Source organism: Hoeflea marina (assembly GCF_003182275.1).
GTDB classification, from domain to species: Bacteria; Pseudomonadota; Alphaproteobacteria; order Rhizobiales; family Rhizobiaceae; genus Hoeflea; species Hoeflea marina.
Window position 1 is genome coordinate 224726 of record NZ_QGTR01000006.1, and the last position, 55315, is coordinate 280040.

Here is a 55315-nt window from a genome sequence, read left to right on the forward strand (position 1 = left end):
GTTGCGCGCCATGTCCTCGGCCGAGAACGCGCCGAGCTTGTCGCCCTTGACCATCATGTCGAAGGCCTTGGGTCTATATCCCGTTCGCCGAGCCCGATCGGCCGCCCATCTGTCCCCACGTCTCCGCATGCACTTCATTGGCCTCGACAAACCACATCAGCAGCTTGTCCCACTCCATCGCGAAGACCTGGTCGAGTGGCGTCGAGAACATCGAGGCGACCCGGCCGGCGACTTTCCGCCAGTGCCGCGGATCGGCTACGACCCGCTCTCCGCCCGGAAGACGGGGGGCAAAAAATCGTATGCCGCATCGGTGACACGCGCCCCGTCCTCGTCGATCAGGCCGCGCAGAATTGGCACCGAGAGACCGGTCATGCGGGCATAGAGAATGAAGTTGGAAAACTCGCCGTCGAGCGCGCCGGCGATGGCGTCTTCCATCTCGCTGGTCAGAAGACGGCGGATCGTGATCTCAGTCACCGGCTTGCCGGTCTCCGGATGGTGGAACGGATGCTTTAAGGGGATGGTCAGGAAATGACCGGTGCCGATGAAATCGAGCTTTGCCGGCTCGACCGGTGCCCGCTTCACCTCGGTCCTGGACTGGCTCGGAGCACTCTTCGAATCGGGCTGGTTCTCCAGGCCCTCCCACTGGTCCTCGGGGGGCAGCGGGATGTCGGAGATCGCGACATGGGTGTCAGAGGGTTTTGTCATTTGGGCCGGCTCCTGATGATGACCCGCCTCAGGCGGCGATGATCTCGTTGTGGCTGTTGGAGTAGTTCACGCCATCAATGACGAGGTGATTGTTGAACACGTCGAAGCGGTGGATTTCCTTGCCGTCAACGATGTCGCGGTACTCGATGATCGAGCCCACCTTGTAGCCGGTGGCGTCACCCTTCTTGCCCGTGACCTTGGCCTGGGTGACCTCGTTGACCAGGCCTTTGAGGATGACGACGCGGCCCTTGTTCTCGCCTTTGACGATGTCGCGCAGGCGCTCGTAGTAGTAGAACGTGGTCCAGTCCCCGGGCTCCCGGCCGAAGAGGCCGCGAATGTCCTCATGGGCGCCGTTGAGCGAAAACGGCGCTTCGAGCTCCTCGATCTCGTAGGGGATGGCGAGATTGAAAAAGCCGCCGCCGAGCTGCAGGGTTTCCTTGGCGCGGTTGAGCGCCGGCAGGGTGATGTCGGCCAGCCGCAGGCGCTGATTGAGCGTGTCGACATACCAGTTTGCGCCATGAATGATGCGGTCCATGTCAGTCTCCTCAGGCGATCACGCGGATGTTGGGATTGCCGAGCGCATTGAGCGCGTGGGCGATGCGGCCGGCCAGGATGTCGAAGGCTTCCGGCTGCGGCTCGGTGTAGATCTGCAGGTCGGTGAGATCCGGCGTTTCCTCGAAGCGGAGTTTGACGCGGAGCCCGCCGTCACGCAGCACGGTGTTGGGGTTGAGCTTGCGGTCCCAGACCAGCTCGTAGTCGATCAGGGCACCGAGATTGACGCGCTCCATGCAGGCCTCGGCCACCGACTGATAGATCAGGGTGACCGTGTGCGGGCCAAGATCGGCGGCATTGAAGGTCCTGAGCGCGCGCAGCAAGGCCTTCTCGATCGAGCGGCGGGTGCGGATGCGCTTGATCGACCGGTAGGCGCGCGTCGTCGGGTCGGTGGCGGTCGAATAGGGTGCCCAGAGGAGCTTGTTTTCGATGACGGTGCCGACGCCGTTCTGGACGAGGAAGTTGGCGTCGTGATCGGTGCGGCCGTCCTGGTAGGAGACGCGCTGCGAGACGCCACGGATGCCCTTGAGCGGGCGGTTCCAGGCGGCCTTGTAGGGATTGCCCACTTCCGCGTCACGACGAATCATGGCGGCTGCCATATGCGGGGAAAGCGGCCGGGTGACGTTCTGGCCGTCGATCGTCACCAGCGCCGAGGGGTACATGGCGATCATGTTGAGCGAGGTGGCGAAATCGTTCGCGTTCAGCGCTGCTGTTGCCCGATCGGTCTCCACCGTATCGGTGATGCCCATGCAGTCGATGATCAGGTCGCAGATGGCATCGAAGGCGGTGGCGACCGGGTTGGCGGCATCGCCCAGGCGCTGCGAGGTGAAGCCCGGCGCGATGATCAATCCCGGCTCGAGCCCGATCTCGCTCTTGGCTTCGAGCAGCGCCCAGGCTCCGGTCTTGTCGACTGCTGAACCGGCGATCATCCCGATCTGGGTTTCGATGTCCTCGTCGTCATCCGTGCGCACGAAGATGATGTCGGTGGAAATGCCCTCGGAGGCGATCTGCGTGATGGTATCGCGCGCGGCACCCGCGCCGAGTTTCGTTATGAGTTCGCTGTCGGAGGTGTTGATTGCGATGGGCCGGTGTTTCTCGATCGAGACGTCGCCGTCGGGGCACGGCAGCGCCACGCCGATGTAGCTCACCCGCGCGTCGATGGCGGCAATCGTGGGCGAGAGATCGGAGAAGACGCGGACGCCGACATTGGGGGTGGTTGCGGACATGGCAAGGCCTCAAGCTAGGGTCAATTGAACTGACCGGAGGCTAGTGGCGGAAATCGAAAACACCCCACTGACAGATGTCAGCGGGGTGTTTGGGAGGCCTTGAACGCGGTCTAAATCTACCTCAAAAGGCGTGTGACGCAACCAGATGGGATGCTGAATTGACCCTCAGTCTAGGCCAGTGCCGCAGAAATCCAAAAGAAAATTCCACCAACGAGGATCCACGGTAGGATTGACACCGTCAGCATCCATGGGAAGACATCTAAGCGCCCTTGTCGATTTGCATCCATAATGATTTCGTATGCAGGACCATTTACGAGGGTGAATGCGCCTGCAAGAAACGCCGGTAGTAGTACCCACCAGAAGGTAAAATATCCGATGCCTGCTGCAATCGCTGTCGCAACAACTGCGATTTTCGCGGAAATTCTAAACATTAGTTCCCCTCAGATTCGCTGATCTACACCGCCCCCGAATGCAGCAGGCAGGTAGGAAGAATGCACCGCAATCTTATTCAGCATGTACAGCGCCCATTCCCAAATTGATACATTGCCTGACGGAAATTGCCCATCAAGGCCAGTTCGCATCGTCGGAGAAATTAAGTGGGATCGGCGCCATCGCCTTGATCGCCCAGGACGCCGCATAGATCGCCGACACATAGGCGCTCGCCTGCGACCACATCTCGATGAATTGAGGTGGCGTAAGATCATGATCGACGTTGTCACGGTCTCGGAACACGCTTGTCGTGGTGACGTCGCCGGCGCCGATCCGGAGCGAGGCTGCGAAGGCGAGATCGGACAGGTTGGATCGGTCTTCTTCGCGTCCCTGAAGCGGCACGTCACCGTAACCGTCTATGGTGACGGCGGTGCCTGTCAGGATTCGGCGCTCGCGTTCGCGGTTGACATCATCGCCGCTCGGCGGCGGCTTGGCGGAAACCGTGTAGGTCTTTGTCGCGGTGGTCTCACTGAGGATCCAGTCCTCGATCGGGTCGAGGCTGATGATCTGCGTGGCGGGATCGTAGGCCGGTGGCTCGTCTATGATCGGCAGGCCGTCGTAGTCGTCGCGTGCGAGGAGTTGCTCAGCCGTGAGAAGCCCTCCGGTTTCGGGAAGGATCCACCCAGGGTGCGCGCGGATACAGCGAACCCCATTTTCAATGGTCAGAAAGAGCATGGCAGTCTCCTAGTCGAAAGCCAGAGCCACTGCGGCGATGGCATCGCAGGTGCTTGAGTTGGGAAAGGTAATCGTCTTGGGGCCTGCAGCGGGGTTCACCTCGCCTGCATAAAGCGCCCACTCGCCTGAATTGGTGTCGGGGGCAAAGTAGGAAGTCAGCCCGCCGGTCACCGAGAAGGTCCCGCCGTTGTAGCAGTGTGCCACACCGGCAGTCAGACGGCCGCCACTCGCAAGCGAGAGGCTGGCCCCAGCGGATGAGGTGGCGGCGAAGCCATCGTTGGCGATCGGTGTCACACTCCCGATGTCATAGATCGGGATGAACGAGATCGAGGCTCCGCGTGTTGTCCTCGGTGGGGTGTAGGAGAAGGCGTGGGACTCTCCCGTTGGAAGCTCCACGAGATAGGCGGCTGCATAGGCAGCGCTCACGTCGGTGATTTGCTCCCGCGCAATCAGGAGCGCTGCGGCCACCCCGCCAACCGACAGGCTGGCAGTTCTTGAGTTGTTCGAGATGAGGGGCATCGCCACCATGCAGAGAATATGGCGGGTGTGCCCTGCAGTTGGCGCTGCACCGGTTGCGGCCGTGCCTGTGTACGAGCCGCCGATGTCGGCAGTGGTGGAGAACGAGCTTGGAGCGCCCGCTGTCAGCGGATAGCGGAGAGCCGGCTTCCAGACTCCTGCCACGTTTACCCAGCCACCGATCACCGGTTTGATGACGCCGGCGTGTCTGACGCTGGTGCCGATGATCGGCTTGATGATGCCCGCATGTCTCGCTGACGCTGGCATGGTCTACACCTTGAACCAGACGTCGCCATCGACACCGCCGGACGGATCTGCGGTGGAGATGGTGAGCGTGCGATTGGCCATGGTGCCTACTGCATTGAGCCTGGTCTTGTCGGCGCCGGTCATGAAGCCTGATGCACCGCCGGCGACCACAGCGGCGTGGACATGGCCGGTTGCGGCCTTGCCGGCGAGCGCCGCTGTGATGGTCGCGGCAAAGCTGTCATTGTCGGCGAGTGCTGCAGCCAGCTCATTGAGCGTGTCGAGAGTGCCGGGCGCGCCGTCGACCAGGGCGTCGATCGCCGACACGATGGCCGCATCGGTCTCGCTTGATGAGTAGACCTCCAGAAGGCCGCGCATCGCGGCATGGCTCAAAGCCGCGACCAAGGCCTTGCCATCGGCCGACATGAGGAATGACAGCCGGGCGTCATCGAGCGTGCCGGTCATGTTGACCAGGTCCAGATAGTAGGCCGGCAGCTGCCCACCCAGCTTGAGCGCATCCGGAGCCGATCCACCGTCGAGGAGGGCTGCGATTTGATCGCTGGCCTCGGCGATATCCTCCTGGAGTGCGACAAGCTGCGGGGCGACATTGACGGCGATCATGCTCAGTGCCGCCGATGTCCCCTCGGCAATCAGCGACTCGAAGCTCGCTTCCAGCGCCTCGCGTTCCGTCATCCGCTCATGCAGATCGCCGAGGGCAGCATTGAGCACCGCCGCCGATCGCTGCATGTCGGGTGTGATCAGATAGCCGTTTTCACGACTTGGCAGTTGCTCGGTCAATGATCGCCTCCCCATTCTCCGCAATGATCCGGTTGACCATTTTGCCGGTCATCTCGTAGCTGCCGGCCGGCTGGTATTTGAGCGGGCCGACTGTCGCGAGCGCGGACAGGCGAACCTCGTAGATCGTTGCATTCTCGTATGTGGCTTCCGCCATGTCGGTCTCCTCAAAGTGCCGCGATGAAACAGTCCTGGATGAAGGGCACCTCGGCCACGTTCGATGCCGTCATCACCGGCCGCATGCGCGCCGATGTCGTCGCGGCCCCGAGCACATAGGTCGAGGTGATGGTGCGCCGTTCGGCGTTGTCCGGATCAATCTTGACCTGCGTGGTGTCGGCCGCGACCACGGCGCCTCCCACCATGATGGTCGGCGTGAGCGTGTGCTCGGCGGCAATCCAGGCATCGACCGTGAACACTGTGACGATCGAACTGGATGAGATCCCGAACTCGAACTGCTTCGAGATGGCGACCATGTCGCCCCGGTGCCGGGCGGTCGTGCCGACCGCAAACTGATCCATGACGATCATCGGAGCCAGGTCCGGGGTGCCGAGCATGACGATGCGGATCTCGGTCAGCGCCGGCAGGCCGATGAGCGGATGGGTGGCCGTCGTCTCCTCCTTGAAGGGCACCCAGGTGGTGGCGCCCGAGGGCTTGAGCTCGAACTCCAGAGCGGTGCCGCCAGGCACCCAGGATTTGAACAGCAGGTCGATGTCGGTCATGCCGTTCTCAAGCGTCAGCGGCTGCAGCGGGATGATGGTGCGGACATCGCGGAAGCGGGCGGCATTGACCTTGAAGGCGAAGTCGCCCTCGACATCGCCCTGCGCCCAGGCGCCATCGCTCATCAGGAACAGCGAGCCGCCCGTGTATTTGTTCTGCTCGGTGGTGTTGAGGGCATGGTTGCCGGTGGTCACGGTGAACCAGGCGTAGCGCTTGCCGCTCTGCAGGAGGGTCAAGTCAATGTCGAAGCGGTTCCATCCGATCGCCAGATCCGGCTGGTTGATCTGCCCGTGCGCGAGCACCTTCTCGACCACCGGCTGGCCGGTCTCGTTGGTCTCGCAGACAAAGAGATAGAGCGTGCCGTCATTGCCCACGCGTGCGACCGAGAGGTCGATCGAGGTGGCGATCATCGGCTGGGAGACGAGGAAGGTCTGGCCGTAGATCGAACCGTTGATGCCGATCTCTTCCGTTTCATAGGTCCAGTAGACCTCGTTGTAGGTCTCGCGGCGGATTCGAGTGATCTCGTAGAGGTGATGGCCGGCCCAGGTCTTGTTGGCGACGATCTCGCCGACCTCCCATTCCTCGCCATCCTTGGTGAAGACCTCACCGGTTCGAAGGTCGCCCAGGAACGACCATCCGCTCGCGTTCTCGCACTGGTTCTTTGAGGTGCCGTAGACGATCCGCTCGCGGGAAACCTCTTGGCGGATGGCAGTCGTTACCGTGTGAGTGAGCTGCGAGATATTGCGGGTGGCATCAGTGCCGACATTGGAGATGCGGGTGACCTCGTCATAGGCCGGCACCACGCGGCCGGCCTTGATCATGATCCGCGGATCATCCGAGTTGGTCAGTTGCAGCTGCGCCTGGCGCTCATTGGCCCAGGCAAAGCGGATGCCGTGGTTGATGCGCGCCAGCCAGTCGCCATGGGCGGTGTCCCATTGGTCGCTGACCAGGCCATAGTCGAAGACATAGGCACGCTGATTTTCGGGCAGCTCAATGAGCCTCCTGGCAGCCCCGATATCGCGCTGCATCTGCCGGATGATCGCCGGCCGGGGAATGTCGGAGATCCGAGCTGCAATGTTGGCGATGTCGGTCTCGATCGAGACTGTGCGTTCGAACAGCGCGTCGAGATTGATCTCAAGGCTGGTGACGCGGCCTTCGACTTCGAAGAGGGTTTTGGCGCGCGAGCTTTCCGCCGGCTCGATGAGCTGGATGCCGGTGGACTTCAAGAGCACGAAGGCGATTGCCGCATCGGTCTCGGCGACGACCGGCTTGACCGCCGGCGCCGGCGCCTTGTTGCCCTGCTGGACAACGAGCGACACCTTGCGGCCGATCGTCTTCGGCGTCGAGCGGTTGACCGGGATCGAGGTCTCCGGATCCTGACTGGTCTCGAAGGTGCGGTTGGCGGTCAGCGTTTCCTCGCTGCCGCGCAGGATAATGGCGACCCAGACTTCGTCGGTGGCGACGATCGGGAGATAGGTCTGCAGGCTCAGCGTGATCTCGGCGGCATTGGCATAGGCGATGCGACCATTGAGGAACCGCCCCGGAGAGACCGTGATCTCCTGTGCGGAGGCCTGGGCTACCGTGAAAGCCGCCCAGTGGTTCGGATAGCCCACGGCATCGTTGAGCAGATCGTCGACGGCCGACTGGCTGAAGATGCCGATGTTGTCGAAGTCGGTGTGTTCGGCGATCTCGGCGGAATCGAATACGACGCGGTTGCTCATGGTGTCCTCACAGTCTGGTGCGGTTGATAAAGCCGCCGAAAAGTTGGGTTTCCTCGTCGGGCAGGATGTCGGCGAAGATCGCGCGCCGGCGCCAGGCGAAGGTGACCGAATATTGGGTCTCGGGTGCCTTGGCGGTGGCCATGGCGATCTTGGCGCGGCGGATGGGTTCGAGATCCACGGATTTGAGCGGTGCCGCGCCGATGACGGCCTTGCCGAATTCGAACACGTTGACCGGCCGTGTCAGGCTCAGCCGGACCAGATAGTGAGCGACGAACGGCTTGTGGCCGACCGGCGTTATGCCGATGACGGCGCGGCCAAAGGCGAACCGCGCCGGGTGGGCGATGACGTCCACGATCTCGGCATCGACATAGGCGAGGTATCGCCTGAGGCCTGCGCGGGTGCCCTTGAGGCTTGCGAGTTCGGCTGCCTCGGAGACCATCTGGCGCTTGCGCGCGAGCGGCCAGTCCTCAAACCAGAGATCGACACTTTCGTGGGCGGCGAGGAAGGGCAGCATTGCGGCCGGCGCTGTGGCCGGGTCCATAGTTTCAGTGAACGGCACCGGCAGTTCGTCGAAGGTGGCGGCAAACAGCGCCTGCTCGAAGACACCGGCATTTGCAGGCAGGATCGAGGGGACGCTCATGCCCGGATCTCCAGCGTGATGGCGATGCTGGTCAGAACCGGCACGGTGTAGGGGTCGGCGGCGATCTCGACAGGCGCCAGGTCACGGACCTTGATCACGTTGGGACCGTAAGCCGCACCTGAGAGCAGGCCCGCCGGGATCTCGCCGCCGATCAGCATGCGGGCGGCACCGGCTGAACGCACGCGCTCGATGACTTCGCTCCGGATGATCTCGGCATCAGGTCCCGGCGGCACCTCGATCACCATCTCGACGCTGTATTCGAGCGGCGTCGCATCGATGACGGCGACGCTCACGGCTTCCGGTTTGACGTGGTCGGCCAGCACAGCGGCCGTCACCAGCGCGCGCTCGGCAGGCGATGGGATTGCACCCATTGGCCCGATGATGACGACGTCGGTGTCGCCGCGCCGGCCGTGGATGGCATGGCCATTGACGCGGGCATCATGCATCTGCGGCCAGGCAGTGAAGGCCTGGTAGAGATAGCAGTCGCGCGAGCCGGCCGCGGCGCGGTCAAACGAGAGCAGATATCGGCGCAACAGCGATGCATCATTCTCCATCACAGCCGGCGTCGAGCCGTTGGCGGGCGTGATTGTCAGCCGTTCGACATTCTGCCTGGCAACCACCGCATCAAGGTTCGTGCCCTTCGCCTCTGTCGCAAGCAGCGCCTTGATCCCGTCATTGACGCGCTGCCGATCGAGAAGGCGCAGAAACGCGAAGGCCTGGCCGACGATGATGACCGGGTCGGTTTCGAGCTGCTCGACATCGTAGGCCGGGAGCGTTGGATTGTCAGCGCGCGCGTCCTCCCAGATCGCGGTGAACCGGGCGATGAACTGGGCAATCAGCGACTGAGCGTTCAGCGGCTCGATGATCGCCGGTACCGGCACGCGGGAGAGGTCGATGGATATCGGGGCGTAAGTCATCAATTGACACCCAGCTGAGAGGTGAGCGTCATCGGCACGAGCGCCTGGTCGTCGTCGGAGACATCGTAGTTGCCGAAGCGGCCCTCGGGGAAATAGGTGCCGGCATAGCGCACCCCCAAAGTGCCATCGCGTTCGAGCTTGACGAACTGCAGGCTGGAAATCCGATATTCCGGCTCATAGCGGTGGGCGGCCTCGACCATCGAGACATAGATGTCGAGCGCCAGCGCCGGCGTGATGTCGTCGCCAAGGTGGCCGCGCAAACGGGATCCGAATTCCAGACGCATGATCCGGGTGCCGATCACGGTTACCCAGATGACCGCGAGCGACTGGCGCAGATGCGCGATGCCGCGCAGGATTTCCCCTGTCTCGCGGTCGACGCCCGTGCGGTATCGGATTGCGTTTGCCACCCTCTCAACTCCTCTCAATCGGCCTTTGAAGACGCTTCACGTGCGACCTCGATTGCGCCGATGCGCAGTTCGTGGGCGGCCTCAACTGGGCGCAGGTGCACCAGGTCGCCTGGCTTGACCGGGCGGCCGGCGACACGCGGTCCCGCAAGCGCCGTGACCTTGTAAGCGCCACCGTGATCGGCGGGCTTCGGGGTGACCTCTGCTCTCAGCTTTGATTTCGCACTTCTGGCCATGGCGGCGGTTCCTTTCCTCATGTTGCGCTGACCACGCCCGAGCCGGTGATGATGGGCCATTGTCCCGCGCTCGATCCGGCTCCGACCTGGACCAGGTCGCCGACGCGCGCCACGGCCTTGCCGCCTTCGCCGCCCAGCGTGACCGTCTCGGCATCGACATGGACGTTTCGTGCGGCCACTCGCGTGGTCTCCTTTTCGAGCGTGATGCGGGAGCCGTCGGCAAACTCGATCACGGCCTCGGTCGACTTGTTGGACGGCGGAGCGTGGTCATCGTCATAGGTCGACCAATGGGCGACGGAGCCCGAGCCGATGGTGCCGGATGGCGAGAGCATGATCATCTGCTCGTTGTCGGCCGGCGGGGCGTGAACCTTCAGCGTTCCCGCGCCTGGCTGCTGCCACCGCACGGGTGGAGACAGGACCTCTTCGCCGTCCGGCGTCTTGCCCAGGATGAGGCGCACGGTGCGGTCTTCGAAGTTCTGGCTTCCGGGTTTGACCTTGCCGGGCAGCACGGCGGAGGCGACCCGGCGTTCAACTCGCTGGATCTTGCGGTGAAGCGTCCGGATCTCGGAAGCGACGAGCCGGCTCATGACTGGTCCCTCTCGATGAGCGCCCGGATCTCGTCCGGAATGCCGTCGTCAAACAGGACCTGCTCGTCCTCGGTCTCGGAGACCTGAGGCGTTTCGGTCGAGAATGGAGAGGCGCCGTGTTCGAACACCGTCTGCGTCCAGGTCACCACATAGTAGGCCATGCCCCGGGCGAAGCTCCTGGCGGTAAACAGCGGCCGGAACTCGGCCGGCGGTGTGGTCAGCGGCAGGCCGATATAGGTCAGTCCCCAGGACGCCGCATCTTCGTCGCCAAGGAGCTGCAGCAGAAACCCGCCAATCGCGTGGCCCACGACCTCGCGGTCGACCCGGCGCTTGAGGCCGATATCAGCCAGATCTTCAACGACGATGTAGGCCGCGAACTCGACCATGAGGCCATGGCTTGCCGAGACGTCTTCGACGGCGCGGATCCGCGTCCAGCCGATGGCAATGCCGGGCGCCTTGACGATGTCATTCTCGACCACGTCCGAGATATCGAGCTTGCCAGGATGCGAGAGGACGGTGACACCGCTCAGGTGCGATGTGATGGTTTGAACGATGGCCGTTTTCACCGCTTCGATGCGATTGTCCAGGATCAGGCCTGAGAGGGTCTTAGCTTCGATCATCGGATCAGGCTCCCGAGATAATCGGTCACCACGTCGCGGATCTCCGTCTCGTTGTCGGTGGAGAGACCAACGAAGGGCCGGGCGGGAATGGTGACCTTCTTGGCACGGACGGTCTTGCCGCCGACCTTGAAGACGAGGAACTCAGCGCCCTTGGGGACGATCTCGGCTCCCTCCTGGTGAACATGGGCGTACTGCCATGCCGCACCCCATTCGGCCTCTGCCGAGGACGACTGCGAGGCGACGCTGTCGAGCAGGTTGCGGCCGGTCTTGAGCAGGATCGAGGTTCCTTCCGCATTCGGAAGCCAGGCCGTCCCGTCCGGCCCGGTCTTCTCCTCGGAGATCCGGCGGCGGGTCTGGCTTTCGCCGATCGCAGCAATCGCATCCATCAACGGCCCGGTCGGGAAGTCGGCGAGCGAGGCGAAGTCGGTGATGACTTTTTCCAAATTGCCGGTTTCGAAAACGAGGGAAATGCTCATCAGAGCCCCCGCAGTCGGTCGCGGGTGAAGATGCGGGCGGGCGCTTCGATCAGGACCTGATTGGGCGAGCTTGAGCTGGCGCCGCCGGCCGGAACACCACCGGCCTCGCCGTTGATGAACGACAGGCCGCCGCGGCCCGCAGAGATCGCTTCGAGACGCTTGATGGCGGCATTGTAGCGATCTTCCAGCCGCTCGCTTGAGCGCGAGAACGCAATCGCGACCCGGTAGAGCGCGATGTCGATCGTATAGAGGCGCAGAGTGCCGAGGCTGTCTTCATCAAGCCGGGTGAGTTCGTCCAGGCCGTAGCGCGCCTTGAGCACGCCACGCACCTCCGACGACGCATCGCGAAGTGCGGCCTCGATCCGGGCGTCGTCGCGCTGGCCGGTGTCTTCGTCGGCCGCCAGCACGATCAGCTCGCGCGGATAGCGGGCTTCCATGTCGCTGAGCGTTGCGTAATCGGTCATCGGGGGTTCCAAACGCTAGTGGGTGAGGCCGGCATCTTTGAGTTCATCGAGAAGCTCGATGCCGACGCTCACCGTGGACCCGGCCTTGCGGATCCTGCCATTGACCATCGCCTGGCGGGTGAGCATGGCGGTGTAGAGGATCGGGCCGGTGGGCAGCGGCTCCGGAGCGGCGGCTGTCGCTGTCGCCGGTATCGCCTGAGTGATCGGCGCCGAGGCGGCGCCACCGGTCTCGGCGCCGGGATTGGCAGCGGTCAAGCCTGCGTCGGCGTTGGCTGTGTCGGCGGGCTTCTGGGTCTGCTTGGCCATTGGGATCTCCAGTGTTTGAAGCTTTGAGGTGAGCTGCGGGGGAGAGCCAGAATGCTCTCCCCCTTTCACGGTCCTTCGCTCGGGGGATATTTCTAGTCGGCGACGACGCCGGTGAGCTGGTAGCCAACATCCTTGGCGCAGATCAGCTCCTTGACCCGCTCGCCGACGCGGATGACGGTACCGCCGCCAAGGCCGACATTGGGGTCTTCGATGCGGCCGGAGACGCGGTTTCCATACTCGGCGGTGTAGCCGAAGGTGATGCCGCCTTCGGGCCGGGCGATCGGGTTGATGTGCAGCGCCTGGATGGAGTTGCCCCAGACGCGGTCGAGGACCGGCGCCTGACCCTTCCGCGCCGTGTTGACATATCCTTCGCCGACCAGGATCTCGCGGATCTCCAGGAGGCGCGCCAGTTCCTCGCGGCTGATGATGCCCTTGTTGGTGAAGCTGCCGCGGATCGCGTTGACCAGGTGCGGGTGCGAACTCAGCGTCTGCCAGACCTTGTTGCCCATCACGAGCGTATTGGCGCGGTAGATCAGCGTCCCGTTGATGGCTTCCTTGAGCACTTCGAGCGGGTTGGAATTGTCGTAGTCGGAGAACTTGTCGGTGCCGGTCAGTGCCAGCCGGCGGGCGGCGTCATAGGAATTGGTATCCTGGATCATCTTGGCGACGCGGACTTCGCGGTCGAGCAAGGTGAGGTCGGTCAGCATCATGGTGGCGTAGGTTTCGGGATTGAAGGACGAACGGTTTTCCGCCCGCGCCCGCTCGGCCTCCACGATGTCGGAATTGGGAATCGGATCCTCGAGCCCGAAGTCTTCGACGCTCTCGGTCTTCTCGGTGGATTCGAACTCCACCCGGTTGACCCGGCCGGTGCGGCCGACCCGCGTGTCGGGAACGGAGAACGCCTGGCCGAGCGGGTATTCGAGCCATTTGAACTTCTCGCCGGCGACGGGCTGGCGCGGCAGCACGCGATCGGCGATCAGCGTCTGCGCGTCATTGCTGTAGCCGATGGCGATCGCGGAGAGCGTCGGGTCGACCACAAAGGGGCGATTGGGAGCCATGGTAGTTTCCTTCGGTTCAGTTGCAGCGGTCAGCCCGCGTCTTCAGGGTTGGGGCCAGGGTTGGGAAAGGCCGGTCAGGGGGCCGGATGGGAGATGATGGAGGGCGCGAGCAAGATCGGGATGATGTCGCCGGCGAACCCGTCGCTCTGCGCAAAGCACACGACGCGGATCGCCGACCCGGCCACAGGCAGCGCCTTGATGCCTTTTCCGTTGGCGTCGGCCGTCAGCGGATCACCGGCGGTCACTGTGCCGCCAAGCTCAAGCTCGTATCCGCCGACCTGAACCACATCGACCATGCCGCCGATCGGAGCGCCCATGCGCTCGGACACGCCGATGGAGGGCGATGTGGCGGACGTTGCCGTGGTCACGTTGGCGGCGGTGCCCGAAAAGGCGACGATGCGGTAGCCGGCGATGGCAGCACTTGCGAAGAAGGATTTGATCAGGATCGGCGTCATGGTCTTTTCTTTCCGGTTGTCGAGCAGCTTTCGGTCAGGGCTCGGAGTGGGCAGCTTCAGGCGGTCTTGGCGGAGCTGGTTGCTTGCGCCTGGACGGCGGCGACAGCCTGGTCGAAGGGAATGTTGACGCCCTTGGCCTTCAGGGACGCCTGGTAGCCGCGCGCTTCAGCCGCGAGATTGACGGGATCAACTGCGGTCGCGGTCGGCTCCGGGGGAGAGGCGGGCTGCAGGCTCAGACTGGAGGCGCCGAGCTTTTCCGGGGTGATGTCGAGGAGCTCCGCCACCTGCGCAAATCCGTCATCGGTGGCGCAGAGCTTGGCGTAATGGTCCTTCTGAGCCGGCAGGATCTTCTTGGCCGTGAGTGCAGCCGACAGCAGGGCTGCGACCTTCTCGTCGCGTGCGGTCTTCTGGAGCGCTGAGAGTTCGGAGTTCACGGCCGCGAGCCTTGCGAGCGCTTCGTCGTGAACCGCCTTATCGACCTTCGAGGTGGACAATGCGGCCAGGGCGGCAAGGCAGGCGTCCTCATTGGCGTCAGTTGAAAGGCCGAGGGCAGTGGCGATAGCTTTCATGGATCTGGTCTCCGTGGTGAGGGATGCGGCGGCAAGCGCCGGCATGGAAAGGGCGGGGGCCGCAACGAGGGCTACGGAATGAAGCCAGGTGGCCTTGCCGAACTCGTCGTGGCGGAATGTGGGGGAGAGGTAGCGATGGGTGCGCGCACCAAGCGCCTGGCGTCCGGCATCAAGCCAGTCGACCTCGCCATAGAGCCCATCGGGTTCCGAGGTCAGGCTCTTGATCCAGCCAATCGCGCCGGCGTCGCCGCCAAAGATGCTGGCGGAAATCTGATGATTGAGATCGACCGGGATCTCGATGCCGTCTGCCGCAAAGCGCTGCACCAGGATCTCGGGGGTGAATTCATAGGCGCGGCCGTCGCGGGTTTCGATCCGGCCGCGCGGCGCGATCTTGACGCGCATGGGCTTGGTGTCGGTCGCGGCCGAGAGCTGCCCCAGCTCGATGGTCAGGGCACCGCGCGCGAAATTGGCGCTGACGTCATCGTCTGACTTGGGGGCTGCCTTGGGGGCTGATTTGGTGATTGCTTTGCTCATGGCGAATTGAATGCCATGGCGGACAGAGAGACGGCCGCTGACACCTGTCAGCGGAACTGTCTGTCATTCGGATTTGATGGAGCTGGGGAGTCCCTCGAAGCGGGCAGATGGACCATTGCCCATTTGAGGTGCGGATGCAAACCCCGGACCCCATTCAGGATCAAATTTGAAACGGCTTCAAAGCCCGTACAGCGCGTTTGTCGGTCAGCGGGGACATCGGGGCCGGCCACCGGTTCGTCGCGCCAGCGTCGGCCCCTATGAAGCGAGCTCTTCAGGTGAGCTGTCGATCCTCCCGAAGCCTCTGCTTCATTTCTTCCACACCGCTCATGCCCCGTTCAAAAAGGAAGACGATGCGCCTGGCTATCTCGTCACGGGTCTCCCCGTCCTGCGCGCTGACGCCGAACTCTACGCAAAGCTCTTCCAGCGTCCTTCTGAGGAGCGCCAACTGGTCTGGGTTCGCGATATTCCGGAAAGGCATGGCAATCTCCCGGCAAACGAAGTCTGTTTCGTCTTCATAAGTGGGCTTTCCATTCGGAACAAAACTTATGCTTTCGCGCGCAGATCCGCAATCGAGGATCTCAATCGGCTGCCGTCCCAAAGTGGGGCAAGACAGATGTTGAAATCTGGATCGCGTGCCGCTAGATTCATGGCAGGGAAACAGCCCAAAGTCGGGTAGGCCGGTACTGCACCGTTGGGGGTTTGCGTCCTCCTGTTTCCCCCTCATTCCAGCCCCGCCTTCTTGAGCGCCTTTGTCACATCGGCGGCGCGGACCTTGTGCAAGGTCTGGATCCGCAGGAAGCCGTTGGCGGAGCGCACCAGCACGATTTCCCACCAGACCGGACCGATCGCGAAGAACACCGTCCTGGCGTTCCCCCTGCCTTCGTCGATGAGCTGCCCCGTATCGATCATCTCCTGGACGGAGGCCAACGTGTCGAAGCGGACGCTTGAGTGCTTCGTCATCTTCTTGCGCAATGTCGCGGTGTCGATGATGAGGAGCGGTGACGCGGCGTTGAGCTCGGACGCAGCGGTTTCGGCAACTGCGACGGGGATCCGGACCCGTTCAGACAGATTGGCGAGCACTGCCGTCTCGCGGCTGTTGACGATCTCGGCGATGGCCTTCCGGGCAAGCTCCGGGCCGGCCTGGTCGAGCGTCTCGGTCAAGCGCGCCACCAACGTCCTGGCGCGCGCCAAGCCCGGGTTGGTTTGCCAGCCGGGATCGATTCCTTCCGGCACCTTGACCAGCTCGCCAGTGCGCTTGTTGAGATACTGTCTCCAGACGATCTGAGGACCGCCATCATCGAGCTTGTATCCGAGCCTTGTCGCTTCGCGTGCGCTGATCTGGCGAACCGAGCATTTGCAGCCCCAACCGTTGGGCGGAAAATGCGTCCGCCAGAAGGCGTCATCGACCGGAAGGATGATCCCCTCGAAAGCCAGATGCTCGGGCCGTGGTTCAATCGAAGCGGTCCGGACATAGAGGATGTAGGGCAAGGCCTGCTTGGTCCGCTCGATGCGCTGCCACTGGCCTGCAGCGCGGGCGGCGCGCATGTTCGACCAGTAGCTGGTTTGGAGTCGGCGCGGCGAGGAGAAGTCGACGGCGCGATCCGGAAGCCGCCCGGTGGGATCGGACACCAGCCGCGGCCCCCACCATCCGAGCCGCTTCAACTCGGGCTCGAGCCGGGCCTTCCAGTTTTCGATCGTCTCGCCTTCTGCCAGGCTCTCAGCGATCGTGGACTGGAATGCGCCAAGGAGTTCGATTTCCAGTGCCTTGGCGACAGTGAAGGCGTGGGCATGCTCTTCGCCAAAAACGTCCTGCCAGGAGAATGCCGGCCGCAACGACTTCTGGTCGAAGTAGTCGGTGATCTCCGCCGGCGCTCGAAACCCGCGCTTCGCTTGAGCCATGGTCAGGCGCCGGTCGGTTCTGGCAGTTCGTCGCCGACATCACCCAGGCCGCGCGCAATGCTGGTCAGGCGCGCCAATGCTTCCACGAGTGGCCCGCTGTCCGGCCTGGCTTTGGCCATGAGCTGCACGGCTTCCTCAAGCGTGGTCGCCTTGGCAAGCACCTCGCGCAATGGCCCCAGGAGCGGATCGGTGATGTCCTGCCAGTCAACGAGCGCATCGGCTGCGAGCCGGTCGAGTTCGTCAGTTGTTGGGGCAGATCCCGGTTCGGCCGAGAGCGAGGCTGCAGAGGTCGCGGGCCGGCACGCCTGGCACTGGCAACCGCTGACATGCGCGGCGAGCTTCGCCTTGTCCTCGGCCTTCACCGCTTGCTCCTGGACGGGGACCGCCGGCTCGACTTTCGGTGCGATCAGCAGGTCATCATCATCGCTCGGTTCGGACAGGCCGATCTTCTCCCGCATCTCGCGCTGCGAGACCCTTAGGCCGAACGGCACCATGCGGGCCACCGCCTCGGTCAACAGCTCGACGTCTTCGGGTTCTGGAACCGGAAACTCCACCTGCGGGTAGACTGCCTGCGGGCCGAAGTTCATCGACACGAAATAGGGGATGAGATCGCGGTTGATGGTCTGGGCCAGTTGCTTGCAATCGGCCCGCAGGATGTCGATGCGGACTTCGTTGTGTACCTTGGCTTGGGCCATGGAGGCGCCATCGTCCGACGTCATGGTCTGGCCGACGATCAGCTTGGACACCTGCTTGTCGACGTAATCCATCAGGCCGCCGAAGACGGCAGCGCCATGCTGACCTTCGACCTTGTGGAATTCGATATCCATGCCCTGGGGGATGATCGCTGCGGCATCGTTCGAAATCATTCGCACGGCCCGGAGCAGACTGCGCTTGTCATCGTCGGACGCATTGGTGCCGTAGCGTCCGACCCGAAACGGGATGCCATAGATCTCGGAGAACGCGGCCCAATCCTTGAGGCCAAAGGACTGGATCAGATAGGCCCAGGCTGCCGGCCGTGCGAGACCCGCGCGCAACGGAATGCCGGCCTTGGTCTTGGGCATGTGACAGAGGAACTTGGCGAGAGGCAGCTCCTCGCCTTCGAAGTCGCGGTCGACGGCGAGCCGCAATTGTTTGAGCGACAGCCGGTCAAACACGAACCATCGCGGATCGCGCCATATGTACTCGACAGGGCGCAGCGCCTGATCCTGGTACTCCCACATGATCTCGATTGCCGAGTAGCCCTTCGAAATGCCGTCGAGCATGTCGCCGATCATTGCGTCAAAGCGGCTTTCAGTCACCAGGCCCTTGACCGCCTCGGTGATTTTACCCGGCACGGCTTCTGCGGCCTCGACAACCGGGTCGATGCCCTGGATGGCAAGCCGCCTGGTTTGGAGCTGGCTTGCATAGTGGGCGTAGCGTTCCTCCATCTCCTCGGCGAGCGTGAGGTACCGCCTGGCATTGCCGACCGACGCCTCGCGCAGGATCATTGCGAGCTGCTCGGGCCTCATGTCGATCGACACCCGATCCTCAATGGTCCGACGAACGCCAATCAGGGTGGGAGGGGCCACTTCATGTGACAGGCCCTTGGTGTCCATTGCCTGGCCGAGCGGGCCTTTGGGCTTTACCATCTCCAGCCTCCGGTCTGTGTTTGAGTGAAGGGGCTGTCACTGTCGAGCGCGGATGCCGGGGTGTAGTCGTATTCAAGCCCCTCGCTGCGGGAGGCAAACCAGGCCAGCGCTCCGGCAATCGCGGTGTCGCCGTGGCGGCCGAGACCGTTGGAGCCCTTGTAGGTGAAGCCGTCAGGGACCTTGATGTAGCCGTTGACGAACTGCAGCGCCTGGTGATCGCGCAGGATGTCATCGTCCTGGGGGAGAACGATGTCGCCATCGGCGAAGGCAGAAATGTAGGGCGGCATCTGGGTCCGGTACCATTCGGGTGTGAACTTCACCTCGTGGATGATCGAGCCGTAGCGCTGCGCCGTCACTTCCGCGAGATAGGCGCCATTGCCGCCGGCATCGAGCGCGCCGGCGTGAAGTTTTGGAAGCCGGTCGACGATGTAGAACAGGATCGTCTTCTGCTGCTCGAAGGGGATGTTGTGCAACTCGACCACCAAGCGGCAGCGCCGCACCAGGTCGCGACCCAAGGCCAGAACCTTGATGGCAGTAGCGTCTCCGGAGCGCGCAAAATCCTCGCCGAAAGCATGGCGCTCGCGTTGATCGAGAATGGCGAGCACCGGCCGCAGATGCTGGTCGCACCAATCCTTGATGTCGGCCTCGCGGATATGGGCGGGTGCATTTTTGAAATCGTCCGGCTTTGCCAGCCGGACCACCGGGATGTCCTTGACCATCACGTTTTCGATCTGGACGCGGGTGAGTGCGGCGCCTTCGGCGTCCGAAGGGATCGCATCGAGCTCCTGGCGCATGGCCGACACCCGAACGCCGTAGGAGCCGCGGATGCGCGCCTCCCATTGCCGCTCGCCTTCCTCGCTCCACTGAGTGCCCTTGATCAGGCAGACCCGCCTGTAGAGGCCATTGCTGATGGCGAGAGCAAACGGGATGTCGTGAATGGAGAAGGGGATCTTGCCGGCGCGCGCCTCCTCGACCAGCTCATTGAACGGGTTGAGCGTGCCGTTGTGGGTGGAGATCACCCGGACCTTGCCGCCCCAGATGAGGAGCGCGTTGACGGCATCGAGCACCTCGCGGACGTTCTTGTGAAACGCCGCCTCGTCAATGACCACGATGCCCTGGAGGCCGCGAATGTTGGCGGGGTTGGATGACAGCGCCTCGACACGGAAGCCGCTGGCAAAGCGGATCCGGTAAGCGCTGATGAATTTCGAGGTGCCGTCGGGCTGCTCGTCCTCGAAGAGGAACTCCTCGATCTCGCAGAGTTCCTTGCCGACGATCCTGGCAAAATGGGCGACATAGCCGATGAACTCGCGGCCCTTGTCCTTGGTGTCGCCGATATAGAAGATGTTGTCGCCACCGGCTTCCCGGCTGGAGGCGGCTGTGATGGTGTCGTCGAGCGCTTCGGCATAGGTGATGCCGGTGCGCCGGCCCTTTGCCCCGAGCTTGAGATCCGACTTGTCCTCGATCCAGTCGAGCTGGTGCTGCATCAGGATGCCTTCGGCCAACGGATCGTGATCGGCAGCGAGATCTCCACCCCGCGTGAAGTCGATGGGGAGGGATGCGGGGCTTCGGGTCAGCACCGTTGGGTTGGGCGTGACGGTGCTCACTTTCGGACCCCGAGCACCTGGTTGCGGATCTCGGCGGCGCGCTCGGCCGACAGACCGGTTTCCCTGACCATCGCTTCGGCGACGGCCTCGACCTTGCCTGCCATTTCCTTCTCCAGCTTGAGAATGCGGTCGGTCGACGCCCGTTGGGCCTGCGCGAAAGACCGCGCGGCCATGGCGAGTTCCTTGGCGTCTTTCGGCGAGAAGCCGGCGTGGCCCGCATCCTGCAGCAATTCGAACACCAGGATCTTGCCGAGATCGGCAATCATCATGGTCAGATCGTCCGAAGCCGCGGGGTCGATCCTGTCGCCGAGTGCTGCGACGATGCGATGGGTTTCCTCGACGCGTCGCGTCGTCAATGACAGCTGGGTCGAGTAGCGATTGAAGGCCGTAGCGGACACGGGGGACAATCCCCGATCGGCGATGCGCGCATTGAACTCGGCGAGAATATCCTTCTGCAGCCGTTCGCGCTTTCTCAGCTCCTCGGCAGCCCAGACGATATCGGGCTGCGCTTCATCGGGAAGCATGTCGATCGATGACAGCCGCCCGCGTCCTTTCGCCCGATCGCCGGCCATCGTTAAGCGCTCCGGGAAGGGCTAGGCCGCTTGACGCCATCAAGGATGCGGCGGAATTCGACGTGATCGAGCCCGGCTTCGGTCAGCTCTGCGATCAAGGCAGTGCCGGCTTCCGTCACCCGGATTGCTCCGGCGCTGTTGTGAAGCCAGCGCAGTTGATTGCGCACATACTCCCGGCCGCGTTTGATGGCGAAGGCTTCGAGCATTGTCACAAGCATGCTGTCGGACAGGCGATAGTCGATCTCGCCCGCGAGCGCCTTGAGAATGACAAGGCGGGCCTCTGCATCGTAGTGGTCTGAAAAGCCCTCAAACATCACGTCCCCTTTCCTGAAATCGCCAGCAATATGTTCTCGATGCGGGTGACGCCGATGCCGGTGGTCTCTACCGTCTTGGAAAGTGCCGCCATGCGCTCGTCCATCCGGACCATCGACATCTCGATGCGGTGGACATCCTGACGCGTTGGCCGCGAGGCCAGATCGTGCTCGACCTCCTTGATGCGGGCATCGAAGGAGCCGAGCCTGGTATTGATCGACCGCAGCTCCGACATGACGTCGCCATTCGCCTCGGGCTTGCGGTCCTTCGCATCCGTCTGGGAGCTGAAGCCCAGCCAGCCCTTCGCCCTGGCGAGCACGGCGCCTGCTGCCAGGATCACGACACCAAGCGCTGCCCCCACCGGACCGGCCTGTTCGATCAGTCTGTTGCCCAACTCGTCCATTTACCGGTTCCGTTCAAAGCTCTGCTGACACTCAATGCAGCGTTCCGCGAAGGGAGCGGCACTGCGGCGTTCGGACGGGATCTGGGTCCCGCAATCCCTGCACTCGATTAGGCCCTTGGCCGCGACCTGGAGGGCCACCTGGCCGAGCTTGCGGTCGCGTTCGCGCGCGACCCGCTCTTCGGCCTGCTCGATCATGAAGTCGGTGTTGCTCACGCCTTGCCCCGCTTGAGCACGGCGTCGATCACGTTCTTGCCGAAGTCCTTGATGGTGTGGCCGCCCATGTAGAGCGCCATGAACCAGGAGGTGAGAGTGAGCAGGGTCGCCAGATCGATCATGTCGATCAGGGCGCCGCCGCCACTGATGATTTGCTGATTGACGATCGGGCCGATGAGGATGCGCCAGATCCAGAAGATCGCGAGCAAGTACATCCAGCCGTAGCGCCAGGCGGACGGCCAGAAGCCCTCCCGGGTCTCGGACGCCAGGAGCTTGAACTGCCCCTCCAGCCCGGCCGCATAGAGTGCTATCAGTTCAGGCGCTTCCGCCTCGGTTTCCCGGACGGCCTTCTCAAGCTCGCTTGGCTCGATCTCCGGCAGGGTTTCTGGCTCCACCCCGGCCTTCTCGGCAATCGTCTTGATGACGGTTTCGGCAAGCGCACCGCCTGCCGCTCCGATCTTCGGCTCAAGGATCTTTCTGATGAGCGGTGCGCCGACCTCGGCGGCAATGCCTGCAAGAATGGCTGCAAGTGCGCTCATGTCCGATCTCCTTTGCGCAGCGTGCCCGTTGCTCTGAGTGCGAGGGCGAGTTCGTCGCGGTACTTCCAGATGAGCCAGATGCCTCCGACCACGAAAACCGTGAGGCTCGCGTAGAGGATGAGATCGCCGTAACCGGTGGCAGCCGACGTCTGGTCGGCAACGCCAGTTGCAGCTCCCGCCGCTGTGCCGGCAGAGCCTTTGGCCGATTTGCTCTTGAGATCGATGACCCGCTGCAACTGGTCGAGCGTGGCGCGCCCCAGCACCCCGTCCGTGTCGAGCTGCGGGTGGGCCTGCTGAAAGCGCCGTGTGGCCGACGAGATGAGGGCGCGGTCGGAGCGTCCCGAATCGGCGAGGTAGCCAAGCTTCACGAGCCAGCTTACCCCTTGCGCGAAGTCATCGGCGCCAAGCTGCCAGGCCGGCATGACCGCCTTGATCTCCTTGGAAGCGAAAGTGCGCGGCGCCTTCACCCATGCCGGCCAGCGGTCGAATTCCATGATTGCCGCAGCCTCAGTGCGCCGGCGCACCAGCCCTGGCAGACGTCGCCCCTTGGCCGTGGTGGCTGTTACCTTGAGGTGTCGTGCGGCGTCGCGGACATCACCCCGGACCAGTGCCTTGAACCAGGTCCACTTCTGAGCGCCGAGCCCGCAATTGAACAGCATGTCGATGGAGGCGGCTTTCGCATGCGGTGTGGCGCTGGGCGCATGCTTGACGACCGGCTGAGCATATTCGGCATCGATCATCAGCTTGAGCAAATAGAGCGCGTCTGCCTGCTCGATCGTGTCGCTGGGCTGGAGCGCCCGGCCATGGCGGCTCGTCCACCAATCGCGAAACACCTTTGAGCCCCAGGTGAAGCCATAGCCGATCGTCAATGCGCCGGCCGGGCACCGATAGGCGCGGCGGACAAAGCCCTCATGCTGGCCGGTGAAAGGAATAAGTCGCGGATCGTAGCTCATGGGCTTCCCCGTGTTTGCACAACGCGCGACTGAAACGCCGCGCGATATGGCTCACTGTGGGATGCTTGGGGAATGATACTCCGCTGACAGGTGTCAGCGTTCGGGATCGGAGGGGGATTTTAGGAGGTCGAGCAGCGAGAGCTGGTTTCCGTGCTTCTGATCCGACAGCAGCCGGAACGCGGTTCGCTCATGCAGACCGGAGCGGCGGCACGCAACCGCGACACTCGCACCGTTTTCGATCTCAAGCAAGAACTGGCGCTTAGCGCGCGCCATCACCCCATGAGGGCCTTGCGGTATCAACACGTCGGACAGGCCATGGGCGCGGCCGTCCGGATCGAGAATTCGGAAATGGTCGCAGATCAGGGCCGCCTGCTTTGCACCGACGAGGTCAGTCAGCCAATGCTCCTCGCCCTTGGCGTAGGCCGGGATCTGCACGCGTGTTCCACCAACAGCGCCGGCAACGGCCAGCGCTGTTTCGACCCCGGCGACATCGGCGATCTGACCAAGGATACCGGGGAGGGTGGAGGGAACGTGCTTCATCGGCGCGGGGGCTCCCGCCTGATCGCAGAGCCGAGGTGGTTCATGAGAGCCTGCCAATCCTGGCCTTCAAAGCGGCCGTATCCTTCGGGCAGCCCCAATCGGGATGCAGCTTCCGCAAGCCCCTGTAGGACGGATCGATTGGGCGCCCCTTCGACCAAGGGATGAGCCGGATCAAGATTGTTCAGCTTCTCCCACTGAGCGAGCGCGATGCGATATTGCGGCAGGTTGATGTGGTCACCGGTGTAGCGGGTGGGCCGGCGTGCCCAGTCCACTCCGCCATCGCGGGCCAGCCAGCCCTTCAGCGCTTCGATCGCCTTGGCGGCGTCCTGGGGGTATCGCAGGAACCGGACGTGGTCGATGCCGGTCTGGCGCTTGACGAAGGCGAGCAGCGCCTTGTCCTCCCGGTTGGCGACCACGCCGAGATTCCAGGCGGCAATCCAGAGCGCCTGTAGCTTCTTTGCAAATGGGCCATCTAGCAGCCGACGATACTTCGGTGCAGTTCGGCCGAATCCCAGGCGACGAAACTCGGAGACTACGGCCTCTTGTTGTTGGCACGACATGGCACGCAGTGACCGTTCTCCGGTGACACGTTCATAGAGGTCGCGCATCGTGTTCTCGTCCAGACCAAGCTGCTTGCGGCCCGCATGGATTGCGGCGATGCTGGTCATGGTTGCATTGCCTGAGTCTTGGTTCGCTTTGGCAATCCACTCACGCTGGCAAGATCGAGGAGAAATCGTCCATGGCGTCGGAAGAAAATGGGCCCCATGATTACAGCGGGCGACTTCGCGGGCTGGTACCGACCGTTTTCATAGGAATGGTGGTGCTGATTGCTGTTCTTGGAAACCCAGGCGACCCCTGGTTCGAATTCCTCAAGGAGTGGCAGACGCTGATTACCGGAGCGCTGGCAGTTATTGCAGCTTGGTTGACGATCGGTCAAATGGCGCGCGTTGATAGAGAACAAGCTCGCCGGCATGAGGAACTCATGTCGATATCGCTGCGAAAAGACGCGCTCAAATTGGATCGCTTCTTGGTTGTTCTTCGATCCAATATCGCGACGATTTCGAATGCAATCGCGCCGATTGAAAGTCATTTCAGTGAACGGAATATGCCGACCTTCCCCTATCGCACAGCTGTTAGCGATACGATAAGAGCGGTTGAAATTATTGACGGCCAGCAATTGATAGACGAGATCGATGTCTACAAGGATTGTAAGGATCTGTGGTCTGGCGAGTTTCTCAATCTTGTCACGAGAGTTCGTAAATCTCGGGCCCTTTGCCGAAGCAAGATTGACCGCTTCCGTGAGCTCCCTCCTGGCGCAAAAGCTGAAGACGAAACGTCCCGCACAAATGTGAAGATTGATCCGATCAATGAGAGCATTGCGGAATTGAGATCCTCCCACGAAGACATTGTCAATCACGTTACCGAACTGAGACGCAAGTACCTGAAAGTGACTGGGCTTCCTCTCAAATAGTCTCAGAGCGTAAGGAATCGCACGTGCATTGTTTCCGAAACTCATGAGATGGTTGCCTTCGCCAGATCAATGGTCACGGCCTGCCAGCCATCCGTAATCCGGGCGCGTTGATAAAACCGCACATACTCCTTCGAGCCCGTCACCCGCATGGCGTCTCGGATCGCCTCCATGGCGCTCAGCCACCGTTCGTCTTCGATCTGCATGCGCAGCAGCATGAAGATCTCGGAGCGGTTGATCTGGCCCTCTTTGTCGGTGTTGAAGGCACGCGTGACGATCGCGCGGATCTCGGGCCGGCTGTCGGCCGACCATTCATTGAGGCACTCGTCGATCAGGGTCTTCGCGATCTGCAGCTGGGGACCGAAATCGACAAAGTCTGCGACCGAGACGATCACCTTCATCAGGCCGTCGAACGTCTGATAGGTCCGGTTGCCCTTCTTGCCGCCTTTCCGGGTGTTGTATTCCTGCTCAAGGAGCGCATCGAACTCGCCCAGGTCCGTCATGGTGTGGCCGCGAAAGCGGGTGATCTGGCCGGACAGGTCGCTCGCAAAACCCATGATCTTGCGGACCGTCTCGTCCTCCAGCTTGTCGGCCGGCTTGACCAGTTCGAGCGGCACCAGGCTCCCCTTGGCGTCTGCCATGTAGGATTTGCCGTTGATCCGGATAGGGCCCTCCTGGGGGTGTTCTTCGATGATGACTGCGTGCGTCATGACTTTGACCTTTGCTTTGGATTGAGTGGATAGATGGCGGGCCTTGGTGGAGTGCTTCTCATGCCGCGTCACCTCCGCCGGGCGGCGGCGGACGTCGGACCGGGCGAGGCTGCAGGACGATGACGTTGCCAGCTCGACCGATCAGCTGGTCCAGCCGATGGGTCTCCATCGACTGATGGCGCGCGAGGTCCCGCTCCAGTTCCTTGGACATGACGATCAACTCATCGAGCTGCCAGATGAGGGCGATGATCTCGTCGGCGGAAAAGGTCTTGCCGCCATGCACGTGGCTTTTGAAGGCGTCGCGGGTGGCCTTCAGGCGGCAGGAGAGGGACGGGCTCATGAGCGCTTCCCCCTGCTGAAATCCGGATAGACCACCGGGCTCTCCTTGGCGGCTTCCAGGACGCCCTCCTGGAGGACCTCCATGCAAAGGTCGCCAAGAATTGCGGCTGCCGCTTGGCCATTTTCGGCCGCGCGATAGGCACCGAGTTCATGTTCGAGATTGGCGATGCGCCGCTTAATGAGGTTCAGGCGACGCAGGAGGACCTCGGCCTTGGCGGTCGAAAGCACAAGGCCGTCGCTGGTGATGTGTTGCGAGACCAGCTCGGCTGCCAGGCCCATTTCGCGGCTGATGGGTGAAGTCCGGGAAAGTGCTGCGCTCATCTCACATGCCCTCGACATCGCGGTTGGACCAGGCGGCGCGAACCATTGCGGCATTAACTGCCTGGCCGGTTGCGGCGGCAGTCATCGAGGCAAGCTTCAGGGTCTTGTCGATCTGCCCGAGTGCGCCGTCCTTCATGCCGATGCCGGTGAGCACCTTGCGCGTGTCCGGCTCGCTGATCCCCCAGGCGTCGAGAAGCGCGTTGATGTCCTCCGCCCTCGGCTTGGCCAGTCGAACGCGCTTTCCGATCCTCCGCTTGATCTGGGCATAGGACGGGCCATCGGTGCTCCGGCTGAAGCGCGAGTAGATTTCTTCGTTGCCGACCAGAGCCACGCCACAGGAGTAGATGTCGACAAAGTGCCGGAGCTGGTCGACCGCGCTGTCGACCAGGTTCTGCGCCTCATCGACGATCAGCAGCGATCCGCCGCCACTGTTGAGAAGCCTGCGCCCAACCGCGCGCACAAGCTTGGCGGGATTGTGCTGGGTGATGTCGAGCGCCGTCGCCAGTTCGACCAGCATGCCATGCACGGTCTTTGTGTGCGGGCTCATGGTGACCATGAACACATTGGGCCGCGTGACCGCAAACTGCTTGCAGGCGAATGTCTTGCCGGTGCCGGCTGCCGCGGTGATGGTGACGAAGTCCGGCATCATCTGTGCGAAGACGAGCGTGTCGGTGATCTCGCCGGCGGTTCGGGTCTTGATGAAGCCTGGACTGACAGGGACCGTGGCAGCCAGACCTGCCATTTCATCGACCGATACGATCCAGCGTTCGACCTTTTCGTTCTGGGTATCAAGTCGGCCGTCATACTTGCCGGAGAACCACTGATTGAATGTGCCGTCGGGCATGCCGATGCGAGCGGCCGCGTCAGATTTGGTCCAGCCGTTCTGCTCTCCGATCGCAGCGACCCGGGAGGTGAGAGCGATCCAGAGGGAAAGATCGGCTGCAGACCGGCCGGGCCGGTTTGCGGAGACGTCCGGGTGAGAGGTCGGGAGTGTCCAACTGCCTTGTCCGATTGCGGCGGGGCTTGTGCTTGTCGTGATGTTCATCTAGTTCTGTCCTTGCTAAATTTGTCGGGCGGGGTTTTCCCCGCCCATTTTTTTGGGCCGTACACGACACTCAACGGCCCGGTTTTTCCCCTTTTCCGGGGAATTCGATGACGTTCTCCTCGATCATCCGCATGGCGCGAGAAAAGGCCTGCTCCGACTGCTCATCCCATTCGGCTCTGGCTTCCGGCTCAGCCCGGATGCCGCCATTGGCGATGCGCTTGAATCGGGGAGGTTCCGGCTTCGGCTGGGGCGCGGATTTGCCGGCGCCATAGATCTCGGCAAGCGTGTCGGGTGCGAGCGCTGTATGGAGCCGCGCGCTTTCGCGGATCGCCTTTGTCAACTGATTGCGCTTTGCCGCGTGATCGCGGGCGGCACCCGTGTCAAAGAAGCCGGTGTCGGCGATGCACTCGGCGACGCAGATCAGGTTGTCGTTGGCGTCATAGACATGAATGGGCTGGGTCAGATGATCGGGGTCGAACCGCACAGTGACCCGCGTTCCGGAATGGGCGTTGAGCGCGGCATTCCAATAGCGGTTGCCATAGATCTCGATCTCGCCCGAGCCCTTCTTGGAGCGGATGCGCTCTGCAGCGAGCAGCCAAAGTGAGCGCTGGTTTTCCGTGGGCCAGCGGACAAGCGTCGCCGGATCCTGCAGGGAGGCCGAGAAGGTCTCATCAAATGAGCGGCCATGCGCGTTACCGGCCTTGCGGCCCGGTCGGGCATTGTGCTCGGCTATCATGCGATCGACATGCTCGGAGAAAGCGGCGAACGGGATGGCGCGGGAGGCGTAATTCTCGGGCTTGGCGTCCGGCGTGTTGCCGGTATAGGCGCCGGCGCAGAAGGGGTGCTTGGCAATGTTCTCTGCCAGATCGCGGAAGGCGCGCTCGATCGGCTTGGACTGTCCTGAATAGGGCGTTGCCCAGATGATCTCGACGCCCAGCGTGGTCAGCAGCCCCCGCGGATCTTCATCACGGACCTTGAACCGGTAACGATTGGCCGCACCGCCGGTGATCCATTTGGATGCAAACGCCCGGCCGTTGTCGAGCAGGATCTTGTCTGGAATTCCGTGGCGGCTGACCATATCGCCGATAACCAGCCGGACAGTGTCCTTGTTCTCGGACGGGGACAGCCGCCAGGCGACCATCTTGCCGGAATAGAGATCCTGGAGGGCAAGCAGCATGACGCGTGTCGGCGTGGTCTGGCCGGGCAGGAGGACGAACACATCGAACTTGTGGCCGTCCATGTTGACGGCCTCCATGGCGTGCAGCATCGAACGGTCGCGCCGTTGCGCCGGGTAGAGGTTCTTGACCTGGTCGCGCTTCTGGCGCGCCGCAGTCTGGACGGCCTTCGGCACCTCGATCGCAAGCCGGCGGCGCAGCGCGCGCTCTTCTGCGACAGGTGCCCAGCCCTGCTCGCTTGCGGCTTCCCTCATCCGACGATAGCAAGCGGAAAATGCCGGGCGCTCGGGCCTGAGAAAGTCGCTCTTGAGTGCCGCCCATGCACGCTCATCGCATTCGGCCGCGGATGACGTTGCGTGGTACTGATCGGCAAGGGCTGCCAGCCAGTCCTGCCGCTCGATACCGGCGACGCGTGTGCGCCAATTGCGGACCGCCCGGGGGCTCACCTGGTGGTGTTTGGCAGCGATGGCGATTGCGGCCGTTTCCGACAGTCCGCCGTTGATGAATGTCGCAACCTCCGCCACCACCTTGAGGCGCGCTTCGCAGGCCGCTTTCCGGTCCTTCGACAGGGCCTCATAGTCAGCCCAGAGCTTCGAACGGGCCTCTGCGGTCTTGTTGACGTTGGCATTGGCGGGCGCACTATGGACCACCATCAGGCGTGCCTGGGCTGCCTGCGGCAGGAGCGACACATGGTATTCCCAGCCGCCGCCGCGCCCGTCGCGTTTGCGTGCCTTCATGTCCAGGTGCCGCCAGCGGGATTTGGCGGCCATCTGATTGATGGAGCGTTCCGAGACACCGGCCGCTTTGGCGATCTCCTTAGGGGTGAAGAATTGCTTCATGGCCGACGCCTCCACTCTTTCGGCGCCACGGGGCGGGCGCGCAGTTTCTTGAGCTCGGCATTGATGGACCGACGGTCCTGATCAAGTCGCGCAATCTCGGCGAGCTTGGCCTCTGAGCCCTCAAGCACGGTCATTCCGGCCTTGGAGACCACGACGTCGAACAACCACTTGGCCCCGGTGGCATGCACGAAGGCGGAAAAGCGCAGGAGGCTGATGTCGTGGCCCTCCTTGCTCTCGGCCGTATAAGCGTCGAGCGTGGTCTTCGCGAGGTTCGGCAGGCCCAGATATTGCGCCATCCGCAACGCGATTGTCTGGCGGTCATATCCGCTTTCGCGGATGGCCTGCGACATGGCGCGTTTGATTTCGGAGCGGAACCGGTCGAGGTCGACAGAGCCGACCTCGATGCGCTCGGGATAGACGCGGGTCTCAAACAGGCCCAGCTGATCGGGGTGAAACTTGCTCATGATGCGCCACCTTTCGGAGCAGCGACCAGGCCGGCGTGGGTCAGGAACTTCTTGCGCGTCGCGGGCTTGGCTCGCTCCCAGCTGTCGATGAGCCGCGAGAGGATCTGCAGCTCCGGGTCGGTCTTCTTGGCCGGCGGCTCCAGCAGGTCGATAGCGACCTTGAAGTCACCCTTGGCCTCGCGGATGGCCACATGGGCCTTGGCCCGCTTTTCCGGGTCGAGTTTTGCCAGTTTGAGGAGCTGGCTTTGATTGTCGGCGATAGCGGTTCCGCTGATCGCCTGGCGGACGTCACGCGGCAGGTTTTGTGCGATGCGATTGAGGCGCATGATCGATTTCGGGGAAATGCCAAGCCGATCCGCGCAAGCGACTGAGAAGCCATTTGATGCCTCTTGAGCAATCAGATCGACAGGCGAATTCCCTAATAGGGACAACTTGTCCCTATTAGGGAGATTGTTCTTGCCAGGCCGGATCTCGCCTCGGGTCTTCTCCCAGACATCCCGGTAGGTCTGCACGAACACAGCCCTGTCGAGCACAGAAAGATCGTTGCGAAAGAGGTTCTCCTCGATCTCGATCAGCACCGCCTCATCGGCATTTGCCGTGACCACGACCGCGTCGATTTCGGCTTCGTCCAGGAGCTCGATGGCCCGCAGGCGATGAGCGCCAGCGACCAGGCAATAGCCGCGTTCCCCATTTGGGGTTCGCCGGAGGGTAATGGGGTTGAGGAGACCGTGTTCGACGATGGAAGCCTGGATCGCGAGCGCATGATCCTCATCGACAGCGCGCAAGCGTTCCGGCACGTGTATGTCGGCGAGGGGAATGGACTTGGAGACCGCCATCACGCCGCCTCCCGCATCTTGTCGTCGAACATGGCGACCGCGCGATCTGCGATGATCCGGTACTGATTTTCGAAATCAGGCTCATCGAGCCGAACGTCGATGGCCTCAAGCGCTCGGTTGACGGATTCCCTTGATCGGCCGACCAGGATGCCGGCTCGAAGCTTGGGCACCCCGAACCTGGCAACCAGCACATGCAGCGCAATCTGCCGGGCGAGCACCGCATCAAATTGGCTGCGCGGCGGGTCGATGATGTTCTCCATCGGGATGTGGGGAAAGGCTTGCTTCACCGACGCGACGCAGACCCGGAATGTGAGTTCCTGCAGCTCGGTTTCATTGAAGTAGTTCATGATGTCGCTCCTACAGAAACAAAAGGGCGAAGCCCGCCAGCGCCAGGCCGGTGACCAGCGAGCCGAAGATCAGGATGATGGACGGCGGGATGGGCCGATCGGCGTCCAGATTTGGGATGAACGGGTTGCGATCCATGTCTAAGCGGCCTGGTCGTTTCGGCGTTGCCTCAGCGTCGGAACCCGTGTCCAATCCTGGGGCGATCGTCGCTGACCGGACGGCCTGTAACGGGTCTTCCAGAGCAAATGCGGTCTGGTGCCGAGAGCAGCGGCGATCGCACATTCACCTCGGGTGTTGGGCTCGCGCATCGTGTTGCGCGCGGTTCCATCCGAAAGGCCGTATTTGCGGTCGATGTCAGCGAGGGTGATCCCGGCTTCGAGCAGCCGCGCCTTGATGGCGCTTTGCTCTTTGACCTTCGGATCGACTCTGGAAGTCGTGCCGTGCATAGTGAGCTCCGGTTTCGGAAGCAGGGGCGATTCAGGCCCCTTTTTCCGGGGAAAGATAACTGCGAATGAGGGGAGATTATATACGAATGAAGTTTATGTAAACCCCATTCGTAGTTTATCATGGCTAGACCTCGGAAAATTGCTCCCGGTATCGGGCAGCGCATTTTGTCGCTCGTGGCGGAAGGAAGGACGAACGCGGATTTCGCGAGCGAGATCGGCGTGGCCGAGGCCACCCTTGCAAACTATATTCGCGGTGAACGGGAGCCGAGCTACGACTTCCTGCGGCGGCTGCGCGAACTCCGAGGCATTGATATAAATTGGCTGATCACGGGCGGAGACGGCGCCAACCAGACGGAGGCGCCCCGCCAGGGGGCGTTGGTGTCATCCTACGATCCCGATGCTGACGAGAACGACGAAGGCTATTCGCACGAGACTTGGAAGCCACGGATCCCTGGTGCCCGCCCGGAAATCGATGCCCGCCTGGGAGCGGGCGAAGGATCCGTTGGCCAGATGCTCACCATCGGCTCAAATGGTGGAACGAGCGGTCACCGGGTGGTCGCGGAATGGCTCTTGCCCGAATCGTTTCTCGTGGGTGAGATGAAGGCCAGCGCCTCGACGACCATCGTCATGGAGGTGGTCGGCGACTCTATGGTCCCTTCATATCAGCCTGGCGACAGGGTGCTGGTAGATCTCGCGCAGACGAGAATGGTGGCTGATACAGTCTATGCGATTTCCGATGGTTTCTCAGAGCCGCAGATCAAGCGGTTGCAGCGGATCCCGTTCTCGGACCCGCCGCGAGTGAGCATCATTTCGGACAATCCAGCACTCGCGAATTTCGATGTGGATCTTGAGAAGCTCCATATCATCGGCAGAATCTGCGGCGTGATCGCGAGGCGGTAGAGGCAGAAGCCTGTGTTGTGTACGGCGGCTCAAATCGCACTCGCCGCGAACATGGCAGATTCGGCCCCAAGCAGACGTTTGCCTTGAGCTATTCGCCGCGGTGCATTTTCTCAAAGCGGGCACAGGCGGGGGCTGGCCCCTCGGCGATGGAACAACCGCTGGGTGGACGGAGCGTGAGTTCGATACGAGCGCAACTCGGACTGGCCTCAATGACGAAGATGTGAAGCACGGATTGAAATTGCCGAAACACCGTGCAAAATCCTACCCTTCTGACACAAAACTTGGGAAAGTTTCTTGGGATGGCCTTAGATTATGTTCGTCCCAACACACGCTTGGCCCGGGAGTTGGGGCAAGTTGCGAAGGAATCCACCCGCGTAGCTGATACTTTGCGTGGGATCAATTTGATGCCACAAAATTTTCCGGTGGAGGCGCTTGAAGAAATCTGCATCTCCCTTCTCTACTTAGAAGAGGGAACAGCCGAAGGCTGTATTCAGCCCCTCAATTTCGCACGGCATATGTTGCCATTGGTGCGCCGAGACCATTTCTACATTAGCGGCGATGAGCCTGAACTGAGTGACGAAGAAGATACATATTTCACTCGCGAACACCCGCTCGACCAAGCCATAATGCGGTTATATGTTGCAGTCGGCACAGCGCTTGATGAGTATCGCTCTCAAGCTCAGGACAGATACGATGATCATATCGGTGCCGAGGAAACATTGGAGTTCGGGAAGGACGGAACCTTTGCGGAAATCGACCAAAGGTCGCGCGACGTCTCCCAAGATGCCGAACAGAGTATCCAAGCTCTGTCCAGATGGGTTGATCCAAACTCCATAATTGCCGATAATCTGCGGAGACAACTTCGAGACAGTTCAAACGTTGCGCATTCAGTTCAATCACAGATTCGTATCCGGCCTATTGTTGCACGCTGGTATGAAGCCGCAGGCATGGCGCTGGGGAAACTGCCCGATGTCCTTATTAAAACTGCGGATCGGCTCAGGCTCGGGACCGATATTGCGAAGATTTGGATAGAAGAGTGGAGTGCATTCAAAAAACGTCTGCGGAGTCTGGGCTTTGATCAAATACGCGGTCTTGCCGATGCACTGGAAGCGACGGGGGAACGCCTAAAGCGAAGCGCCGGGCGCGATCGGACAAATGTCGATAGGCAGCGAGACCCAGAGATTGTCGAAGCCGAGCGCCGCGTTAGAGAAATGCTCTTGTCCGGGACCGAAATTCCGGCAGAGCTTGGGGGAAAGGTTGAATCAGTCATTTTCAAACATGGCGAAGGAAAGATAAGGCGTTTCGATGACTTGCTTCAATTAAGAAATTTGCAGTCACTTAGCCTGCTAAATATTTGGCTTGATTCCGGAAAGCTAGAAAGTCTAGGGCAACTTTCGAACTTGACCAGCCTCTCAGCGAGGGCGAAAGACATTTCAACGCTGGCGCAACTCTCGAACCTGACCAATCTCACATTGGTTGCAAACTCGGCCAGCGACCTATCGGCTCTGGGGGGACTGTCGAAGCTGACCAGACTCTCGGTGATTGCAAACGGGGCCAGCGACCTTTCGGCACTGGGGCGACTATCTAACCTCACCAGCCTCTCGGTGCAGGCAGACTTGGCTAGCGACCTTTCGGCACTGGGGCGACTATCCAACCTGACCAGCCTCGCAGTGCAAGCAAACTCGGCTAGTGACCTTTCAACGCTGGGGCGACTATCTAACCTGACCAGCCTTTCGGTGCAGGCAGACTCGGCTAGCGACCTTTCGGCACTGGGGCGACTATCCAACCTGACCAGCCTCGCAGTGCAGGTAAACTCGGCTAGCGACCTTTCAGCGTTGGGGCGACTATCTAACCTGACCAGCCTTTCGGTGCATGCAAACGAGGCCCACGACCTTTCGGCGCTGGGGCAACTCTCGAACCTGACCAAGCTCTCGGTGAGTGCAAACAAAGCCCGCGACCTTTCGGCGCTGGGGCGACTATCTAACCTGACCCGCCTGAATTTGCAGGCAGCCAAGGTAAGGGACCTTGCGGGACTGGGGCGGCTCACAAACCTGACCAGCCTCCATGTGCAGGCTACTATGGTCAGCAGCCTTTCGGAGCTGGGGCGGCTCTCAAACCTGACAAGCCTCTCGGTGCATACAAACGAGGCCAGCGACATTTCGGAGCTGGGGCAACTCTCGAACCTGACCAGCCTATCGGTGCAGGCAGGCAAGGTGAACTTGGCAGGTATTCAAGAATTGGGAAAGTTAGCACACCTTAGGATCATGGCTGCGCGCGATCTAGATCTGGCGCCGGCCGCAAGTGTCGCAACGTTGGAGAAATTGACTTTGTCAAACGTTACATTCCGAAATTCAGCTTTGCTAGAAAAGGTTGAGATCGAACTCGTTGGCGAAAGCTGGGAAATCTGAGTTTCGCAATATGTGACGCATTAACTTTGTGACCGCACAGATCTTATTCCGTTGAAAAACTCGGGCACAAATATTTCCGGCAGTTTTTAGAAAACCGTTCCGATAGTGGGATATTTGCGCAACGAAAATTTTCTTGGCTTAGTTGGTTAGAAACAGACTCTACGATTTCAGTTGTGATGCATGAAACGGCGAGCTTTTGAACAGAATAGGCTTTGTGCTGACTTTCCGTAGTGCATGGTAGAGTCCGGTTTTGCTATAGCTTGAAAATCCACAAGATACCGAGGAGCACGGTCGACTCGCCGTTGCGGAGAATGTCCGAAAACCGCCCATTGCGGCCTTCTGCTGCATTGCGCGAAATGCCTCTGACGGGCAAGCAATAGGCATCCAACGGTTGCATAAGTTGTCATCTGAACCTGGGACTGGATTGCCGCACCAGCACACAAACGACCGCCTGAATAGCAATTTAGCGGCTAGGTCAGGAGGTCAACGCGCAGAATGGCCACGAATGCGTCTAATCGAGTTCATAGTCATAGACCTTAAAAAACATAAACCGACCGGACTCTGTCTCGCTCCCAATCGCCAATTCTGATTTGATCTGGGGGACACTCACACCACCCCGTACCTCGAATATTTGCTTAACAACGATCTTGCCGTATAGGCCGGCGATCAATTGGAATTTTCTTCGCCCATCGGCTTTCGGCAACAGCTTGGTCCGGCATTCGGAGCCAGCCAATAAGCGAGATCGCATAATCTTAGCGTCCTGCAAATTGATCTGACGTGCTCGAACATCTGAAACCTCGATGTCGAATACGTATTTCGCTTCCGCATTGGCCGAAATCCCGAACACCGATAGGAGTTCAACATCCGTATTGCCGCTCAGTTCCAGACGGCGCCTTTCGCGAGAATAAATCGTTGGCTGTTCGGTCGTGACCACTTCGTCGAGTTTATGTCCGTCCACAGTTGCGCAAAGCTTCTGAATAACCTTGCCGTCGCTCTCTTCGCTGTTCCGCGCAGGCAAATAGTAGAGGGCTCCGAATTCCATCGCCGGATTGATCCGCCCGCCAACGATTGAACGCCTGATCTGATCGCCAAGCTTCATCTGTGTTTCGGTTCGCCCCGCGACCATCGGAAACTCGCCCACGCTTGGCAATTGCTCCTCGGGATAGGCGTTCTTATCGATGATCGCCACGAGCAAAAACCCACCCTTAGGTCCGATCTGTTGGAGCGGACTGGTACTCACGTCAGAAAAAGTGGTGAGTGCGGGAGCATTTGTATCTGCTTTTGTTTGGCAACCGACGAGGAATATCGCTCCTATCATAAGAGAGACGATTGAATTTCTTTCGCAGCGTTGCCTGTCCATCACTTGTTACTCCGTAAAGACGGTGACGACCGGTTTGTGATCACTCCCATAGAAAGCCGTGCCGGACGTCGCTTTAGTGAACCGGTCAGCCACTGTGTCCGGAACGACAAGGTGATCGATCGCAGCGTCGTAGAACACGTCATCGTCATAGGTCGACTTAAGATCCCGCGTTAGGAAGTGGTAGCGGCCAGTACCAACTAGCCCACGCTCCAAAATTGCCAACGTATCATCAAAACCATCACCTGGTTCACATGCATTCGTAGGAAAAGGTCCTCGTTCGCAGGAAAAATTTGCTAAGGCGCAATCCTCAAATGAAGTGCCGGCTTTCCCGGGCTCAAAAGAAGCATTGAAGTCACCGCCGATCAGCACAGGATGGCCCGCTGCTATATCTTGGTCTGCCAGTAGCTTCACAGCCGCAATCACCGCCTCCCGTTTCAGGGCATTGCTGCGATGCGTCTCGGTGGCTTTGTCAAAGCCTATGTCGTAGGCGGCTTGCATATTCGGTGGCACGGGTTCTCCAATCATCTTGAATGCACTGATCGCTCCAGAAATATTGCTGCATCGCGAATTTGAGTTTGATTTTAGATGCACCGGGTAGAGAATAAGTCCGTTCTTTAGCTCTACGCGCAAGGTACCGCGTTGGTTGCCATCCACCTTGCTCACACTCGGGATTCCAGCCGTTTCCAGTTTCTCCTCGCCAGCCTTCATCTGGCCAAAGGTCCCCAGTACCTGGCCGACACCGTCGCCAGGTGAAACGTCATATTCTGTAACTGCGGCAAATGGGATTTTTGAGATCACCGCGACTTCCAAACCCTGAAAAGCCTGATCCCGTACCACGCCAAGGTCACTGATAACTGCTTGATACTCGGACCATCCTAATGCGCTGACTATACGTTCCAACTCTTCTAGCCCGGGGACTTCAACCAAGAGGAGCACGTCAGGTGCAATATCGTGATCCAAAGCTACGAAATCATCATGGCGGCGTTCAATCTGCTCGTAAATTGAAGCCTTAATATTCCAGGCTGCAACTGTCAGCTGTTCGGCATGCGCTGAGGCAGCACACGCGAGAGTCCCAAATATAATCGCGTATCTCATAAGAGTGTCCATGGAGGCCTCGCATCATTTGTAAGAGATAAAACTCATGAAATAACCCGCTCTATCATGTATCCGGCTACAGAAAGCAAACTTAATAGGGTAAGAATAGTTGTTGCATTTAGGCAAAATTTGTAGAGTCTATCACGATAGCATGTTTCTTCATTGTATATTCTTACCATGTACTCGACATGCGCACCTTTTTTTTCAGATTCTTCTGAGGCGATTTCATTCGGATCGACATTGTCGAAGCCTTCTGCCCAAAATCTCAACAATCGCAGGGTTAATAGAGCTATAATCATAAAGCAGAGGACAAGAGTAATTGATGTGATATCAAGAATATTAGCTGAATTTACGGAGAGCAATACCGCGTTTGTCGCAATCATGATGGATATATGTGTCAGTAAAGTTGAAGCTTTTCCATCAATTACACCAAAAATATCATAGTAATCCTTTGATATTGACGGAAACCGCCTACCTATAAGGTGCCCGGATATATCATTCTTTATCTCTTCATGCCTATTTTTTCCTTTTGGAACGATTGCCTTTTTCAAGAATGAGTCAATGTGCGTTTCTTTCAAAATGATTCTCCTGTATGGGCAAGGTTCTTACTGTGTTCTACAGTTCTACGGTTGGATTTAGATATCAAGTCAAATAAGAGCATTTCCAACAAATTCTGCGATGGCCGTATCTCGGATGATAGGTTCCGCTAAGAATATAGGAAGCCGGATAGGATTCAAATTTGGAATGGATCGAGCGAGCGTTGTCATGCGGCCGCGGTGGCACCGCTTCCAACTTCCGCAGACGTCACGTGCGCCGGTCGCCGGCAGACTTGGAAGCGCTAGTGCATTGTTTTTCTTGTTTCTAGCGGCTCGGTAGGGGCTTGCGCATGAAAGGAGGAAGCGGCTTCCGAGTTCGGATTTGTTTTTGTCGCCAATCCAGCGTCAACGACCGCCGTTGCGCCAGGCCTTCGAATCCACGTGGGCCTTAGATCCGCGGGCTTTTGAGGCTATTGAAACGTCTCTCACTGCGGTTTTGAAGATGGATCACATCTGGTCCGCACAATGCCCGGCCGATGGAGATTTCCGCTCAGCGCTCAAAAGCGAGTGACAAACTGATCGGGGGCGGCAATGGCGCAAACTACCCCGCAGCCCCTTGAAAATACGCGCTATTCCGCGAAATCCCGCTTATTCCCGCATAATCCCGGATACGGGCAGAACCGGGTGACAAACTACAGCGAGGGAACGGCATGGGGGCCGGCTTTCCTTCACGGTCGGTGGTCCAAGCCTGGCTATATACACAAGGTCAGAGGCCTTTACGCCATTTGAAGACATGGCCAGTGCCAGCTTTTCTGTACTCAACAACCTCAATGCCGAGGCTGTCAACAAGCTCTCGATACAGGTCGGGAACAATCTCGGGAAGCACCATCACTTTGTGATATGACTGTCCCAGCACTTTTTCGTAGACGAACAACTGACCAACGGCCTTCATAACATCAGAAGCTCCGTTTGTGATTTGATCTCGAAGAGATGCTGCTTGCCTTGACCCACGGTAAATAAGTCTGGCCCGAGAGTTCGACCTTTTCGTTGGCGATGACCTGAGACCCGAGTCCAAAAGGAACCAGAAACGACGAGCGAAGACGTCTAGGAAACTCGGGGCTTTTCAGTTCGTTTCGAGATTATTCTTTCGGAGCTCGGCAGCCGAAGACCGCATCGTAGGCTAGAAAATCGGATATGTAGACATCTGTGTGGCAAGGACGAAATGCGCCCAGTCCCTCAGGTAATCGGGGTCGATGGAGCAGAGGCCGGGCTGATTGAAGACGTTGAAACATTGCTCGACCTCATTGTTGGTCATGGCGATGCCGACGAAGGAGCCGCCGCGCGCCATGAGGGTTTCAAACTGGTGGATGGCAAGAACCCTACCCGGTCCCAGATTTTCCTTCCCCACGAACACGGCTTTGCGATTCACTACCAGCCCATCCTGCCGCGTGGTCGGCAGCCCTTGGGTCAGGACGTTGTCGGGATACCATCCGATGTTCGGCGTGGCTTGGGGCTGCATCACCGCCAACTCAAAATTTGTGGAAATCTGCCGTATGTCGAGCGGCGTGGCGGCGGGATCCGCCTTGACGACCTGCTGGAAAACTCCGTCGTCCGATTGCGCCATGCACGTGTCCCCGTCTTCAAAGAGATCAACATTGTCGGGGATCACGACGGTGGCACCGCTTTCTGGATGGATCCAAGTTTGGAAGTGAAAGGCTTCAATCTCGTTGCGTGGCACGCCGGAAAAGCCGGTGGTCATCTGAAGCCTTGCGATGTCATCGGACGTCGCAGCCGCCTCGGCAAAAGAGAGCGTTTTGCCCTTCACGAATATCAGACTTCCGCAGGTGAGACTTTCCGCATCCCCTTGGTCTGTTGTCGCGAAGGCGAAAGTCGTTCCGGTGACGCTGGCGTTCCGGTCGGGGGTCTCCTTTGACTGGCGGAGGGCTACGACCAGCGTCGCCGGCCAGCCCCAGCTGGAGGAAACCGCGCCGTTCTTGAGACCTCCGGCGACCACCGCCACGACCTCACCGTTCGCATCGAAAATCGGACCGCCGGACATGCCCGGCATCAGCGGACGCGAAAACCGGATGATCGTCTGGGAGGTGTCGATCGAGGTACGCGCCAAATCCCGCATGTTTTCAGTTGGCAGCATCTGGCTCAAACGAGCGCTGCCGAACGCCACCCGCAAATCGAGGTCACTTAGCGAAGGAGAGCCGAGGCCATAGCCCAGCGCCTTGAGGTCCTTGTCGGGGTCCAATGCGCCGGCAATGGTGAAATAGGCGTTCGTGGGTGGATTGCTCACGGTGAGCAGCGCCAGATCATGGCGCTTTAGGACCCGTGAAAGGGAGGAGGTGCGCGACGGCGTGCCACTCGCATATTCGTACCAAAGCTCGATTTCGTCACAACCTGCCACGACATGATAAGCTGTGACCACTTCGCTGCTGTTGTCGACCGCAAATCCGGTGCCGTTGCGGGACGGCGTGTCGCCGCTGCATTTCCGGGCTTGGACCAGAACTACCGCCGGCGCCACGTTATTCGTCACACTGGTGGGGACCTGCGCGGTAGCGCCGAGCGGATCCAGCGTGCACGCCAGAAATGCAAACAGGGAGAGAAGGCGGCGAGACAGGCTCATTCGTTGATCCCGCAGAGATAAAACATGGCCTGTCGTGCGACCTCTGCGCGGCGCTCGGCCGGCAGATTGGCCATTCGCAAGGCGATGTCACGGGCCTCTTCCTGTCCCTGGAGCCAAGCCACCTGGTTATCGACTGGCTGGCTCTGACGGCGGCGGAAGTCATCACACCAGGAAGGAGCGTCATTGAACAGCGTGCCTTTCAAGCTGGTGACGATCGCCGCTTGGTCACCGACGGCAACGGTGGCACCGGCCGGCACCAGACCGAACTTCACGAACCGCACGACATCCTTGGCTTCGGCCGGCGTGAATTCTGCGGTCCTCAGCTCAATGAAAAGGTCTTCGGTGCTTGGCGAGAGCGTCTGATGCGTTCTCATCGAAATCCCGGCCAAAAGTGCGCACGCCATGGCCCCGGCAAAGCTGGCAACACGGGCATGATTGACCACCCCGTCCAGAAACTTCGCCTCGCCAGCAAGCCCGATGAAGGCGGTGGCCACAGCAAGGATAGACGCCAGTACTGTGGTCGTGACGCTGGCGGTGGTCAGGCCGACAAGAAGGCCCGTCAAAGCCCCCAGGCAAAGCCCGGCGGCCACATCAATCGCCGTCGTTCTTTTCGGCGGGATTTCGCTCATCTCTCCCCCTCCAGATTGAGCCGCCACTACTATGGCAGGCTTTTTCGCAAATACAACTTGAGGGAGTCTACTGCGCCGCGCGTTGGTCTGCCCTGCTTCGAAATGAACGCCTTCTGTGTGTCCGAGAACTTAGATGCCTTCATGCTTCCGCTCCTTTTCCAAACCGAAAAGTTATAGCGGAAAACTCCAGTCATAAACGGTCCAGTTTTTGGTGCTGAGAGCAATTGGTGATCACCCCAATCTGTGAGTCCGAAAGGTAGAGCGAGCTGCTAAATTTCGCTACCCGCGAGCCCGGCGCCTCCGCGATCCCTTCAATGATATGTTGGTCGCGACATGCATGTCGGACGATGCGGTTGTAGTGATCGACATAGGAAATCTGCCGCAATTTTCCGGGCTGGTCGCGTCTTTAGGCAATCGCTTGCGTTTCGGCCAATTCCATCAGTTTGCGATTCAGGTCCGTTATCCATACGAATGGCGAACGGTTTGCCGTGCCATTCGATGATCTGGTTCAGGCCCCGATGACGAGTTCTCCAGGCAGCGAAACGCTCGGACTTCAGGTGATTTTTTCTTTGTTCGTTTTAACTCCACTTTCTCACGAGTTGGAGCCTCCTACAAACCCGGTGTGGTTCAGTTATCCTTGTTCCCGCAATACGACGTGTCGAGATGGAGGAGCATGCCCGTCCGGTCCCGACGCCGGAGGAAGTCGCCCCTGTCCCGCTGCCAGATGACGACGCCGGTTTTTTCATTCTGCAGCCCAATCGCACGCGTCGCGATCCACAGCCATTTCTTGCCCCGAACGGACACCCGGCGCCCACTCCAGCCCACATCCCGCTTCCGAGCCCAGACCGCATGATCCGGCCTATCCCTCAGGACTCCCTCCTGCGCCAATATCGCCGAGGCGATTCCCCGTAGATCCGCTTGAACGCATGTCCGAATGCGCTCTCCGAGGAATAGCCGACCTCGGCGGCGGCGGCGGCGACGGTCGAGCCGCGGCGCAGCGCGGCGCGCGCCAGGCGCATGCGCCAGCGGAGCAGATAATCGAGCGGGGCGACGCCGACCAGCGACCTGAAGCGCTTGGCGAAGGCCGAGCGCGACATCGCCACCGATTGGGCCAACTGATCAAGGCTCCACGGATGGGCGGCGTCGCCATGCATCAGGCCGATGGCCTTGCCGATGCGGGCATCCGTGAGCGCGCCGATCCAGCCGAAGCTCTCGCCGCTGTCCTGGTTGAGCGCCGCCCGAAGCACCTGGACAAGAAGGACATCCACCAGCCGGTCGGTGAGCACGGCGGCGCCGATCTGCGTTCCCCGGATTTCGTGGTCGAGAATGGCGAGCGTGGAGCGGACAACGGCCGCCGAGCTGTTGTGCGACGGGATCAGCAGGAAGCGCGGCAGCGACCCCAGCAGCAGTTCGGCATCGGATGCCTCGAAACTGAAGGCGCCGGCGATGACAACGGTCTCGTCTCCCCCATGCCGCGCCACGTCCGATCGCCCCCAGTCGAAGGCGGCGATCCCGTCTTCCGGCGGGCTTTGGTCGTCGTTCCCCAAAACGTAGCCCGGCGCGTTGGCGAGAAGGAAACAGTCGCCCGCCGCAAGCTGATGGCGCTGCCCGTCGCCAAAGTCGATCCAGCAATCGCCATGGATCACCGCGCCGAACTTGAAGGCGGGCTTGGCGGGAAAGCGGTAGGACCAGCGTCCGCTCGCCTCAAAGCGCGTGCAGCGTGCGGCCCGGATGTCGAGCAGGGAGAAGACTTCCGACAGGGGGTCCATGGCTTTGATCCGATCGCGACGATTTACCGGCCGATCTAGCATGGATCGTCCCGGATTGACATGGCAAGGTCGGTCTTCAGCACAGTCGGCACGAAAGGCCAGGCCATGATCGGTATCGAAGGAAAAGTTGTCGCCATCACCGGGGCAAGCAGCGGAATCGGCGAGGCCACGGCCCGGCATCTGGCCGAACGTGGAGCCGTTCTCGTCCTGGGCGCGCGGCGCGGCGACAGGCTCGCGGCGCTCTCGGAATCCATTGCGTCGAAGGGTGGAGCCGCATCCCATGTCGTCACCGATGTCACAAGTCGTGAGGACGTCGAGCGACTTGTGGCGCATGCCGTCGAACGGCACGGCAAGCTCGATGTCCTGGTGAGCAATGCCGGCATAGCGCCGATCTCGCCGCTGGACGAGCTGAGGGTGGAAGACTGGGAGGCGATGATCGACGTCAATGTGAAGGGCGTGCTCTACGGGATCGCCGCCGCCTTGCCGGTGTTTCGCCGCCAGGGCTTCGGCCACTTCGTCAACACCCTGTCGACCGCCGGCATCAAGATCGTTCCGACGATGGCTGTCTATGCTGGGTCGAAGAACGCGGTGAGGACCATCACTGAAGCACTTCGCCAGGAGGCCGGACCGTCGCTGCGGGTCACGGGCATCTCGCCCGGTTATGTCGACACGGAGCTCCCGTCCTCGATGACGGATCCGGCGATGCGGGCGCAGGGGGAAGCGGCCATGAAGGCCATGGCGATCCCCGCATCCGCCATAGCGGAAGCGATCGCCTTCGCCATTGCCCAGCCGTCGACTGTCGATGTCGGAGAGATCGTGCTGCGACCGACGACCCAGGGATAGCGGGGAGGCGCCGCTTGATCGTCGGCAGGACCGTTCAAGGCCGGCGCGCCGCCCACGAGATGAGCGTCGCGCGGGACGTGGCCGACTGTTCGCCGATGCCCATTCTCGGTACGCCGACGCGGATGCGTCCCTGAAGGCGCCCTCGTCGTCATGGCCGCCGGCCGCCCGCCGGCAGGCCGCCGGCCGCGGTCAACCATCGCTGCCGCTCCGCCAAGTCTCAAAATCCTGCTGTTCCCGCATCATCCGCTCCCCGGGAAGCACACCGGCCAGGTTGCATCACGAATGCTCGAAAAATGCATGTATTCCGATATGTTAAACTGCATTCGCCATTTGACTGGAAGTAACATTCGTCATAAATAGACGGCAGGGTTGTTCCAGGACTTCGATTGAGCTTCGTCCGTCAGGGCGACAGGGGTTGGCGGCGGGACGTGAAAGCGATCCAACTGAGCATTCGCGATGGCGCGAACCGGGGGGCGGTTGGCGGGCGGCTCTCCGGGCCGTCGCGCAGGTTCGCGCCATCGCTGGCGTCATTCCCTCAGCCGCTCGCCGCCGCTGCGGCGCGGGCCGCGCGGCATTGCCGGCTTGGCCTTGCTTCGGCGGGACGGCTGGCCGCGGGCGCACTGCTCCTGTCTGGCCTGTTCGCGACCACTCCCGCCCATGCGCAGGGGGTGCCGGCCTGCACCATGACCGCGGACCAGATTCCATCGCTCCGGGTGGTCAGGGGCAGCAGCAACAACGTCATCATCGACACCACAAATGGCACGGCCGCCAACACGGCCATGACGGCCGCCTGCACCACCGGCGACCAGGGCATCCCCTGGGTCAGCATCAGGGACGTCTATGTCGAGGACAACACCTTCGCTGACCCGGGCACATTCCTCGGCAATCCCACCGTGACGCTTGCGGGCTCCGGATCGACGTTCAGCTTCGGCGGCAGCAACGGTCGGCAGATCACCTATACGCCGGGGCCGAGCGTGGGGACGACCGAACGCGTGTTCTACGCCGAAGCCAGCAGCTACACGGCGGTCGTCCCGGCCGGCACCGTCAACGAACCGCGCCAGCTGCGACTTTATTCAGGCGGGTCTGTCGGCCCCAACATCTGGATCATCGTCACCATCGATTCGCCCGAGGCGCCGACATCGGCGGTCACGAGCGTCAGTCCCTCCACCGTCTACGCCGGGCAGTCCAGCACCGCCATCGTCACCCTGACCAATCCCAATGCCGGCGCCGCGCTGGCCGGAGTGGCCGACACGATCACCCTGCCTGCCGGCGTCACACTCGCCAGCGCGCCGACGGCCAGCCAGTGCGGCGGCACCGTCGCGGGCGTTGCCGGCGGCAGTTCGGTCGCGCTGACCGGTGGTTCGCTTGCGGCGGGCGCGACCTGCGACCTCACTTTCGCGGTCGCCGCGACGACCGTCGCCACCCACGCGATTCCGGCCGGAACGCCGTCGGCGACAGCCGCCAATGCCGGCGCCGAGGGCACCGCCGGCAGCCTTGTCGTGCAGGCGGCGCCGAGCCCGCCGGTCTACGCCACGCTCGCCTTCTCCAGCGGCGCGGTGAATGTCGGCACCAGCAACACGATCCAGATCACCATCCAGAATCCGAGCGGCAATTCGGCCTCGCTGACCAGTCTCGCGATCGCGTCGAACACGCTTGGCGGCCTGACCGCGAGCTCGCTCGCCTCCAACGGCTGCGGCGGCACTGCAACGTTCGGCACCAGCTTCTCCTATTCCGGCGGCATGACGCTCGCCCCGAACGCGTTCTGCACGATCCAGCTCGTCGTCAGCACCACCACCGCCGGCAGCTACCAGCCCACCATCGGGGCACCCTCCGCCAGCGTGGTGGGCGCGCCCGGGCTGACCGTCACCGGCAGCTCGCAGGCGGTCGCCGCCGCTTCGACATGGCGGGCCTTTCCGACCGCGGCGCTGACCTCGCTCAACCCGGCCAGCATCGTCTCGGGCGGCACCAGCACCGTGACGGTGACGCTGACCAATCCGAACACCGGCGCGATCTCGAATGTCGGCCACGCCATCACCCTTCCGGCCGGCGTGACGCTCGCCGCAGCACCAGCCGCCAGCCAATGCGGCGGCACGGTCAGCGGAACGTCGGGCGGCAACACGGTCACGCTGGGCGATGGCGGGGTCGGTTCGGGATCGATCGCCGGGGGCGGAACCTGCACGCTTCAGTTCCAGGTGACGTCGACCAGCCTGGCCAGCCACAGCATCGCGTCCGGCACGCCGAGCCTCGCCGGCGCATCGTCCGGCGTCGCCGGAACCACGGCGACCCTCACGGTGACCGATCCTCCGGTTCTCGCCTTGTCGCTCGCCGCGGGCGGCACCCCGGTCCAGGGCGGCAGCTTCACGCTGACGCCGACGATCACCAACTCGGGCGGCTCGGCGACCTCGGGCAATCTGACGCTGACCTCCGCGCTGCCCACCGGGCTGACCTTTTCCAGCAGCACCGCCGGTGCCTGGGACTGCGCCGGCTCCAGCGGCGCGGCGCTCAACTGCGTCTATTCCGGCGTGGTGGCGAGCGGCGGGGGCCTCGCCGACCCGCTGACCATCACGGTCGACGTGGCGGCCGCGTCGCCCATATCGGTTTCGCCCAGCTTCACCATTGCCGGTGGCGGTTCCGCCAACGCCACCGGCAGCACCAGTGTCACTGTCTTGCAGATCCCGGCCTCGGTGACGGTCGCCAGTGGCGATGGCCAGTCGGGGCCCTTGAGCACGGCGTTCGCCACGGCGCTGTCCGTCACCGTCCGCGATGCGGGCAGTGTCCTCATCGCCAACACCGCGGTCACCTTCGCCGCCCCGGCCTCGGGCGCCAGCGGCACGTTCCAGGCTTCGGGCACCGATGCGGCGACGGTGAACACGGATGGCTCGGGCGTCGCGAGCGCCGGCGCCTTCACGGCCAATGCAACAGCGGGCGGCTATGCCGTCACAGCGACCGCCGGCGCGGCGTCGGCGAGCTTCAACCTGACCAACGTGGCGCCGCCCCCTGCGCCGGTCATGATCACGCCGGCGGATGGCGCGACGACCGGCGACACCACGCCGGCCTATTCCGGCACGGCCGAGGCGCTCTCGACGATCGATGTGATCGTCGACGGCGCCTCGATCGGCACGACCGCGGCGGATGCCTCCGGAGACTGGACGACAACCGGCTCGACGCCGCTTGCCGACGGCGCACACGACGTCCAGGCGACCGCGACCAATGCTGGCGGCACGTCAGCCGCGTCCGCCACGAACAGCTTCGTCGTGGACGCCACACCGCCTCCGGCGCCCGTCATCCTCGCGCCCGCGAACGGCTCGACGTCCGCCGACACCACGCCGACCTACACCGGAACCGCTGAGCCCTTCTCGATCGTCGATATCGTGGTGGACGGATCATCCATCGGCACGACGCCTGCGGACAGCTCTGGAAACTGGAGCCTCGTCCATCCGACCGCCCTGGCTGACGGTCCTCACGGCGTTGCGGTCACCGCGGCCGATGCGGTCGGCAACGTTTCGCCGGCCTCCAGCACCAACAGCTTCACGGTCGACGGGGCTGCGCCGCAGCCGCCCGTGGTCGCCGCCCCGGCCGACGGCTCGACCGCCAATGACTCCACCCCGACCTTCGCCGGCACCGCCGAGGCGAACTCGACGGTCAGGGTCTATATAGACGGAGCGTTCTCCGGCATCGCGTCGCTGACCGGGACCAGTTGGACCTATACGCCGACCGCCCTGCCGGACGGCACGATATCGATGTGGGCAACGGCGACGGATCTCGCCGACAATCTGTCGGCTCCATCGGCCACGATCACCGTGACGATCGACACCACGCCGCCGCCGGCGCCGGTGCTGGCCGCGCCGACGGACGGCGCGCTCGTCGGAACCACGACGCCGAGCTATTCGGGCACGGCCGAGCCGGCATCGACCGTCAGCGTGATCGTGGACGGCGCCGGCGTCGGCACGACCACGACCGACGGATCGGGGAACTGGAGCTTCGTGCAACCGGCGGCCCTTTCGGACGGGACGCACACCGCGAGCGCGACGGCCATGGACGCCGCCGCCAACGTCTCGGTCAGCTCGACCACCAACAGCTTCACCGTTGACGCCACGCCGCCGCCGGCGCCACTGGTCAGCTCGCCCGCCAACGGCGCGACGATTGCCGACAACCTGCCGAATTATTCGGGTACGGCCGAAGCCTTCTCGACAGTCAGCGTGAGCGTGGACGGCTCCCCCATCGGGACGACCACAGCCGATGGAGGCGGCAACTGGACGCTGACCCAGTCGCCCGGCCTCGGCGACGGGCCGCACGCCGTCCTGGCCACCGCCACGGATGCGGCGGGCAACGTTTCGGCGGATTCAGCCAGCAACGCCTTCACGGTGGACGCCACCGCGCCGCCGGCCCCGGTGGTGACCGCCCCGGCGGACGGCACCTTCACCACCAACCTGCTGCCGGTCTATGCCGGCACGGCGGAACCTCTGGCGACCGTGGAGGTGATCGTCGACGGTGCCTCGATCGGCACCACGTCGGCGGATGGATCGGGCAGCTGGAGTCTGGCGCAGCCGACGGCGCTCAGCCTCGCCACCCACACGGTAGCGGCGAATGCAAGCGATGCGCTGGGCAACACCTCCCCGGATTCCGCCACCAACAGCTTCGAGGTGCGGCCTTTCCCGCCGGTCGCCAGCGACGTGTCGGGCGTCGTCGTCCCCTACGACAGCAGCGGCTTCGACATCGATCTGGCCGGTTCGGTCACCGGCGTCTACGACAGCCTGACGATCGAGACCAACCCCGCGCATGGCACGCTCGAGCTGACCGGCTTCGTGGTCACCTATACACCCGCGCCCGGCTACTATGGCGCCGACAGCTTCGTCTATACGGCCACCGGCGCAGGCGGACCATCGAACACGGCGACGGTCTCGCTGACCGTGGAGACGCCGGGGGCGCCGACAGCCGCGCCGACCTCGGCCAACGTGCCTTACGACACGCCCACGCAAATCGACCTGAGCGGCTCGATCACCGGCGTGCACAGCGCCGTTTCGGTGGCCACCCCGCCCGTCCATGGCACGACGAGTGTCGCGGGCGACGTCGTGACCTACACGCCGCAGACCGGTTATTCCGGTGCCGACAGCTTCACCTATGCGGCGACAGGCCCCGGCGGCGCCTCGGCGGAGGCCCTGGTGAGCCTAACAGTGGCCGGGCCGAGCTTCGTCTTCACGCCTGCCACGGGAAGCGCGCTGCCGGACGGCGAGGTCGATGTCCCATACGACTTTGCCATCAGCGTCACCGGCGGTGCGACGCCTTACCAGTTCGCGGTCGTTGACGCCTTGCCGGACGGCCTGAATCTCGCCGCCGATACCGGCCGCATCACCGGGACGCCGACCACGGCAGGATTTTTCGCCTTCGACATCACCCTGACGGACGACAATGGCGCCGTGGGCATGGCCAGCTACTCGATCACGATCGACTCGGCCCCGCTGCGCCCCGATCCGACCCAGGACGCCGACGTGCTTGGCCTCCTCGATGCCCAGGCGAGCAGCGCCGAGGGTTTCGCCAGCGCCCAGATCGGCAATTTCCGCGATCGCCTGGAAAATCTGCGCGACGAGCAGGGGCGTGCCGGCAACTCGATCAATATCACGGTGAATTCGGCCGGGGAGGACGCTCCGATGGCCTACGCGCTCTCGTTCGCCAATCCGGCCGTTGATGCCATCGGCCGCGCGGTCGCAGGATCGGACGGCGGTGTCCGGGACCGGATGTTCCCGGACACCTCGTTCTGGGTGACCGGCTCTCTCACGCTCGGAACGGCGGACAATGGCGTGATCGATCTTGGACGCACCCTTGTCGGGGTAAGCGGCGGCATGGACCATCGCTTTTCCTCCGACCTGGTCGCCGGCATCGGCTTCGGTTACGGGCGGGATGTCGTCGATATCGGCAGCCAAGGTTCCAGCAGCGAAGGCCAGGCGCTCAGCGCCTCGCTCTATGGCAGCTACCATCCGGGCGACGCCATGTTCATCGACGGCCAGATCGGCGTCGGTCATCTCGATTTCGAGGGCCGCCGCTTCGTCTCCTCGACCGACGATTTCGCGACCAGCAGCCGTGACGGCGCGCAGGTCTTCGGCTCGCTGACCGCGGGCTACCAATACCGGCATGATGGCTTCGTGCTGGAGCCCTACGGGCGGGCCGAGGCGGCCTGGACAAGGCTCGGCGGCGCGACCGAGACCGGCGCCGGGCAAATGAACCTCGCCTTCGGCGAGCAGGACCTGAACATGCTGGCGGGCGTCGCCGGACTGCGCGTCAACTATGCCATGCCCATGGGCTGGGGTGTGCTGACGCCGCAGGCACGGCTCGAATACAGCCATGACTTCGCGGGCGGCAGCCAGGCCAGCATTGGCTACGCCGACCTTGGCGGCGCGCTGCCGTTCACGACGACGCTCGATACGCTCAGTCGGTCGACAGTCTCACTCAGCCTCGGCACCGAGCTGGAATTCGAGGACGGGCTGATGCTGCGCTTCGACTACGACATGATGCTGGGCGTCGACAACGACACGCAGCAGCACGGTGTCCTGGTCCATGTCGGCGGCCGTTTCTGACGCGTTCCAGGCGACGTGCGTGGCACCTGGTCGGTCGCGGGGCGAGGCGACCCGCCGGTCTCGCGGGCGCCCGCCGCCGCCGCTCTCGCCGCCCCCCGCCTAGGCCGCCAGCTTCGCGGCGTTCATGGTCACCGTGACGATGATGCCGTCGTCGGACCAGTCGGTCTCGATTGTGCCGCCGAGCTGGCCCGTGACGCTGCGCCGGATGAGCTTGCTGCCATAGCCTTCCTCGCCGCTGCGGGCGACGGCCGGGCCGCCGCGTTCGGTCCAGACGATGCAGACCTCCTCGGGCGTGGAGCTGCCGGAGATGTCGAGCGTTCCCGTCGACGCCGACAGCGCCCCGTATTTGAGCGAGTTGGTCGCCAGCTCGTGCACCACCAGCGCCAGCGTGGTGGCCGACTGCTCGCCGATGCCCATCCGCGGCACGGCGACGCGGATGCGTCCCATGAAGGCGCCTTCCTCGTCATAGGGCGCCAGCAGCACCGCCAGGAGGTCGCCGAGCAGCGCCGCCCGGCCCTGGTCGCCCGCCAGCGGCCGCACCAGGTCGTGCGCCCGGCCGAGCGCGGTCAGTCGCTGGGTGAGCTCGCGGGCCATCTCGTCGACCGTGGCCACCGAGCGCGAGGTGATCGTGGTCAGGCCGGCGGCGATGGCGAGCAGGTTCTTGACCCGGTGGCTCATTTCGCCGGCGAGCAGCTCATGGCCTTCCTCGGCCTGCTTGCGGCCGGTGACATCGAGGAAGACGCCCGACAGCCGACCCTGGTGCAGCCCCTCGTCATTGCCCAGTCCGCGGGCCGAGATCCAGCGGATCTCCTGCTCGATCAGGATGCGGAAATCGATCTCGTAGGCGCCGACCAGGGCCCGTGTCGCGGCGAAGGCGGCGCGCACCCGGTCGCGGTCGGCGGGATGGATGCGGGAGGAGAGATCCTCGAACGTCACCGATTCCCGCCGCTCCAGTCCCCACAGCACAAAGGCCTGGTCGTCCATGGCGAAGGCGTCGGTCTCCACGGTCCAGGACCACAGCGCCACGCCCGCCGCATGCAGCGCGCGCTTGAGATGCGCAACCTCGCCAAGGGGGTGGTCTGCGTCGCTGAAGGGCATGGAGATCCTGTCATTTCGAGGAATGCAGCCAACCCATAGGGCGTCCGTCCCCGGATGACAACGCCGGCAGCGGAGCAGGGGCCGGGATTGCCGCTAACCCCGGGCCCGGCCATTTCCGGAGCCCGACGCGGCGAGCAGGATGAACTTCGGCCCCGCGTGGATCGGCCATCGGCGCTTCGCCGGCAGAATTGGAACAATCTGCCTTGTGTTGCTGAAATTTGAGGCACATAAGCACGAAATTGTGCAATTCCGGGCCCGCAGATATCCCATGTCAGACAACAGACCCGCGGCCGCACAGGATTTGGGCGGCCGGATCAGATCCTTCCTCTTCGCCCCGGTGCTGCCCGGCGCCACGCTCGGCCAACGGCTCATCGGCTGCCTGGGCGCGCTGGCCGGGATCTGCGTGACCGGCTTCGCCTCGGCGCTGCTCTACGCCCACCATCCTCAGCTGCCGCTGATCGTGGCGCCGATCGGGGCCTCGGCGGTGCTGCTGTTCGCCGTTCCCGCCAGCCCGCTGGCGCAGCCCTGGCCGATCATCGGCGGCAACACCATCTCGGCCATCGTCGGGGTCGGGGTGGGCTACTATGTCGAGCAGCCGATGATCGCCATCGGCCTGGCGGTGGGGCTGGCGATCCTGGCGATGTCGCTCACGCTATCGCTGCATCCGCCGGGTGGCGCGGCGGCGCTGACCGCGGTCCTTGGCGGGACGGCCATGCAGCATTCGGGCCTGTGGTTTCCCTTCGTCCCGGTCGCCATCAACTCGATCCTGCTTGTGGGCACCGGGATCGTCTTCCACCGGTTCTCCGGCAAGTCCTATCCGCACCGCCCGGCCGCGGCGGTCGTCAATGCGCACAGCACCGCCGATCCGCCGCCGGCGCTCAGGGCGGGCTTCAATTCCGCCGACATCGACGCGGCGATCGCCGGTCTCAACGAGACGCTCGACATCAGCCGCGCCGACATCGGCACCTTGCTGCGCGAGGTCGAGCTGCAGGCGCTGCTGCGCCAGCGCGGCGAGGTGAGCTGCGCCGACATCATGTCGCGCAACATCGTCGCGGTCACGACCGCGGACCGGCCGGAGGAGGCGCGGCGGCTGCTGCTCGCCCATGACATCCGCACCCTGCCGGTGCTCGACGCCGAGGGGCGGCTCGCCGGCATCGTCGGGCTGCGCGAGCTTGCGGCGCTGCCGACATCGGGCGCGCTGCCAGTGGCTGCGGCCGCCACGGCGCGGCCGTTGGATCCCGCCATCGGCCTGCTGCCGCGCCTCACCGATGGCGTCAGCCATGCCGTCGTCGTCGTCGGCGACGACCGCCGCGTCATCGGCATCATCTCCCAGACCGACCTGCTGGCGACGCTGGCCCGGCCCGGCGCGGTTTCCGCTCCGGGGCTTTCAGGCTAGAGCGCGCCACCCGCCTGGAATCGCTGGGCCGCTCCGAGATGTCGGTCTCTCGCCCTGTCCTGCAACGAAGTCGCCTTCGTCTGCCAATGCCCTGCTTGTGACGCCAGCTGGCGCGCGCGGGTCAATTGCGCCGACCGTCTATTCGGGGCCGGGCCCCGCTGGCGCGGACGGCCGGGTGGGGCTCGACCGTGCGCTTTCAGTCCAGACCGCTTCCTCGACCAGTATTCTTCCGATGACATCGCAGTCTTCGACCGAGAAGCTCAGCGGCAAGCGCATGTCGAAGAGGCCGGAGAGGATCCGATCCGTGCGCGGCAGGTCCTGACGATCCAGATACCCCCAATCGTGGTGCGTCGAGGTGAAGCCCGTCGCGGTGGGGCGGCCGAACCATTTGACCTCGACTCCCCGGCATTTCCATCGCTCCAGGAGATGCTCGGCGCGCGGGCCGTCTGTCTGCGGAATGCGGAACTGGATCGAACTGCCGACAAACCTGCCCTGCGGCGGACGGGTGGGGAGAACCAGCGCCGTGCAGCCGGCAAGATGACGCGCCACGGCATCGTAGCGCAGATTCCAGGCCAGGATCGACGATTCGAGGCTGGCAAGCTGGGGACGCAGGATCGCCGCCCGCAGATTGTCCATGCGTGCCGACATGTTGGGCATGTCCAGTCTGGGCGCTTCAAAGGCTTGCTCCGCCGGGGCTGCTCCGTGGCGGTCGTAGAGCATGTAGGACCCGGACAGGATGATGGCCCGGGCCATGAAATCCGGATCATTCGACGTCAGAAGCCCGCCTTCGCCGGAATTGATGTGCTTGTAGGTCTGGGTCGAGAAGCATCCGGCGAGGCCGAAATTCCCGCTTCTTGTGCCTGCCCACGTGGCGCCCATCGTGTGCGCGCAGTCCTCGATCACGATCAGCCCCAGGCGGGCGGCCATGTCCGTCAGCCGGTCCATGTCGGCAAGATGGCCACGCATATGCGACAGCAGCAGGTATCGGGCGCCGGACTGCGCCTGCTTGCGCTCGAGATCGGCGAGGTCGATGACCAGATCTTCCGTGATCTCGACCAGGACCGACTGTCCGCCGACGGCCGCAATCGCGCCGGGCACCGGGGCGAGGGTGAAGGCGTTGGTCAGCACCGTGTCCCCGGGCGACACGCCTGCGGCGCGAAGGGCGATCTGCATGGCCTGTCCGCCGGAGGCGCAGGCGAGGCAAAACTCCGCCCCCTGCCATTCGGCGTAGTCTTTTTCCAGCAGGGCGGTTTCGCTCGGCTCGTCGCCCAGCGTGTTGTAGCGGTGGATCCGCCCGCTTCGCAGAACGGCCAGCGCCGCAGTGATGCCCTCTTCGGGAATCGCCGCCTGCTGCGTGAAAATGCCCTTGAAAACTGGAGCGTCCAATTCTTCCAATCCGATCTTGTGCGCGGGATCCGCAGCCTGTGGACGGCCGCGGCCGGAACCGTGATGTCGTCAGCCTATGAAAGGCTCCGCTGCACGACATTTTCAAGCAGCCGGGAGACATTGTTGTCAAAATCGTTCCAGGGCAAGCTGCCGCAGAAGGTGATGGAGCCGGTGGCGAACACCGATCCTCCCCCCGGCACGCTGAAATGGATCATGTCGGCATGCATGATGTCTTCCGCGGGGCCGCCGCTGAGATTGGTCAGATGGGTGAGCATCTCTTCGGGAACCAGCATGAACCGGCCGTCGCGGGTCACGGATCTGGCCAGCAGAACCGCATTGCCGGGTGTGCCGAGATGCTTGTCCATGTGATCGAGTTCGAAGCCGGAGGCGCCGTTGCCGGAAAAGCCGAAATCGCCGATCAGATCGTCAGTGATCCCCTCGAACACCGGGGCCATCTGTCAGGCCGGCGCGCCGGTAGCCGCCTCGGTCGCGAAGGCTGCGCTGAGATGGGCGAGGAAGGCGCGGACGGCCGGATTGGCGCGGCGGCTTTCCGGCCAGAGCGCGGTAACGGTGTGCCGCTCGACGGCGAAATCGGCGAGCACCGGAACGAGGGCGCCGCGGGCCACATGGGGGGCGGCGATGAAGCTGGCGCTGATGCCGATGCCGCCGCCGGCGGCCAGCATCGCCACCAGCGCGTCGCTGACATCGACGACCATGCCCGAGGGCGGCACGAGCTCGATCTCGCGGCCGCCGATCCGGAACGGCCAGCGCAGCATCCGGCCGGTGTTCTGATAGCGCAGGCTGACGGTGTCGTGCCCCGTCAGTTCGTCGGGGTGCGCCGGCGTGCCGCGTTCCGCCAGATAGGCCGGCGAGGCAAAGCAGCACAATCGGTGCGGCGCCAGCCGGCGTGACAGCAGCCGCGAATCGACCGGATCGCCGATGCGCACGGCGATGTCGATTCCCTCTGCGACCAGATCGACCACATGGTCGCTCAGGCGCAGATCCACCGTCACCCTGGGGTGGAGCCTGCGGAAGGCCGGCAGAGCGGGGGCGATCAGATGAATGCCGATCGGCAGGGGTGCTGCGATCCTGAGCGGGCCGGAGGGCTCCGAGCGGGCCGCCATCGCCATCTGCT

The 55315-nt window shown here is 62.6% G+C and carries 62 protein-coding genes and 1 pseudogene (2 of these 63 cut by a window edge); 6 read left to right on the forward strand and 57 right to left on the reverse strand.

The window, feature by feature from the left end:
• From DFR52_RS21060 to DFR52_RS21220, 35 genes are all read right to left on the reverse strand, one after another.
• Positions 1–57, reverse strand: partial view of a phage tail tape measure protein gene (locus DFR52_RS21060; RefSeq protein ID WP_158285012.1) — the 5' portion only. The gene continues 1104 nt to the left of window position 1, outside the view; 57 of the gene's 1161 nt are visible here — the first part of the coding sequence; it begins with the start codon at positions 55–57; its stop codon lies off the left edge, out of view.
• Positions 58–73: 16 nt separating this feature from the next.
• On the reverse strand, positions 74–211 hold the full coding sequence (locus DFR52_RS24635; RefSeq protein ID WP_170132327.1) for a hypothetical protein: 138 nt from the start codon (positions 209–211) through the stop codon (positions 74–76).
• A 44-nt stretch (positions 212–255) separates the two neighbouring features.
• Positions 256–705: a phage tail assembly protein gene (locus tag DFR52_RS21065; protein ID WP_110033989.1), complete on the reverse strand. Its 450-nt coding sequence runs from the start codon at positions 703–705 to the stop codon at positions 256–258.
• 28 nt (positions 706–733) lie between these two features.
• Positions 734–1240, reverse strand: coding sequence for a phage major tail tube protein (locus DFR52_RS21070; RefSeq protein WP_110033990.1), 507 nt, complete (start codon positions 1238–1240; stop codon positions 734–736).
• 10 nt (positions 1241–1250) lie between these two features.
• The gene (locus DFR52_RS21075; protein WP_110033991.1) at positions 1251–2483 is read right to left on the reverse strand and encodes a phage tail sheath protein; all 1233 of its coding nucleotides are present in this window, start codon (positions 2481–2483) and stop codon (positions 1251–1253) included.
• Positions 2484–2653: 170 nt separating this feature from the next.
• Complete coding sequence (locus tag DFR52_RS24335; RefSeq protein WP_146215644.1) at positions 2654–2914, reverse strand: hypothetical protein; 261 nt, start codon at positions 2912–2914, stop codon at positions 2654–2656.
• A 133-nt stretch (positions 2915–3047) separates the two neighbouring features.
• Complete coding sequence (locus DFR52_RS21080; RefSeq protein ID WP_110033992.1) at positions 3048–3647, reverse strand: DUF4376 domain-containing protein; 600 nt, start codon at positions 3645–3647, stop codon at positions 3048–3050.
• Between the two features lie 9 nt (positions 3648–3656).
• Positions 3657–4430, reverse strand: a complete 774-nt coding sequence (locus DFR52_RS21085; RefSeq protein ID WP_110033993.1) for a hypothetical protein — start codon at positions 4428–4430, stop codon at positions 3657–3659.
• A gap of 3 nt (positions 4431–4433) precedes the next feature.
• Positions 4434–5204 carry a hypothetical protein gene (locus DFR52_RS21090; protein WP_146215645.1) on the reverse strand — a complete coding sequence of 257 codons (771 nt, stop codon included), beginning with the start codon at positions 5202–5204 and terminating at the stop codon, positions 4434–4436.
• Entirely contained in the window at positions 5179–5358 is a 180-nt protein-coding gene (locus DFR52_RS21095; RefSeq protein ID WP_110033995.1) for a hypothetical protein, read from the reverse strand. Before DFR52_RS21095 ends, DFR52_RS21090 begins: the two co-directional genes overlap by 26 nt.
• A 10-nt stretch (positions 5359–5368) precedes the next feature.
• On the reverse strand, positions 5369–7639 hold the full coding sequence (locus tag DFR52_RS21100) for a hypothetical protein (RefSeq protein ID WP_110033996.1): 2271 nt from the start codon (positions 7637–7639) through the stop codon (positions 5369–5371).
• Between the two features lie 7 nt (positions 7640–7646).
• Complete coding sequence (locus DFR52_RS21105; RefSeq protein WP_110033997.1) at positions 7647–8279, reverse strand: phage tail protein I; 633 nt, start codon at positions 8277–8279, stop codon at positions 7647–7649.
• The gene (locus DFR52_RS21110) at positions 8276–9196 is read right to left on the reverse strand and encodes a baseplate J/gp47 family protein (RefSeq protein WP_110033998.1); all 921 of its coding nucleotides are present in this window, start codon (positions 9194–9196) and stop codon (positions 8276–8278) included. The genes DFR52_RS21105 and DFR52_RS21110 overlap by 4 nt, the downstream gene beginning before the upstream one ends.
• The gene (locus DFR52_RS21115) at positions 9196–9603 is read right to left on the reverse strand and encodes a GPW/gp25 family protein (RefSeq protein ID WP_110033999.1); all 408 of its coding nucleotides are present in this window, start codon (positions 9601–9603) and stop codon (positions 9196–9198) included. Before DFR52_RS21115 ends, DFR52_RS21110 begins: the two co-directional genes overlap by 1 nt.
• A gap of 14 nt (positions 9604–9617) precedes the next feature.
• On the reverse strand, positions 9618–9836 hold the full coding sequence (locus DFR52_RS21120) for a hypothetical protein (protein WP_110034000.1): 219 nt from the start codon (positions 9834–9836) through the stop codon (positions 9618–9620).
• Positions 9837–9853: 17 nt separating this feature from the next.
• Positions 9854–10423, reverse strand: a complete 570-nt coding sequence (locus DFR52_RS21125) for a phage baseplate assembly protein V (RefSeq protein WP_110034001.1) — start codon at positions 10421–10423, stop codon at positions 9854–9856.
• Positions 10420–11043, reverse strand: coding sequence for a hypothetical protein (locus DFR52_RS21130; protein ID WP_110034002.1), 624 nt, complete (start codon positions 11041–11043; stop codon positions 10420–10422). Before DFR52_RS21130 ends, DFR52_RS21125 begins: the two co-directional genes overlap by 4 nt.
• Positions 11040–11519 carry a phage virion morphogenesis protein gene (locus DFR52_RS21135; RefSeq protein ID WP_110034003.1) on the reverse strand — a complete coding sequence of 160 codons (480 nt, stop codon included), beginning with the start codon at positions 11517–11519 and terminating at the stop codon, positions 11040–11042. The genes DFR52_RS21130 and DFR52_RS21135 overlap by 4 nt, the downstream gene beginning before the upstream one ends.
• Entirely contained in the window at positions 11519–11983 is a 465-nt protein-coding gene (locus DFR52_RS21140) for a gp436 family protein (RefSeq protein ID WP_110034004.1), read from the reverse strand. Before DFR52_RS21140 ends, DFR52_RS21135 begins: the two co-directional genes overlap by 1 nt.
• A gap of 15 nt (positions 11984–11998) precedes the next feature.
• On the reverse strand, positions 11999–12289 hold the full coding sequence (locus DFR52_RS21145; RefSeq protein ID WP_110034005.1) for a hypothetical protein: 291 nt from the start codon (positions 12287–12289) through the stop codon (positions 11999–12001).
• 92 nt (positions 12290–12381) lie between these two features.
• Positions 12382–13347 carry a capsid protein gene (locus DFR52_RS21150; RefSeq protein ID WP_110034006.1) on the reverse strand — a complete coding sequence of 322 codons (966 nt, stop codon included), beginning with the start codon at positions 13345–13347 and terminating at the stop codon, positions 12382–12384.
• A 74-nt stretch (positions 13348–13421) separates the two neighbouring features.
• Positions 13422–13802, reverse strand: a complete 381-nt coding sequence (locus tag DFR52_RS21155) for a DUF2190 family protein (RefSeq protein ID WP_110034007.1) — start codon at positions 13800–13802, stop codon at positions 13422–13424.
• A gap of 56 nt (positions 13803–13858) precedes the next feature.
• Positions 13859–14905: a phage protease gene (locus DFR52_RS21160; protein ID WP_110034008.1), complete on the reverse strand. Its 1047-nt coding sequence runs from the start codon at positions 14903–14905 to the stop codon at positions 13859–13861.
• Positions 14906–15176: 271 nt separating this feature from the next.
• Positions 15177–15383 (reverse strand): hypothetical protein, encoded by a 207-nt coding sequence (locus DFR52_RS21165; RefSeq protein WP_110034009.1) that lies wholly within the window; start codon positions 15381–15383, stop codon positions 15177–15179.
• A gap of 242 nt (positions 15384–15625) precedes the next feature.
• Positions 15626–16804, reverse strand: a complete 1179-nt coding sequence (locus DFR52_RS21170) for a phage head morphogenesis protein (protein ID WP_110034010.1) — start codon at positions 16802–16804, stop codon at positions 15626–15628.
• Positions 16805–16806: 2 nt separating this feature from the next.
• Complete coding sequence (locus DFR52_RS21175) at positions 16807–18399, reverse strand: DUF935 domain-containing protein (protein ID WP_245415428.1); 1593 nt, start codon at positions 18397–18399, stop codon at positions 16807–16809.
• A 26-nt stretch (positions 18400–18425) separates the two neighbouring features.
• Complete coding sequence (locus tag DFR52_RS21180) at positions 18426–20036, reverse strand: hypothetical protein (RefSeq protein WP_110034012.1); 1611 nt, start codon at positions 20034–20036, stop codon at positions 18426–18428.
• On the reverse strand, positions 20033–20608 hold the full coding sequence (locus DFR52_RS21185; RefSeq protein ID WP_110034013.1) for a DUF3486 family protein: 576 nt from the start codon (positions 20606–20608) through the stop codon (positions 20033–20035). Before DFR52_RS21185 ends, DFR52_RS21180 begins: the two co-directional genes overlap by 4 nt.
• Positions 20609–20610: 2 nt before the next feature.
• Positions 20611–20922 (reverse strand): VpaChn25_0724 family phage protein, encoded by a 312-nt coding sequence (locus DFR52_RS21190; protein WP_110034014.1) that lies wholly within the window; start codon positions 20920–20922, stop codon positions 20611–20613.
• Complete coding sequence (locus DFR52_RS21195) at positions 20922–21323, reverse strand: hypothetical protein (RefSeq protein ID WP_110034015.1); 402 nt, start codon at positions 21321–21323, stop codon at positions 20922–20924. Before DFR52_RS21195 ends, DFR52_RS21190 begins: the two co-directional genes overlap by 1 nt.
• Positions 21324–21536, reverse strand: coding sequence for a TraR/DksA C4-type zinc finger protein (locus DFR52_RS21200; protein ID WP_110034016.1), 213 nt, complete (start codon positions 21534–21536; stop codon positions 21324–21326).
• Entirely contained in the window at positions 21533–22075 is a 543-nt protein-coding gene (locus DFR52_RS21205) for a hypothetical protein (RefSeq protein ID WP_110034017.1), read from the reverse strand. The genes DFR52_RS21200 and DFR52_RS21205 overlap by 4 nt, the downstream gene beginning before the upstream one ends.
• Positions 22072–23028, reverse strand: a complete 957-nt coding sequence (locus DFR52_RS21210) for a glycoside hydrolase family protein (protein ID WP_110034018.1) — start codon at positions 23026–23028, stop codon at positions 22072–22074. Before DFR52_RS21210 ends, DFR52_RS21205 begins: the two co-directional genes overlap by 4 nt.
• A 93-nt stretch (positions 23029–23121) precedes the next feature.
• The gene (locus tag DFR52_RS21215) at positions 23122–23568 is read right to left on the reverse strand and encodes a hypothetical protein (protein ID WP_210205883.1); all 447 of its coding nucleotides are present in this window, start codon (positions 23566–23568) and stop codon (positions 23122–23124) included.
• Positions 23565–24236, reverse strand: a complete 672-nt coding sequence (locus DFR52_RS21220; protein WP_110034019.1) for a regulatory protein GemA — start codon at positions 24234–24236, stop codon at positions 23565–23567. The genes DFR52_RS21215 and DFR52_RS21220 overlap by 4 nt, the downstream gene beginning before the upstream one ends.
• Positions 24237–24307: 71 nt before the next feature.
• On the opposite strand from DFR52_RS21220, the gene DFR52_RS21225 reads away from it, so the two are divergent.
• Positions 24308–25039: a hypothetical protein gene (locus DFR52_RS21225; protein ID WP_110034020.1), complete on the forward strand. Its 732-nt coding sequence runs from the start codon at positions 24308–24310 to the stop codon at positions 25037–25039.
• A 41-nt stretch (positions 25040–25080) separates the two neighbouring features.
• Here the strand turns inward: DFR52_RS21225 and DFR52_RS21230 are convergent, their stop codons facing one another.
• The 10 genes from DFR52_RS21230 to DFR52_RS21270 all read right to left on the reverse strand — a co-directional run bounded on the left by DFR52_RS21230 (position 25081) and on the right by DFR52_RS21270 (position 31556).
• Positions 25081–25746 (reverse strand): DUF3164 family protein, encoded by a 666-nt coding sequence (locus tag DFR52_RS21230; protein WP_110034021.1) that lies wholly within the window; start codon positions 25744–25746, stop codon positions 25081–25083.
• A 58-nt stretch (positions 25747–25804) separates the two neighbouring features.
• On the reverse strand, positions 25805–26086 hold the full coding sequence (locus tag DFR52_RS21235) for a hypothetical protein (RefSeq protein ID WP_110034022.1): 282 nt from the start codon (positions 26084–26086) through the stop codon (positions 25805–25807).
• Entirely contained in the window at positions 26083–26406 is a 324-nt protein-coding gene (locus DFR52_RS21240; protein ID WP_146215646.1) for a hypothetical protein, read from the reverse strand. The genes DFR52_RS21235 and DFR52_RS21240 overlap by 4 nt, the downstream gene beginning before the upstream one ends.
• 1 nt (position 26407) lies before the next feature.
• The gene (locus tag DFR52_RS21245; RefSeq protein ID WP_245415429.1) at positions 26408–27250 is read right to left on the reverse strand and encodes an AAA family ATPase; all 843 of its coding nucleotides are present in this window, start codon (positions 27248–27250) and stop codon (positions 26408–26410) included.
• 271 nt (positions 27251–27521) lie between these two features.
• Positions 27522–29465, reverse strand: a complete 1944-nt coding sequence (locus DFR52_RS21250) for a transposase domain-containing protein (RefSeq protein WP_110034025.1) — start codon at positions 29463–29465, stop codon at positions 27522–27524.
• Positions 29462–29929 carry a hypothetical protein gene (locus DFR52_RS21255; RefSeq protein ID WP_110034026.1) on the reverse strand — a complete coding sequence of 156 codons (468 nt, stop codon included), beginning with the start codon at positions 29927–29929 and terminating at the stop codon, positions 29462–29464. Before DFR52_RS21255 ends, DFR52_RS21250 begins: the two co-directional genes overlap by 4 nt.
• Entirely contained in the window at positions 29926–30765 is an 840-nt protein-coding gene (locus tag DFR52_RS21260; protein ID WP_110034027.1) for a ParB N-terminal domain-containing protein, read from the reverse strand. Before DFR52_RS21260 ends, DFR52_RS21255 begins: the two co-directional genes overlap by 4 nt.
• On the reverse strand, positions 30765–31112 hold the full coding sequence (locus DFR52_RS21265) for a hypothetical protein (RefSeq protein WP_110034028.1): 348 nt from the start codon (positions 31110–31112) through the stop codon (positions 30765–30767). Before DFR52_RS21265 ends, DFR52_RS21260 begins: the two co-directional genes overlap by 1 nt.
• Before the next feature lie 10 nt (positions 31113–31122).
• A complete protein-coding gene (locus DFR52_RS25020; protein WP_280954201.1) occupies positions 31123–31248 on the reverse strand; it encodes a hypothetical protein in 126 nt (41 codons plus the stop codon).
• A 2-nt stretch (positions 31249–31250) separates the two neighbouring features.
• Complete coding sequence (locus tag DFR52_RS21270; protein WP_110034029.1) at positions 31251–31556, reverse strand: helix-turn-helix domain-containing protein; 306 nt, start codon at positions 31554–31556, stop codon at positions 31251–31253.
• A gap of 120 nt (positions 31557–31676) precedes the next feature.
• Between DFR52_RS21270 and DFR52_RS21275 the strand changes: the two genes are divergently transcribed.
• Together DFR52_RS21275 and DFR52_RS21280 are read left to right on the forward strand one after the other, a co-directional pair.
• On the forward strand, positions 31677–32456 hold the full coding sequence (locus DFR52_RS21275) for an XRE family transcriptional regulator (RefSeq protein ID WP_110034030.1): 780 nt from the start codon (positions 31677–31679) through the stop codon (positions 32454–32456).
• Between the two features lie 281 nt (positions 32457–32737).
• Positions 32738–34864 carry a leucine-rich repeat domain-containing protein gene (locus DFR52_RS21280; RefSeq protein WP_158285013.1) on the forward strand — a complete coding sequence of 709 codons (2127 nt, stop codon included), beginning with the start codon at positions 32738–32740 and terminating at the stop codon, positions 34862–34864.
• 511 nt (positions 34865–35375) lie between these two features.
• On the opposite strand, the gene DFR52_RS21285 is transcribed toward DFR52_RS21280, so the two are convergent.
• The 8 genes and pseudogenes from DFR52_RS21285 to DFR52_RS21320 all read right to left on the reverse strand — a co-directional run bounded on the left by DFR52_RS21285 (position 35376) and on the right by DFR52_RS21320 (position 42885).
• Entirely contained in the window at positions 35376–36227 is an 852-nt protein-coding gene (locus DFR52_RS21285) for a hypothetical protein (RefSeq protein ID WP_210205884.1), read from the reverse strand.
• A gap of 3 nt (positions 36228–36230) precedes the next feature.
• The gene (locus DFR52_RS21290) at positions 36231–37319 is read right to left on the reverse strand and encodes an exonuclease/endonuclease/phosphatase family protein (RefSeq protein ID WP_146215648.1); all 1089 of its coding nucleotides are present in this window, start codon (positions 37317–37319) and stop codon (positions 36231–36233) included.
• 44 nt (positions 37320–37363) lie between these two features.
• Positions 37364–37897 carry a hypothetical protein gene (locus DFR52_RS24340; RefSeq protein ID WP_146215649.1) on the reverse strand — a complete coding sequence of 178 codons (534 nt, stop codon included), beginning with the start codon at positions 37895–37897 and terminating at the stop codon, positions 37364–37366.
• A gap of 724 nt (positions 37898–38621) precedes the next feature.
• Entirely contained in the window at positions 38622–38807 is a 186-nt protein-coding gene (locus tag DFR52_RS21295) for a hypothetical protein (protein ID WP_110034034.1), read from the reverse strand.
• A 228-nt stretch (positions 38808–39035) separates the two neighbouring features.
• Positions 39036–40487 carry a S1 family peptidase gene (locus tag DFR52_RS21300; RefSeq protein WP_110034035.1) on the reverse strand — a complete coding sequence of 484 codons (1452 nt, stop codon included), beginning with the start codon at positions 40485–40487 and terminating at the stop codon, positions 39036–39038.
• Entirely contained in the window at positions 40484–41116 is a 633-nt protein-coding gene (locus DFR52_RS21305; RefSeq protein WP_110034036.1) for a hypothetical protein, read from the reverse strand. The genes DFR52_RS21300 and DFR52_RS21305 overlap by 4 nt, the downstream gene beginning before the upstream one ends.
• 295 nt (positions 41117–41411) lie before the next feature.
• Positions 41412–41634: pseudogene (locus DFR52_RS24925) on the reverse strand (IS3 family transposase); the annotation flags it as partial.
• A 348-nt stretch (positions 41635–41982) separates the two neighbouring features.
• Positions 41983–42885: an AraC family transcriptional regulator gene (locus tag DFR52_RS21320; protein ID WP_210205885.1), complete on the reverse strand. Its 903-nt coding sequence runs from the start codon at positions 42883–42885 to the stop codon at positions 41983–41985.
• A gap of 105 nt (positions 42886–42990) precedes the next feature.
• On the opposite strand from DFR52_RS21320, the gene DFR52_RS21325 reads away from it, so the two are divergent.
• Positions 42991–43728: an SDR family oxidoreductase gene (locus DFR52_RS21325; RefSeq protein ID WP_110034134.1), complete on the forward strand. Its 738-nt coding sequence runs from the start codon at positions 42991–42993 to the stop codon at positions 43726–43728.
• A gap of 683 nt (positions 43729–44411) precedes the next feature.
• Complete coding sequence (locus tag DFR52_RS21330; RefSeq protein ID WP_146215650.1) at positions 44412–50300, forward strand: Ig-like domain-containing protein; 5889 nt, start codon at positions 44412–44414, stop codon at positions 50298–50300.
• Positions 50301–50399: 99 nt separating this feature from the next.
• Here DFR52_RS21330 and DFR52_RS21335 read toward each other — a convergent pair whose 3' ends face one another.
• Positions 50400–51398 (reverse strand): sensor histidine kinase, encoded by a 999-nt coding sequence (locus tag DFR52_RS21335; RefSeq protein ID WP_110034040.1) that lies wholly within the window; start codon positions 51396–51398, stop codon positions 50400–50402.
• A gap of 268 nt (positions 51399–51666) precedes the next feature.
• Here DFR52_RS21335 and DFR52_RS21340 point away from each other — a divergent pair, with 268 nt between their 5' ends.
• Positions 51667–52794: an HPP family protein gene (locus DFR52_RS21340; RefSeq protein ID WP_110034041.1), complete on the forward strand. Its 1128-nt coding sequence runs from the start codon at positions 51667–51669 to the stop codon at positions 52792–52794.
• A 138-nt stretch (positions 52795–52932) separates the two neighbouring features.
• Here DFR52_RS21340 and DFR52_RS21345 read toward each other — a convergent pair whose 3' ends face one another.
• From DFR52_RS21345 to DFR52_RS21355, 3 genes are all read right to left on the reverse strand, one after another.
• A complete protein-coding gene (locus DFR52_RS21345) occupies positions 52933–54180 on the reverse strand; it encodes a DegT/DnrJ/EryC1/StrS family aminotransferase (RefSeq protein WP_110034042.1) in 1248 nt (415 codons plus the stop codon).
• 74 nt (positions 54181–54254) lie between these two features.
• Entirely contained in the window at positions 54255–54635 is a 381-nt protein-coding gene (locus tag DFR52_RS21350; protein ID WP_110034043.1) for a N,N-dimethylformamidase beta subunit family domain-containing protein, read from the reverse strand.
• Positions 54636–54638: 3 nt separating this feature from the next.
• A protein-coding gene (locus tag DFR52_RS21355; RefSeq protein ID WP_110034044.1) for a LysR family transcriptional regulator crosses the window boundary here: on the reverse strand, positions 54639–55315 show its 3' portion. Its footprint extends 256 nt past the window's final position; the window shows 677 of its 933 coding nt (coding positions 257–933); its start codon lies off the right edge, out of view — the gene reads right to left on this strand; it ends in the stop codon at positions 54639–54641.

Excerpts from the sequence above, each read along its gene's own strand:
- DFR52_RS24635 (WP_170132327.1), bottom strand. The coding sequence starts at position 211 with ATGTTCTCGACGCCACTCGACCAGGTCTTCGCGATGGAGTGGGACAAG.
- DFR52_RS21065 (WP_110033989.1), bottom strand. The coding sequence starts at position 705 with ATGACAAAACCCTCTGACACCCATGTCGCGATCTCCGACATCCCGCTG.
- DFR52_RS21070 (WP_110033990.1), bottom strand. The coding sequence starts at position 1,240 with ATGGACCGCATCATTCATGGCGCAAACTGGTATGTCGACACGCTCAAT.
- DFR52_RS21075 (WP_110033991.1), bottom strand. The coding sequence starts at position 2,483 with ATGTCCGCAACCACCCCCAATGTCGGCGTCCGCGTCTTCTCCGATCTC.
- DFR52_RS24335 (WP_146215644.1), bottom strand. The coding sequence starts at position 2,914 with ATGTTTAGAATTTCCGCGAAAATCGCAGTTGTTGCGACAGCGATTGCA.
- DFR52_RS21080 (WP_110033992.1), bottom strand. The coding sequence starts at position 3,647 with ATGCTCTTTCTGACCATTGAAAATGGGGTTCGCTGTATCCGCGCGCAC.
- DFR52_RS21085 (WP_110033993.1), bottom strand. The coding sequence starts at position 4,430 with ATGCCAGCGTCAGCGAGACATGCGGGCATCATCAAGCCGATCATCGGC.
- DFR52_RS21095 (WP_110033995.1), bottom strand. The coding sequence starts at position 5,358 with ATGGCGGAAGCCACATACGAGAATGCAACGATCTACGAGGTTCGCCTG.
- DFR52_RS21100 (WP_110033996.1), bottom strand. The coding sequence starts at position 7,639 with ATGAGCAACCGCGTCGTATTCGATTCCGCCGAGATCGCCGAACACACC.
- DFR52_RS21105 (WP_110033997.1), bottom strand. The coding sequence starts at position 8,279 with ATGAGCGTCCCCTCGATCCTGCCTGCAAATGCCGGTGTCTTCGAGCAG.
- DFR52_RS21110 (WP_110033998.1), bottom strand. The coding sequence starts at position 9,196 with ATGACTTACGCCCCGATATCCATCGACCTCTCCCGCGTGCCGGTACCG.
- DFR52_RS21120 (WP_110034000.1), bottom strand. The coding sequence starts at position 9,836 with ATGGCCAGAAGTGCGAAATCAAAGCTGAGAGCAGAGGTCACCCCGAAG.
- DFR52_RS21125 (WP_110034001.1), bottom strand. The coding sequence starts at position 10,423 with ATGAGCCGGCTCGTCGCTTCCGAGATCCGGACGCTTCACCGCAAGATC.
- DFR52_RS21130 (WP_110034002.1), bottom strand. The coding sequence starts at position 11,043 with ATGATCGAAGCTAAGACCCTCTCAGGCCTGATCCTGGACAATCGCATC.
- DFR52_RS21135 (WP_110034003.1), bottom strand. The coding sequence starts at position 11,519 with ATGAGCATTTCCCTCGTTTTCGAAACCGGCAATTTGGAAAAAGTCATC.
- DFR52_RS21140 (WP_110034004.1), bottom strand. The coding sequence starts at position 11,983 with ATGACCGATTACGCAACGCTCAGCGACATGGAAGCCCGCTATCCGCGC.
- DFR52_RS21145 (WP_110034005.1), bottom strand. The coding sequence starts at position 12,289 with ATGGCCAAGCAGACCCAGAAGCCCGCCGACACAGCCAACGCCGACGCA.
- DFR52_RS21150 (WP_110034006.1), bottom strand. The coding sequence starts at position 13,347 with ATGGCTCCCAATCGCCCCTTTGTGGTCGACCCGACGCTCTCCGCGATC.
- DFR52_RS21155 (WP_110034007.1), bottom strand. The coding sequence starts at position 13,802 with ATGACGCCGATCCTGATCAAATCCTTCTTCGCAAGTGCTGCCATCGCC.
- DFR52_RS21160 (WP_110034008.1), bottom strand. The coding sequence starts at position 14,905 with ATGAGCAAAGCAATCACCAAATCAGCCCCCAAGGCAGCCCCCAAGTCA.
- DFR52_RS21165 (WP_110034009.1), bottom strand. The coding sequence starts at position 15,383 with ATGCCTTTCCGGAATATCGCGAACCCAGACCAGTTGGCGCTCCTCAGA.
- DFR52_RS21170 (WP_110034010.1), bottom strand. The coding sequence starts at position 16,804 with ATGGCTCAAGCGAAGCGCGGGTTTCGAGCGCCGGCGGAGATCACCGAC.
- DFR52_RS21175 (WP_245415428.1), bottom strand. The coding sequence starts at position 18,399 with ATGGACACCAAGGGCCTGTCACATGAAGTGGCCCCTCCCACCCTGATT.
- DFR52_RS21185 (WP_110034013.1), bottom strand. The coding sequence starts at position 20,608 with ATGGCCGGCGATCGGGCGAAAGGACGCGGGCGGCTGTCATCGATCGAC.
- DFR52_RS21190 (WP_110034014.1), bottom strand. The coding sequence starts at position 20,922 with ATGTTTGAGGGCTTTTCAGACCACTACGATGCAGAGGCCCGCCTTGTC.
- DFR52_RS21195 (WP_110034015.1), bottom strand. The coding sequence starts at position 21,323 with ATGGACGAGTTGGGCAACAGACTGATCGAACAGGCCGGTCCGGTGGGG.
- DFR52_RS21205 (WP_110034017.1), bottom strand. The coding sequence starts at position 22,075 with ATGAGCGCACTTGCAGCCATTCTTGCAGGCATTGCCGCCGAGGTCGGC.
- DFR52_RS21210 (WP_110034018.1), bottom strand. The coding sequence starts at position 23,028 with ATGAGCTACGATCCGCGACTTATTCCTTTCACCGGCCAGCATGAGGGC.
- DFR52_RS21215 (WP_210205883.1), bottom strand. The coding sequence starts at position 23,568 with ATGAAGCACGTTCCCTCCACCCTCCCCGGTATCCTTGGTCAGATCGCC.
- DFR52_RS21220 (WP_110034019.1), bottom strand. The coding sequence starts at position 24,236 with ATGACCAGCATCGCCGCAATCCATGCGGGCCGCAAGCAGCTTGGTCTG.
- DFR52_RS21225 (WP_110034020.1), top strand. The coding sequence starts at position 24,308 with ATGGCGTCGGAAGAAAATGGGCCCCATGATTACAGCGGGCGACTTCGC.
- DFR52_RS21230 (WP_110034021.1), bottom strand. The coding sequence starts at position 25,746 with ATGACGCACGCAGTCATCATCGAAGAACACCCCCAGGAGGGCCCTATC.
- DFR52_RS21235 (WP_110034022.1), bottom strand. The coding sequence starts at position 26,086 with ATGAGCCCGTCCCTCTCCTGCCGCCTGAAGGCCACCCGCGACGCCTTC.
- DFR52_RS21240 (WP_146215646.1), bottom strand. The coding sequence starts at position 26,406 with ATGAGCGCAGCACTTTCCCGGACTTCACCCATCAGCCGCGAAATGGGC.
- DFR52_RS21245 (WP_245415429.1), bottom strand. The coding sequence starts at position 27,250 with ATGCCCGACGGCACATTCAATCAGTGGTTCTCCGGCAAGTATGACGGC.
- DFR52_RS21250 (WP_110034025.1), bottom strand. The coding sequence starts at position 29,465 with ATGAAGCAATTCTTCACCCCTAAGGAGATCGCCAAAGCGGCCGGTGTC.
- DFR52_RS21255 (WP_110034026.1), bottom strand. The coding sequence starts at position 29,929 with ATGAGCAAGTTTCACCCCGATCAGCTGGGCCTGTTTGAGACCCGCGTC.
- DFR52_RS21260 (WP_110034027.1), bottom strand. The coding sequence starts at position 30,765 with ATGGCGGTCTCCAAGTCCATTCCCCTCGCCGACATACACGTGCCGGAA.
- DFR52_RS21265 (WP_110034028.1), bottom strand. The coding sequence starts at position 31,112 with ATGAACTACTTCAATGAAACCGAGCTGCAGGAACTCACATTCCGGGTC.
- DFR52_RS25020 (WP_280954201.1), bottom strand. The coding sequence starts at position 31,248 with ATGGATCGCAACCCGTTCATCCCAAATCTGGACGCCGATCGGCCCATC.
- DFR52_RS21270 (WP_110034029.1), bottom strand. The coding sequence starts at position 31,556 with ATGCACGGCACGACTTCCAGAGTCGATCCGAAGGTCAAAGAGCAAAGC.
- DFR52_RS21275 (WP_110034030.1), top strand. The coding sequence starts at position 31,677 with ATGGCTAGACCTCGGAAAATTGCTCCCGGTATCGGGCAGCGCATTTTG.
- DFR52_RS21290 (WP_146215648.1), bottom strand. The coding sequence starts at position 37,319 with ATGAGATACGCGATTATATTTGGGACTCTCGCGTGTGCTGCCTCAGCG.
- DFR52_RS21295 (WP_110034034.1), bottom strand. The coding sequence starts at position 38,807 with ATGAAGGCCGTTGGTCAGTTGTTCGTCTACGAAAAAGTGCTGGGACAG.
- DFR52_RS21300 (WP_110034035.1), bottom strand. The coding sequence starts at position 40,487 with ATGAGCCTGTCTCGCCGCCTTCTCTCCCTGTTTGCATTTCTGGCGTGC.
- DFR52_RS21305 (WP_110034036.1), bottom strand. The coding sequence starts at position 41,116 with ATGAGCGAAATCCCGCCGAAAAGAACGACGGCGATTGATGTGGCCGCC.
- DFR52_RS21320 (WP_210205885.1), bottom strand. The coding sequence starts at position 42,885 with ATGGACCCCCTGTCGGAAGTCTTCTCCCTGCTCGACATCCGGGCCGCA.
- DFR52_RS21325 (WP_110034134.1), top strand. The coding sequence starts at position 42,991 with ATGATCGGTATCGAAGGAAAAGTTGTCGCCATCACCGGGGCAAGCAGC.
- DFR52_RS21330 (WP_146215650.1), top strand. The coding sequence starts at position 44,412 with ATGACCGCGGACCAGATTCCATCGCTCCGGGTGGTCAGGGGCAGCAGC.
- DFR52_RS21335 (WP_110034040.1), bottom strand. The coding sequence starts at position 51,398 with ATGCCCTTCAGCGACGCAGACCACCCCCTTGGCGAGGTTGCGCATCTC.
- DFR52_RS21340 (WP_110034041.1), top strand. The coding sequence starts at position 51,667 with ATGTCAGACAACAGACCCGCGGCCGCACAGGATTTGGGCGGCCGGATC.
- DFR52_RS21350 (WP_110034043.1), bottom strand. The coding sequence starts at position 54,635 with ATGGCCCCGGTGTTCGAGGGGATCACTGACGATCTGATCGGCGATTTC.